General features: G+C 60.3%; 53 protein-coding genes and 1 riboswitch (1 of these 54 cut by a window edge). Of the genes, 25 read left to right on the top strand and 28 right to left on the bottom strand.

Annotation, left to right across the window (positions count from 1 at the left end; genetic code table 11):
* Both ACFO3S_RS08575 and pepT read left to right on the top strand, forming a co-directional pair.
* Positions 1-273 carry the end of a M17 family metallopeptidase gene (locus tag ACFO3S_RS08575; RefSeq protein ID WP_378094389.1) on the top strand. Its footprint begins 1,227 nt before the window's first position, so 273 of the gene's 1,500 nt are visible here — the last part of the coding sequence; the start codon falls outside the window, past its left edge; its stop codon occupies positions 271-273.
* Positions 270-1,505, top strand: a complete 1,236-nt coding sequence (gene pepT, locus ACFO3S_RS08570) for a peptidase T (protein ID WP_378094387.1) — start codon at positions 270-272, stop codon at positions 1,503-1,505. Before ACFO3S_RS08575 ends, pepT begins: the two co-directional genes overlap by 4 nt.
* On the opposite strand, the gene ACFO3S_RS08565 is transcribed toward pepT, so the two are convergent.
* The 11 genes from ACFO3S_RS08565 to ACFO3S_RS08515 all read right to left on the bottom strand — a co-directional run bounded on the left by ACFO3S_RS08565 (position 1,462) and on the right by ACFO3S_RS08515 (position 13,728).
* Positions 1,462-1,812, bottom strand: a complete 351-nt coding sequence (locus ACFO3S_RS08565; protein WP_378094385.1) for an MGMT family protein — start codon at positions 1,810-1,812, stop codon at positions 1,462-1,464. The genes pepT and ACFO3S_RS08565 overlap by 44 nt on opposite strands.
* Positions 1,813-1,934: 122 nt before the next feature.
* Positions 1,935-3,044 carry an MBL fold metallo-hydrolase gene (locus ACFO3S_RS08560; protein ID WP_378094383.1) on the bottom strand — a complete coding sequence of 370 codons (1,110 nt, stop codon included), beginning with the start codon at positions 3,042-3,044 and terminating at the stop codon, positions 1,935-1,937.
* 158 nt (positions 3,045-3,202) lie between these two features.
* Positions 3,203-4,120 (bottom strand): polysaccharide deacetylase family protein, encoded by a 918-nt coding sequence (locus ACFO3S_RS08555; protein ID WP_378094381.1) that lies wholly within the window; start codon positions 4,118-4,120, stop codon positions 3,203-3,205.
* Complete coding sequence (locus ACFO3S_RS08550) at positions 4,110-5,396, bottom strand: MFS transporter (protein WP_378094379.1); 1,287 nt, start codon at positions 5,394-5,396, stop codon at positions 4,110-4,112. Before ACFO3S_RS08550 ends, ACFO3S_RS08555 begins: the two co-directional genes overlap by 11 nt.
* A gap of 153 nt (positions 5,397-5,549) precedes the next feature.
* Positions 5,550-6,257, bottom strand: a complete 708-nt coding sequence (locus ACFO3S_RS08545; protein ID WP_378094534.1) for a DNA alkylation repair protein — start codon at positions 6,255-6,257, stop codon at positions 5,550-5,552.
* 80 nt (positions 6,258-6,337) lie between these two features.
* Entirely contained in the window at positions 6,338-7,501 is a 1,164-nt protein-coding gene (locus ACFO3S_RS08540; RefSeq protein ID WP_378094377.1) for an iron-containing alcohol dehydrogenase, read from the bottom strand.
* A 175-nt stretch (positions 7,502-7,676) separates the two neighbouring features.
* On the bottom strand, positions 7,677-9,488 hold the full coding sequence (locus ACFO3S_RS08535; RefSeq protein ID WP_378094376.1) for an ABC transporter ATP-binding protein: 1,812 nt from the start codon (positions 9,486-9,488) through the stop codon (positions 7,677-7,679).
* A 27-nt stretch (positions 9,489-9,515) separates the two neighbouring features.
* Complete coding sequence (locus ACFO3S_RS08530) at positions 9,516-11,222, bottom strand: ABC transporter ATP-binding protein (RefSeq protein WP_378094374.1); 1,707 nt, start codon at positions 11,220-11,222, stop codon at positions 9,516-9,518.
* Between the two features lie 487 nt (positions 11,223-11,709).
* Positions 11,710-12,006 (bottom strand): DUF6509 family protein, encoded by a 297-nt coding sequence (locus tag ACFO3S_RS08525; protein WP_378094373.1) that lies wholly within the window; start codon positions 12,004-12,006, stop codon positions 11,710-11,712.
* Positions 12,007-12,010: 4 nt separating this feature from the next.
* On the bottom strand, positions 12,011-12,214 hold the full coding sequence (locus tag ACFO3S_RS08520; protein WP_378094371.1) for a hypothetical protein: 204 nt from the start codon (positions 12,212-12,214) through the stop codon (positions 12,011-12,013).
* Between the two features lie 32 nt (positions 12,215-12,246).
* A complete protein-coding gene (locus ACFO3S_RS08515) occupies positions 12,247-13,728 on the bottom strand; it encodes a DUF4153 domain-containing protein (protein ID WP_378094369.1) in 1,482 nt (493 codons plus the stop codon).
* Positions 13,729-13,873: 145 nt separating this feature from the next.
* Between ACFO3S_RS08515 and ACFO3S_RS08510 the strand changes: the two genes are divergently transcribed.
* The gene (locus tag ACFO3S_RS08510) at positions 13,874-15,751 is read left to right on the top strand and encodes an ABC transporter substrate-binding protein (RefSeq protein ID WP_378094367.1); all 1,878 of its coding nucleotides are present in this window, start codon (positions 13,874-13,876) and stop codon (positions 15,749-15,751) included.
* 127 nt (positions 15,752-15,878) lie between these two features.
* On the opposite strand, the gene ACFO3S_RS08505 is transcribed toward ACFO3S_RS08510, so the two are convergent.
* Positions 15,879-16,841 carry a carbon-nitrogen hydrolase family protein gene (locus ACFO3S_RS08505; protein ID WP_378094365.1) on the bottom strand — a complete coding sequence of 321 codons (963 nt, stop codon included), beginning with the start codon at positions 16,839-16,841 and terminating at the stop codon, positions 15,879-15,881.
* Positions 16,842-17,034: 193 nt separating this feature from the next.
* Here ACFO3S_RS08505 and ACFO3S_RS08500 point away from each other — a divergent pair, with 193 nt between their 5' ends.
* Entirely contained in the window at positions 17,035-17,688 is a 654-nt protein-coding gene (locus tag ACFO3S_RS08500) for a MerR family transcriptional regulator (protein ID WP_378094363.1), read from the top strand.
* Between the two features lie 214 nt (positions 17,689-17,902).
* Positions 17,903-18,916: a polysaccharide deacetylase family protein gene (locus ACFO3S_RS08495; RefSeq protein WP_378094361.1), complete on the top strand. Its 1,014-nt coding sequence runs from the start codon at positions 17,903-17,905 to the stop codon at positions 18,914-18,916.
* Positions 18,917-18,980: 64 nt separating this feature from the next.
* On the opposite strand, the gene ACFO3S_RS08490 is transcribed toward ACFO3S_RS08495, so the two are convergent.
* Together ACFO3S_RS08490 and ACFO3S_RS08485 are read right to left on the bottom strand one after the other, a co-directional pair.
* Positions 18,981-19,502: a class I SAM-dependent methyltransferase gene (locus tag ACFO3S_RS08490; RefSeq protein ID WP_378094359.1), complete on the bottom strand. Its 522-nt coding sequence runs from the start codon at positions 19,500-19,502 to the stop codon at positions 18,981-18,983.
* 118 nt (positions 19,503-19,620) lie between these two features.
* Positions 19,621-20,346, bottom strand: a complete 726-nt coding sequence (locus tag ACFO3S_RS08485; RefSeq protein WP_378094357.1) for an SDR family oxidoreductase — start codon at positions 20,344-20,346, stop codon at positions 19,621-19,623.
* A 203-nt stretch (positions 20,347-20,549) separates the two neighbouring features.
* On the opposite strand from ACFO3S_RS08485, the gene ACFO3S_RS08480 reads away from it, so the two are divergent.
* Positions 20,550-21,527, top strand: coding sequence for a MerR family transcriptional regulator (locus tag ACFO3S_RS08480; RefSeq protein ID WP_378094355.1), 978 nt, complete (start codon positions 20,550-20,552; stop codon positions 21,525-21,527).
* A complete protein-coding gene (locus ACFO3S_RS08475; protein WP_378094353.1) occupies positions 21,514-22,200 on the top strand; it encodes a class I SAM-dependent methyltransferase in 687 nt (228 codons plus the stop codon). The genes ACFO3S_RS08480 and ACFO3S_RS08475 overlap by 14 nt, the downstream gene beginning before the upstream one ends.
* Before the next feature lie 7 nt (positions 22,201-22,207).
* On the opposite strand, the gene ACFO3S_RS08470 is transcribed toward ACFO3S_RS08475, so the two are convergent.
* The 3 genes from ACFO3S_RS08470 to ACFO3S_RS08460 all read right to left on the bottom strand — a co-directional run bounded on the left by ACFO3S_RS08470 (position 22,208) and on the right by ACFO3S_RS08460 (position 26,467).
* The gene (locus ACFO3S_RS08470) at positions 22,208-23,176 is read right to left on the bottom strand and encodes an HD-GYP domain-containing protein (RefSeq protein WP_378094351.1); all 969 of its coding nucleotides are present in this window, start codon (positions 23,174-23,176) and stop codon (positions 22,208-22,210) included.
* 80 nt (positions 23,177-23,256) lie between these two features.
* Positions 23,257-25,122 (bottom strand): DUF342 domain-containing protein, encoded by a 1,866-nt coding sequence (locus ACFO3S_RS08465; RefSeq protein ID WP_378094349.1) that lies wholly within the window; start codon positions 25,120-25,122, stop codon positions 23,257-23,259.
* A 63-nt stretch (positions 25,123-25,185) separates the two neighbouring features.
* Positions 25,186-25,274: riboswitch (cyclic di-GMP riboswitch) on the bottom strand.
* Between the two features lie 107 nt (positions 25,275-25,381).
* Positions 25,382-26,467, bottom strand: coding sequence for a branched-chain amino acid aminotransferase (locus ACFO3S_RS08460; RefSeq protein WP_378094347.1), 1,086 nt, complete (start codon positions 26,465-26,467; stop codon positions 25,382-25,384).
* Positions 26,468-26,590: 123 nt separating this feature from the next.
* Between ACFO3S_RS08460 and ACFO3S_RS08455 the strand changes: the two genes are divergently transcribed.
* Positions 26,591-27,478, top strand: coding sequence for a LysR family transcriptional regulator (locus ACFO3S_RS08455; protein WP_378094344.1), 888 nt, complete (start codon positions 26,591-26,593; stop codon positions 27,476-27,478).
* 65 nt (positions 27,479-27,543) lie between these two features.
* On the opposite strand, the gene ACFO3S_RS08450 is transcribed toward ACFO3S_RS08455, so the two are convergent.
* Complete coding sequence (locus ACFO3S_RS08450; protein ID WP_378094342.1) at positions 27,544-28,344, bottom strand: CAP domain-containing protein; 801 nt, start codon at positions 28,342-28,344, stop codon at positions 27,544-27,546.
* A gap of 156 nt (positions 28,345-28,500) precedes the next feature.
* Here ACFO3S_RS08450 and ACFO3S_RS08445 point away from each other — a divergent pair, with 156 nt between their 5' ends.
* The 5 genes from ACFO3S_RS08445 to ACFO3S_RS08425 are packed head-to-tail and all read left to right on the top strand — an operon-like array spanning position 28,501 to position 33,178.
* A complete protein-coding gene (locus ACFO3S_RS08445; RefSeq protein ID WP_378094340.1) occupies positions 28,501-29,631 on the top strand; it encodes an amidohydrolase/deacetylase family metallohydrolase in 1,131 nt (376 codons plus the stop codon).
* The gene (locus tag ACFO3S_RS08440; protein WP_378094338.1) at positions 29,585-30,688 is read left to right on the top strand and encodes a DgaE family pyridoxal phosphate-dependent ammonia lyase; all 1,104 of its coding nucleotides are present in this window, start codon (positions 29,585-29,587) and stop codon (positions 30,686-30,688) included. Before ACFO3S_RS08445 ends, ACFO3S_RS08440 begins: the two co-directional genes overlap by 47 nt.
* Position 30,689: 1 nt before the next feature.
* Positions 30,690-31,448 carry a 2-dehydro-3-deoxy-phosphogluconate aldolase gene (dagF, locus tag ACFO3S_RS08435; RefSeq protein ID WP_378094336.1) on the top strand — a complete coding sequence of 253 codons (759 nt, stop codon included), beginning with the start codon at positions 30,690-30,692 and terminating at the stop codon, positions 31,446-31,448.
* Positions 31,441-32,457 (top strand): sugar kinase, encoded by a 1,017-nt coding sequence (locus tag ACFO3S_RS08430; RefSeq protein ID WP_378094334.1) that lies wholly within the window; start codon positions 31,441-31,443, stop codon positions 32,455-32,457. The genes dagF and ACFO3S_RS08430 overlap by 8 nt, the downstream gene beginning before the upstream one ends.
* Positions 32,458-32,464: 7 nt before the next feature.
* Positions 32,465-33,178: a GntR family transcriptional regulator gene (locus tag ACFO3S_RS08425; protein ID WP_378094332.1), complete on the top strand. Its 714-nt coding sequence runs from the start codon at positions 32,465-32,467 to the stop codon at positions 33,176-33,178.
* A 252-nt stretch (positions 33,179-33,430) separates the two neighbouring features.
* Here the strand turns inward: ACFO3S_RS08425 and rpiA are convergent, their stop codons facing one another.
* From rpiA to ACFO3S_RS08410, 3 genes are all read right to left on the bottom strand, one after another.
* Positions 33,431-34,129 carry a ribose 5-phosphate isomerase A gene (gene rpiA, locus ACFO3S_RS08420; RefSeq protein WP_378094330.1) on the bottom strand — a complete coding sequence of 233 codons (699 nt, stop codon included), beginning with the start codon at positions 34,127-34,129 and terminating at the stop codon, positions 33,431-33,433.
* A 288-nt stretch (positions 34,130-34,417) separates the two neighbouring features.
* On the bottom strand, positions 34,418-34,897 hold the full coding sequence (gene greA, locus ACFO3S_RS08415; RefSeq protein ID WP_378094328.1) for a transcription elongation factor GreA: 480 nt from the start codon (positions 34,895-34,897) through the stop codon (positions 34,418-34,420).
* Between the two features lie 172 nt (positions 34,898-35,069).
* On the bottom strand, positions 35,070-35,552 hold the full coding sequence (locus ACFO3S_RS08410; protein ID WP_378094326.1) for a GyrI-like domain-containing protein: 483 nt from the start codon (positions 35,550-35,552) through the stop codon (positions 35,070-35,072).
* A gap of 90 nt (positions 35,553-35,642) precedes the next feature.
* Between ACFO3S_RS08410 and ACFO3S_RS08405 the strand changes: the two genes are divergently transcribed.
* Positions 35,643-36,341, top strand: a complete 699-nt coding sequence (locus ACFO3S_RS08405; protein ID WP_378094324.1) for an HTH domain-containing protein — start codon at positions 35,643-35,645, stop codon at positions 36,339-36,341.
* A gap of 17 nt (positions 36,342-36,358) precedes the next feature.
* Here ACFO3S_RS08405 and ACFO3S_RS08400 read toward each other — a convergent pair whose 3' ends face one another.
* Positions 36,359-37,210, bottom strand: a complete 852-nt coding sequence (locus tag ACFO3S_RS08400; RefSeq protein WP_378094322.1) for a TlpA family protein disulfide reductase — start codon at positions 37,208-37,210, stop codon at positions 36,359-36,361.
* 17 nt (positions 37,211-37,227) lie between these two features.
* The gene (csaA, locus tag ACFO3S_RS08395) at positions 37,228-37,557 is read right to left on the bottom strand and encodes a chaperone CsaA (RefSeq protein WP_378094320.1); all 330 of its coding nucleotides are present in this window, start codon (positions 37,555-37,557) and stop codon (positions 37,228-37,230) included.
* 94 nt (positions 37,558-37,651) lie between these two features.
* On the opposite strand from csaA, the gene ACFO3S_RS08390 reads away from it, so the two are divergent.
* Complete coding sequence (locus ACFO3S_RS08390; protein ID WP_378094318.1) at positions 37,652-38,314, top strand: lysoplasmalogenase; 663 nt, start codon at positions 37,652-37,654, stop codon at positions 38,312-38,314.
* Positions 38,315-38,317: 3 nt separating this feature from the next.
* Here ACFO3S_RS08390 and ACFO3S_RS08385 read toward each other — a convergent pair whose 3' ends face one another.
* Positions 38,318-39,292, bottom strand: coding sequence for an aldo/keto reductase (locus tag ACFO3S_RS08385; RefSeq protein WP_378094316.1), 975 nt, complete (start codon positions 39,290-39,292; stop codon positions 38,318-38,320).
* 30 nt (positions 39,293-39,322) lie between these two features.
* On the bottom strand, positions 39,323-40,393 hold the full coding sequence (gene rlmN / locus ACFO3S_RS08380; RefSeq protein ID WP_378094314.1) for a dual-specificity RNA methyltransferase RlmN: 1,071 nt from the start codon (positions 40,391-40,393) through the stop codon (positions 39,323-39,325).
* A 219-nt stretch (positions 40,394-40,612) separates the two neighbouring features.
* Between rlmN and ACFO3S_RS08375 the strand changes: the two genes are divergently transcribed.
* From ACFO3S_RS08375 to ACFO3S_RS08365, 3 genes are read left to right on the top strand one after another with little or no spacing between them, the layout of a single operon-like run.
* Positions 40,613-41,593, top strand: a complete 981-nt coding sequence (locus ACFO3S_RS08375) for an iron-hydroxamate ABC transporter substrate-binding protein (protein WP_378094312.1) — start codon at positions 40,613-40,615, stop codon at positions 41,591-41,593.
* A gap of 10 nt (positions 41,594-41,603) precedes the next feature.
* Entirely contained in the window at positions 41,604-42,608 is a 1,005-nt protein-coding gene (locus ACFO3S_RS08370) for a FecCD family ABC transporter permease (protein WP_378094310.1), read from the top strand.
* On the top strand, positions 42,605-43,615 hold the full coding sequence (locus ACFO3S_RS08365; RefSeq protein WP_378094308.1) for a FecCD family ABC transporter permease: 1,011 nt from the start codon (positions 42,605-42,607) through the stop codon (positions 43,613-43,615). Before ACFO3S_RS08370 ends, ACFO3S_RS08365 begins: the two co-directional genes overlap by 4 nt.
* Here ACFO3S_RS08365 and ACFO3S_RS08360 read toward each other — a convergent pair.
* Positions 43,605-44,336 carry an alpha/beta fold hydrolase gene (locus ACFO3S_RS08360; RefSeq protein ID WP_378094306.1) on the bottom strand — a complete coding sequence of 244 codons (732 nt, stop codon included), beginning with the start codon at positions 44,334-44,336 and terminating at the stop codon, positions 43,605-43,607. The two genes, ACFO3S_RS08365 and ACFO3S_RS08360, sit on opposite strands and share 11 nt — an antisense overlap.
* A 261-nt stretch (positions 44,337-44,597) precedes the next feature.
* Between ACFO3S_RS08360 and ACFO3S_RS08355 the strand changes: the two genes are divergently transcribed.
* The 3 genes from ACFO3S_RS08355 (at position 44,598) to ACFO3S_RS08345 (ending at position 47,577) form a co-directional block, all read left to right on the top strand.
* Positions 44,598-45,545, top strand: a complete 948-nt coding sequence (locus tag ACFO3S_RS08355; protein WP_378094304.1) for a helix-turn-helix transcriptional regulator — start codon at positions 44,598-44,600, stop codon at positions 45,543-45,545.
* Between the two features lie 158 nt (positions 45,546-45,703).
* Positions 45,704-46,639 carry a ribokinase gene (gene rbsK / locus ACFO3S_RS08350; RefSeq protein ID WP_378094302.1) on the top strand — a complete coding sequence of 312 codons (936 nt, stop codon included), beginning with the start codon at positions 45,704-45,706 and terminating at the stop codon, positions 46,637-46,639.
* On the top strand, positions 46,636-47,577 hold the full coding sequence (locus ACFO3S_RS08345) for a nucleoside hydrolase (RefSeq protein WP_378094300.1): 942 nt from the start codon (positions 46,636-46,638) through the stop codon (positions 47,575-47,577). The genes rbsK and ACFO3S_RS08345 overlap by 4 nt, the downstream gene beginning before the upstream one ends.
* 68 nt (positions 47,578-47,645) lie before the next feature.
* On the opposite strand, the gene ACFO3S_RS08340 is transcribed toward ACFO3S_RS08345, so the two are convergent.
* Together ACFO3S_RS08340 and ACFO3S_RS08335 are read right to left on the bottom strand one after the other, a co-directional pair.
* Positions 47,646-49,166, bottom strand: coding sequence for a response regulator (locus ACFO3S_RS08340; protein WP_378094298.1), 1,521 nt, complete (start codon positions 49,164-49,166; stop codon positions 47,646-47,648).
* 2 nt (positions 49,167-49,168) lie between these two features.
* Positions 49,169-51,013: a cache domain-containing sensor histidine kinase gene (locus ACFO3S_RS08335; protein WP_378094297.1), complete on the bottom strand. Its 1,845-nt coding sequence runs from the start codon at positions 51,011-51,013 to the stop codon at positions 49,169-49,171.
* Positions 51,014-51,085: 72 nt separating this feature from the next.
* Between ACFO3S_RS08335 and ACFO3S_RS08330 the strand changes: the two genes are divergently transcribed.
* From ACFO3S_RS08330 to ACFO3S_RS08315, 4 genes are all read left to right on the top strand, one after another.
* Positions 51,086-52,399, top strand: a complete 1,314-nt coding sequence (locus ACFO3S_RS08330) for an ABC transporter substrate-binding protein (RefSeq protein ID WP_378094295.1) — start codon at positions 51,086-51,088, stop codon at positions 52,397-52,399.
* Between the two features lie 151 nt (positions 52,400-52,550).
* Positions 52,551-54,236 (top strand): extracellular solute-binding protein, encoded by a 1,686-nt coding sequence (locus ACFO3S_RS08325; RefSeq protein WP_378094293.1) that lies wholly within the window; start codon positions 52,551-52,553, stop codon positions 54,234-54,236.
* A gap of 68 nt (positions 54,237-54,304) precedes the next feature.
* Positions 54,305-55,201 carry an ABC transporter permease gene (locus tag ACFO3S_RS08320; RefSeq protein WP_378094291.1) on the top strand — a complete coding sequence of 299 codons (897 nt, stop codon included), beginning with the start codon at positions 54,305-54,307 and terminating at the stop codon, positions 55,199-55,201.
* 18 nt (positions 55,202-55,219) lie between these two features.
* Entirely contained in the window at positions 55,220-56,095 is an 876-nt protein-coding gene (locus ACFO3S_RS08315) for a carbohydrate ABC transporter permease (RefSeq protein ID WP_378094289.1), read from the top strand.
* The last annotated feature ends 601 nt before the right edge of the window (positions 56,096-56,696 follow it).

Raw genomic sequence — 56,696 nt, 5'->3', positions numbered from 1 at the left:
GACGACGAGGAGCTGCTGCGCAGCAGCTACGCCGATCTGAGCAATATCGGCTCCAGCGCTTACGGCGGCGCCTGCACAGCGGCGCTGTTCCTTCGCCGATTCGTCGGCGACGGCGTCCGGTGGGCGCATATCGATATGGCCAACACCGTCCAGTCCCCGGCGGATCGGGGCTACGAAGCGGCCGGAGCGACCGGCTTCGGCGTGCGCCTGCTGGCCGACTATATAGAACGGGCCTTCGGACAGAGGCCCGGAAGAGGAGCTGACACCCTATGAAGAACGAGATCATCGCCCGCTTCAATACTTATGCGAGAGTCGATACGCAGTCCGACGAAAGCCAGACGACGTGCCCCACGACGGCAGGACAGCTGACGCTCGGCCGGATGCTGGCCGAAGAACTGAAGGAGATCGGGATGCAGGACGTAACGATCGACGAGAACGGCTACGTCATGGCCACCCTTCCCTCCAACACGGACAAGGAAGTGCCGACGATCGGCTTCCTGGCGCACCTCGATACGGCGACCGATTTTACGGGCAAGGACGTTCGCCCGCAGGTTATCGAAGATTACGGCGGCGGAGACATCGTGCTGAACGCGGAGCGGCAGATCGTGCTGTCTCCGCGCGACTTTCCCGAGCTGGCCGGATACAAGGGCCACACCTTGATAACGACCGACGGCACGACGCTGCTGGGGGCCGACGACAAGGCGGGCATCGCCGAAATCATGACCGCGATGGCTTACCTGATCCGGCATCCGGAGATCAAGCACGGCCGCATTCGGGTCGCTTTCACGCCGGACGAGGAGATCGGCCGGGGGCCACGCCGCTTCGACGTGGATGCCTTCGACGCGCAATTCGCCTACACGATGGACGGCGGGCCGCTCGGAGAGCTGCAGTACGAAAGCTTTAACGCCGCTGCCGCCCGCGTTACGTGCACGGGCAAGATCGTTCACCCCGGTACGGCCAAAGGCAAAATGGTCAACTCCGCCAAAATCGCGATGGAATTCAACAGCCGCCTGCCCGTTCAGGAGGCGCCTGAGTTTACCGAAGGCTATGAAGGCTTCTTCCATCTCGTCTCCGTTCACGGCGACGTGGAGGCAACGAAGCTGACTTACCTGATTCGGGATTTCGACCGCGCCCGGTTCGACGGACGGAAGGCTCTGCTTGCGGCCGTGGCGGAGGAACTGCAGGACAAATACGGGAAAGGCCGGATCGTCGTCGAGATCCAGGACCAATATTTCAATATGCGGGAGAAAATCGAGCCCGTCCGCGAGATCGTCGACATCGCCCGGGATGCGATGGTGCGCCTCGGAATCGAGCCGATCGTCCGGCCGATCCGCGGGGGAACCGACGGCTCCCAGCTCAGCTATATGGGGCTGCCGACTCCGAACCTGTTCACCGGCGGCGAAAACTACCACGGCCGCTACGAGTACGTCTCCGTCGACACGATGCTTCAGGCGGTGAACGTCATCGTGGAGATTGCCCGGCTTGTCGAGCAGCGCTCTGCGTAACGGAAGGGACGTACCGGTAAACGTCGAGGTCGATAAGGCCGTTCAGGCCGAACTCGACCCCTTCGTTCTCCAGATAAAGCTTCTGCATGTAGCGTCCCTCGCCTTCCTGGATCGCAATCTCTCCTCTTGCGTTGACGACCCGATGCCACGGCAGGCCATGCTTCTCGCTTAACGAATGCAAGATTCGCACCACCTGCCTCGCCCCTCTCGGGCTGCCGGCGCATTCCGCGATCTGGCCGTAAGTCATCACGAAGCCCTCGGGAATGCTCTTCACGATCTCGACGACACGCTCCGTAAAAGGCTGCATCGCCCGTTTCCCTCCTTTCCCCCGACCCGGCCTTCGCGCCGTTCGGTTCTCTCGTCCCGTTCCGATACATTTGATCGCTTGCGTTTCGTCGCCGTTTCCTCTCGCCCGCTGCCCCGCAGCCGTTAAACCAACTCCGGCCTCCACCAGGCGCTTGCAGTCGGCCGCAGTTCCCCGATGCGCACGATCTCGCCGATTTTCGGCGTCGCGACCGTCACTCCGCGCTCGCGGGCCGCCTTGGCCGCGCGCTCGACGGGATCGGTCCAGGCGTGCAGCGCCAGCGTAAACGCGCCCCAGTGAATCGGCAGCATCATTCTGCCGCGGACGTCCTGATGCGCCTGAACGGACTGCTCGGGGAGCATATGAATCGAGGCCCATCTTTCGTCGTATTGGCCGCACTCCATCAGCGTCAGATCGAACGGCCCGTACTTGTCGCCGATCTCCTTAAAATGCGGCCCGTAGCCGCTGTCTCCGCTGAAATAGACGTTGGCCTGCCTGCCGGAGATGATCCAGGAGCACCAGAGCGTGGAGTTGCGGTTGCTGCCGATGTTTCTGCCGGAAAAATGGCGGGCGGGGGCGCAGACAAGCTTCAGCCCTTCATACTCCAGCTCCTCCCACCAGTCGTGCTCCGTAATGATGCCGGGGTCGACTCCCCACCTCTCCAGATGGGCGGCTACGCCCAGCGGCACGATATACCTGCGAACCTTGCCGCGAAGCTTCTTGATCGTGCCGTAATCCAGATGATCGTAGTGGTCGTGAGAGATGACCACAGCGTCGATCGCCGGCAGCTGGTCGATCTCGATCGGCAGCCGCTTGCTGTAGCGGCCGCCGCCGATCAGCGGAACCGGCGACGGCGCACGCCCCAGCATCGGATCGAGGAAAATCGTCAAGCCGTCTAGTCTGAGCAGCACGGCCGAATGGCCGAACCACGTCGCCGCCGGGCCCTCGCTCGAGCGCAGCCGTTCCGGCGACAGCCTCTCCGTCTCCAGCGCTCCCTTCGGCCGGCGTTCGGGATGGCCCTTCAGCATATCGACGAGAACCTTCATCCCCGTGCGGAAATCCATATTCATCGTCGTCGGAATTTGGTTCTCGAACTTGCGGTCCCGGCTTTGCGGCGAAGCTTCGATCCGCCGCTTGCTCTCGCGCGACGTCTTGCCGCCAAGAGGCGGATAATACCGAACGATCAAAAATCCCGTGATCGCAACGACCGCCAGAATGAGGACAACAGTGGCCATGATCATCTACCTCGGCTTTCGTGAGCTGATTTTTGCGAATACTCGCCCCTGACGGGCTTATATGGAATATGGTATACCTATTGCCCGCGAAAATCCAATCGCCCGGCGACGCCCCCTCGCACAAGAAGAGCAAGGGACGGCGCACCGTCCCTTGCTCTCTATTTTCTCATCAGCTCGCGCGTCAGCGCGAACGCCGACCCGAATCTGGAAGCTCTGCCGTGCTCGCGGATGTACGCGTAATCGACCATCGTAACGCCGGCGTCCCGGATCGCGTAGGCGAAGTCCTCGTCCAGCATCAGCCGGTATTCCCACACCCTTTTCTCCCAATGCGGCACCCGTTCGAGCATGCCGGCATCCTCCACGGCCGGGTGAATGTAAGTCTCGCTGATTCCTTCGGGCAAGTCGTAGAGCTTGCCGATCAGCTCCTTTTTGAACGATTCGTAAGTCTCTCCCTCCTGCACGTGGAACGCATGAGACAGCAGATAATCGGGAATCGCCACGCCCAGCAGCCCGGCCAGCGCCGACGCCTTGGCCGCCGCCCGTTCGACTCCCGGAATCGCGGAGAGCAGACGATCGGACGGATGGACTTTGCGAAAAATCCGGAAGGGCAGCCTCCACCTGGCGCATAGCCTGAGCACGTGGGGGATATGGCTTCTGCCCGTCGCGGTGCCGTACAGACTGCCCATATGATTGTCGCCATGGCTCAGCCGCAGCCCGTGGCGAACCGCCTTCTCGTACTGGGCCTTCAACTCCTTCATGACAGCCCCGGTATCGGCATGCCGCTCGAAGGCTTCAACCGTCTTGTGCATATGGCCGCTTTCGTCGTGCAGCGTGGGATGTCCGGTCAGACTGGTCCAACGGATCGCGTCGAACTCGCTGGTCAACGTCAAATGCAGCCCGACGTTCGTCTGCCCTCTTCGTCTGCACCACTCCGCCGCTTCCTCGAAGCCGGGAGCCGGGGCCATGATCGTCGCCGAGGACACCCGCCGCTCCTCGAGCAGGTGCATGATGGCGGCATTCATCGGCGCGCTCTGGCCGAAATCGTCGCAATTGATCACCAGACGCTTAAGACTCATTCGCAGGCTTCCTCTCTATTTTCACGAAGTAAGAAATGGCAATCGAGAACGCAAGCAGCACCAGAGGCACGACGCTGATCAGATAGCGGAACGTCATCTCCGGATTCGGACCAGGATTGTCCCCGCTCTCGTAGCCGAAAATCACTCCGACGATCAGGAAGGCCAGCGCCGAGATCAGTCCGCTCGACCGCACGATAAAACCGCTGACCGCCGTATAGATGCCCTCCCGCCTGCTGCCCGTCTTTTCCGCATCCAGATCGATAATGTTGCTGTTCACCATCGGAGGCGAGACGAGGAAGCCGGCCAGCCCGAAGCCGACGATCACCCCTGCGATCAAGCCGCTGATCAAGTCGGTGCCGAACCACAGCGGAATGACGGACAGCGCATAGGCGATGAACGACAGTCTCCAGCCTTTCACCGGATCCATGCGGCGCAGCAGCCAGTACCAGACGCCGACGAGAGGAATGACGGAGACGAAGACGGAGGCGAGCAGAATCGTATTCTGGGCCTCGGGAATTTTCAACACGTATTTGGCGTAAAAAGGAATGGTGGCGCTGAGCAGGCCGTTGACGGTCTGGGCGAAGGAATTGGCGAGGTTCACCAGCCAGAACGGCTTGTTGCCGAGCGTCTCCTTGAACGCCTCCTTCAGCTTCGGCTGCGGAGCCCTGCTCGCCTCCGGATCCTCCTTCACGAACCGCAGACAGACGATCATCAGCAAAGCGAACGTCAGCGCGTAGACGATGGCCATATTGCCGAAGCCCATCGCGTCGAACAGGATCGGCGTCAGCGCCGTCCCGATCAGCAGCGCGACGATCTGGAACCCCTGCTGCACGGCGGAGGCTTTCGCGCGGACGCGGTCTCCCCGGAACAGCTCGGCGAACAGCGCGCCGTAGTTTACCCAGATTACGGTCGCCACCGCTTCATAGAAAATAAGGGCGATGAGAAACCAGGTGAACAGCCCCGTCTCCGACAGGTTCGCCGGAGGCGAGAATACTATCACGAACGCCAGCATGAAGAACGGAATCGCGCCGTAAATCCAGGGCCTTCTTCGCCCGTATTTCGTCTTCGTGCGATCGGACCAATACCCGAACAGCGGCTGATTAACTGCGTCCCAGATCATGAAGATCGTCCGCGCCAGCGTCGCCAGACCGATGCCCAGCCCCAGCTTATCCACGTAAAAATAACTGTAGAACGTGCTGAACGCCTGGCTGGGGATCATCATCGCCAGCATCCCGAAGGCATACATCATCGGGGTATTCGTAAGCCTCTGTCGCATGGAAAAAACACCCTCCGGCCTCTTTGTATTGTAAACGCATTCAACACAAATGCTGCTTTCTCCTTCTTATCTATTCGGCTTTTGGCGAATTATCCGATCTTTTTTCCGTCCCGTATGCCTCCGGCCGGAGAGCTCCCGGTTGGGCTTTAACGACTAACAGATGCAGGTCTTTCTCTTGCGCCCGGTTTTGCCCGCTTCCAGAACCTTGACGATATAGTCGGCGGCCAGCGGCACCTTGCATGCGGTCTGTCCGACATCGACGCTTACCTTGCCGATCTGCCGGGCCACGCGCTCCGCTTCCTCGCTAAGCGGCGACACGTAGCAGCCGACCGCGATGACGAAGCCGTTCATCGTGTAGCGGACGCGGTTGCGCTCGTCATGGATCGTCCGTTCGATCCGGTGCAAATAAGCCTGAATCTCGTCCGGATTCAGCCGGTCGTCGGGCGTAATCGAGACGTAATTGGCATACGTGCTCCACCCGCAGGCGGCGATCGTCTCCTCCGGCGACTCTATCCATTCTCTGGCAAGCTCGAGGGCGTACGGGCTCTCGGCGGCCACGCCGGCGACCGTATATTCCGCCGTCGCGTACCACCGGGCCTTCCGCGCCCACTCCTGAAGCATCTCCTTGGTCGCCGCGCGCGGATCGACGGTCAGTCCCGCCAAGTACATCGCATCGCTGTTCCCCGTCTCATAGAGAGCTCGGGCGAGCGCCTGGTCCTTCTTCACGTCCTTGACGAGCTTCTTCAGATCGCCTACCTTGACGCCGAACAACGGCTCGCTGGCCCCGTGCCTCAGAAACGTATTCTTCGTCTGCTCGGATCCCATCTCCTCGAGCTGGTCCATTACCTCTTCTAGTGTCAGCGGCATAACCGTTCCTCCATCGCAAGGAGGCGCCTCCGCCGAATTCCGGCAAGCAGGCGCCTCTTTTTTCAGTTTCGGACTTACAGACTTGACTTCAGGATATTCAGGACATCGTCCCGCGACAGCAGCTTGAACGAGCCGATCGGCCCGAAGCGCGTCGCTTCGTCCGCCATCCGTTCCAAATGCTCGTCGTTAATGCCGACTTCGCCAAGCGTCGCGGGCGCGCCGATCCTCGTAAAGTAAGCCCGGGTCGCCGCGATGCCTTCCAGCGCGATCTCGTCGTCGCTCTTGCCCGTCGGATCGACCTGCCAGACCCGAACCGCATACTGTACGAATTTGCCAACGCGCTCCTTGTACACGTATTTCATCCAGTTCGGGAACAGGATCGCCAGGCCCGCCCCGTGCGCAATATCGTAGATGGCGCTGACTTCGTGCTCGATGCCGTGCGTCGCCCAGTCCGTCGTGACTCCGTTAGGAAGCGTGCCGTTCAGCGCATATGTACCGGCCAGCAGCAGGTTCGCCCGGGCGTCGTAATCGGTCCCGTCCTCCAGCGCCTTCTCCCCGTTCTCGATCACAGTCAGCAGAACCGCCTCCGCAAGCCGCTCCTGCAGCGGAATGTCGGTCGTCAGCGTAAAATACTGCTCGAACACGTGCGACATGATATCGACGATTCCGTTCACCGTCTGATCTCGCGGAACGGTGTACGTCAGCTTCGGATCTAATATGGAAAAACGGGGATACACCAGCTTGCTGCCGAGCCCCCTCTTCTGCTTGGTCTCCCAATTGGTGATGACGGCGTTGCCGTTCATTTCCGAGCCCGTAGCCGCAAGCGTCAATACGGTCCCGAGCGGCAGCGCGTCTTGTATGACCGCCTTGCGGATCGTAAAGTCCCATACGTCGCCGTCGTATACGGCTCCGGCCGCGATCGCCTTCGACGCATCCAACACGCTGCCGCCTCCGACCGCGAGAATGAACTCGATGTCCTCCGCCCGGCAAATGTCGATGCCCCGGTTCACCGTGGAGAGGCGCGGGTTCGGCTCGACTCCGGAAAGCTCGTGGACCGTCGCGCCGATATTCCGGAGCTCGAACATCACTTCGTCGTACAGCCCGGTCCTCTTGATGCTTCCTCCCCCGTATACGAGCAAGATCCGCTTTCCGTAGGGTTCGATCAATTCGCCCAACTGTCCGACCTTGTCCGCTCCGAACACCAGCTTGGTCGGATTGTACCATTCAAATGCGTTCATGCTTCGTATTCCCTCCTAGGCGCTCGCGCCAAAAATGGGTGCTTCCTCCTCTAGTGTACCATTCTTCGGTCCCGCTAGCACAACTACTTGTCTTGGCTAACGCGGAACGCGCCTCTCCCGCCTCTGCTGCGGCCTGCCGGACCGTTAGACGGCTCACTCGCGCCTCGGTCTTCTTTTAACTTATGGAGCCCCCGGCCGAAGACTGCCGACAGGAGCCGAGTGAGGCTTTAGCCAGCAAGGACGTCTTCTCCCCCGTCTGGAGCTGATACATCTTGAAGTAGCGACCGCGGAGCGCCATCAGCTCGTCGTGGGTGCCGCGCTCGACGATCTCGCCGCGGTGCAGGACGAGAATCTGGCTGGCGTCGCGGATCGTGGACAGCCGGTGCGCGATGACGAGTGTCGTACGCCCCTCGCTGACGACCTTCAGCGCCCGCTGGATCATGCCCTCCGTCTCGCTGTCGATGCTAGCGGTCGCCTCGTCGAGAATGAGGATGGACGGATTAAACGCCAGCGCCCGGGCGAAGGAGATCAGCTGCCGCTGGCCGGAGGACAGCGTGCTTCCCCGCTCAACGACCTGTTCGTCGTATCCGCTGGGCAGCTGCTCGACGAACGAAGACGCCCCGACATCGGCCAGCGCCCGCTTCACTTGATCCAGCGAAATTTCCGGGTTGTACAAGCTGACGTTAAACTTGATATCCCCGGCGAACAAGTACGGATCCTGCAGCACGATGCCCATATGCTTGCGGAGCTCCTGCTTGGACAGCGCGGAAATGTCGACGCCGTCGATCGTAATCTTGCCCGAGCTCGGCTCGTAGAAGCCCAGAAGCAAATTGAGGATCGAGCTTTTGCCCGAGCCCGTATGCCCGACGAGCGCCACCGTCTCTCCTTGACGCGCCTCGAAGGAGATGTTCTTCAGCACGTGGTCCTCCCCGTTGTACGCGAAGGTGACGTTCTCGAACTTCACCTCGCCCTTCGGCCTAACCGCTTCGGAAGCATCCTCGACCTCCCTGCCCTCCATGTCGAGAATGGCGAACACTTTATCGGCGGAGACGAATGCCCGCTGAGCGTTCATTAGCTGGTCGAATATGCCGATGATCGGGTTGAAGATCCGCCCCAGATAGTCGATGAATGCGTACAGCACCCCGAACGACAAGGCGGCGCCGGATAGCGAGAGGCTGCCGAAATGCCAGATGACGAACGCCGTTACGAGGCTGCCGATCGTGCCGACGATATTCCGCGAGGACAGGGAGAACACGCGGAACTGCTTGACCTGCGCAACATAGCGATCCTCGTTCAGCCGATCGAACTCCTCCAGCGTCGCTTTCTCCCTGCGGAAGGCTTGGATAATCGGCATGACGGCGATCGATTCGTTGATCATCGCGTTCATATCGCTGAGCCGCGCGCGCATAATCGATACGTACTTCTTGGAGAACTTCAAATGAAAGTACATAATTACCGCAAACACGGGAGGAAGCGCCAAAGTGTACACGGCAAGTCGAGCGTCCAGAATGAACAAGGCCGCATAAATGCCGAGCAGATGCGCGAAGCTGACGACAAACGTGGCCATGAAGCTCATGAACAGCTCCCGGATCGCTTCCGTATCGTTGGCGACGCGCGACACGATCTGACCGGCCGGCGTATTATCGAAATAGCGGAGAGGAATGCGCTGAATATGGCGCATGACGTCCATTCTGATGTTCTTGATAATGCGAAGCGCCGTAGATTGCAGCAGATAGGACTGCGAGAAGTTCAGCAGGCCCGATACGAGTATCAAGCCCAAATACAGCCCGAGCAGCCCCAGCACCGAATCGATGTCGCCGGAGCGCGGCGGCGTCAAGTGCCCGTCGATAATCGTCTTGATAATGAACGGGCCGCCCAACTCCGCGCCTACCGCACAGAGCAGAATCGCCAAAGCCCCGACGATCCGGTATTTGTAGACGAATGCGTAAGAGAGCAGCCTGCTCCCCGTTGACCGTTGGGATTTCATACGAACCTCCGATCCTGTTTGTCCAGTTCAGTCCTCCAAGCCTGCCTCCATCTGCTGACGGTCCCATTGCTGCCGGTACCAGCCGCCCAGCAGCATCAATTGCTCGTGAGTGCCCTCTTCCTTAATCCGGCCTTCGTCCAGAACGACGATCCAGTCGGCATGACTGACGGCGGACAGGCGGTGCGTCGTTATCAGCGTCGTCTTGCCGACTCGCTCCCGCCGGATGTTGGCGACGATGCGGCTTTCGGTCCTGGCATCCACCGCGGACAAGGAATCGTCCAGCAGCAAAATCTCGGCGTCGGTCAGCAGCGCGCGAGCGATGGAGAGCCGCTGCTTCTGCCCTCCGGACAGCATGACGCCGTTCTCGCCGATCAGCGTCTCCAGACCTTGCGGCAGCTGGGCGACATCTTCGGCGAAGGAAGCCATCTCAACCGCTCGGTCGATCTCTTCCGGCGCGGCTTCCGGCTTGCCGAGCGCGATGTTGTCGCGGATCGTCTTGGAGAGCAGCAGGTGCTCCTGCGGAACGTAAGCGATCCATTGCTTCATGCGGTCGAGCGAGATGCTTTCCGCCGGAAGATCGGACACGTACAGCATCCCGGGAGACAGCGGATACTGTCTCAGAAGCTGCTTCAGCAAGGTGCTCTTGCCGCTTCCGGTTTTGCCGACGACGCCCAGTGTCTGCCCCCGCTCCAGACGCAGAGATACGCGGATCAGGCTGGGGGCAGCGGCCGTCGGATACGTGAATGACAGCGCCTTCAGCTCGATCGACTCGGGAACGTCCGGCTCGAGCGGATCGGCGGCGTCCTGCACGTCCGCTTGCTCGGTCAGCACGTCGTCGAGCCTCCCCGCCGAAGCGCTGCCCCGCTGCAGCACGTTGATAAACTCGCCGAAAGAGATCATCGGCCAGATCAGCATGCCCAAGTAAATGTTGAAGGTGACGAGCTGACCCAGCGAGATTTCGTCCCGAAAAACCAGATAAGAGCCGTAGCCGATTCCAATCGCGTAACTGGCTCCTACGATCAGAGAAATCAGGGGGTGGAACAGCGCGTTCAGCAGCGCCACCTTGCGGTTCTTGTCCATCACGTCCGTCGTCATCCGGTCGAAGGCTTGCAGGTCGGCCTTCTCCTGAACGTAAGAGCGAATGACCCGAATGCCGGAGATCGCTTCCAGCACATGGTCGTTCATGCGGCCGAACGATTCCTGCGCCGCCGTGAACCTCTCGCGGACGATGCCCCCAAGCTTGCTGATGACCACGACGAGAAGCGGCAGCGGAACCAGCGCGGCGATCATTAGCTTCGCGCTGATGAAGCTGAGCATCATCACGACGACGACCGAGATGCCGACCAGCGTATTGACCAGCGTCATGACGCCGTAACCGGCAGTCTGTCCGATCGCCAGCACGTCGTTGGTCGCCAGCGCCATCAATTGCCCCGTGCTGTGGCGCTGGAAGAACGAGGGCCGCATTGCGGTCAAATGCTTAAGCAGTCGAAAGCGAAGCAGCTTCTCGATCAATACCGAATTGCCGAACAAAGTCGTAATCCATATGTAAACGAGGACGTAAGTGATTAGGGCAAGCCCGACCAGCAGCAGCACAGTCCGGCTCAGTTCGGCGGACGTCAGCGCCCCTTGCTCCATCACGTCGATCTTGTTCCCGATGAGCCGAGGCGGAATCATCGACAGCAGACTCACCAGGGTCATTAAGCCGATAGCCAGCGCATAGCTCCTCCATCTCATCTGGAAAAACCACTTTAGACGAATGACGAACGACAGAGCCCCCGCCCTCCCCTTTTACCATTTTCTGTGCACATGCTTCGATCTTACCCGCTTAGGAACGTTCCCGTCTACACGAACATAACCTTAAATTTCCGGATGTCGCAGAAGAAAATCTCGTATTGTGGCCTTATGACCCTGGATTACGCAGCGGAAGCGCCGGGACCGCAGAGCAATCAAACTGCAGCGCAAGCAGGCGGTCGCGGAATGGCGACCACCTGTGGATACGATTCTCCGTGCGGGCTCGTGTTTGAAATTTTGGACGAGTGACGAGCGCCGATCGAACGGGTGGGACCTCGAGGCTTTACGGCGGCCCGGGGCGTATCCGGCGCCGTCCAAGCGTTCTCACCCGATCCGGCCCCGGCTGCAGCTCCAGTTGGACCGCACTGGGCAGGCTCTAACCGGACTCGGCCGGGCTAGGGCTTGCGCTTGCCGCGACGGGCGCAACCCGCTATTCCTCGGCCTCCGCGTAGCGAGCCTTGCAGAAGTCGGCCAGCGCCGCTTCCTCCTCGTCCTCCAGCTCGGCGTCGAGATATCGGCCTGTCGACTTCTCGTACAGTCCGTAGCTGACGACGGCCGCTTGCTCTTCGTCCACCTTGTAGACCGCCTTGATCTCGATCCCGCCCGGGGAGTACAGCTCGTCCTCCTCGTCGAGGTCCAGCTCGATGACGAATTCGTAACGCTTGCCGGACAAAATCCGAAAAGGGTCCTTCACCAGCTCTACGCTATATTCGGTAACCGCCAGCATCTTCTCATCCTTCCTCGTGCTCGATGTCCTCATTATACACATTTCCACGTACATCGACGATCATGCCTCCTTCCGCCCCGCCGGGCCGCAATCCATGCGTCTTTGCAGCAGCAAGCGCCTCCCTGTCTTCGAACGCCAGCACGCAAGCGCCGGCCAGACTCGACGGGCGCGTCCCAACAACCTTCCGCAGCTCCGATATGCAGCTCAATGGCTCGTCTCCTTTTCCCCGAAGGGGGTGATCTAGGGCTGGTTCATCTCCTGCAAGGCCTTCCTGGCCCAATAAACCGACAGGTTAAAAGAGCGCCAATCCCGGCTTTCGCGGTTCAGCTCGTCGCGGCGGGCAGCCAGCAGCTTCGTCATCTCCGCATCATCGCTCTCCTCCGCGAACCTGGCCAGAACAGGAATCGCGTCCGCCGACAACCGGTTCAAGTAAGACCGATCGATCTTGCCGGTCTGCTCGAAGCGGGCGATGTTGTTCTCGGCGATCAGCCGGTCCATGCCGACGTAATTGATCAACGTATACGCCGCAACGCTCAGAATGATAAAGCACTTCGACAAGGGCACGAGCGGAGTCCGGATGCGCAGCGCTGCGACCAGCAGCAGGAAAGCCAGATAGATCATGAACGCATAGACCAGAAAGCGGATGTACGTGTAGCCGTAGGCTTCCTCGTACATGGCCAGCCGGATGTAGGCCGAGTACAGCATGACGCCCGAGCAGCCGACCAGCACGTAGAGCAGAGCGTTCACCCTCCCGGGTCTCGTTCCCCCGCAGGTCAGAGCCGCGATCAGCAGCCCGAAGTTGATCGCCGATACCGCCGCCAGCTCGCCGAAGCCTCTGCGCGCATATTCCGCGTAAGTCGTTCCGTCCGGAAGCGCGCCTTCCCAGGCGCCGAACAGATAGGTGAACTGTATGGCGACGAACAGAACGTATACCGCGTTGACCGCCAGCAGAACGGTCGTCAGGACGACGGAATCGATTCGCGGCTTCGGAGACTCGGCGGCGGCCGCGCCGCGCGCAGCCCGATTCCTCCGGGGCGGCTTCGCGAAGCTCCAGAAGTAAATGGCGAAAAGGATGCCGAAGACCGCGATCCACAGCAGTCTTCCGAACAGCTCGCTCATGGAGAAGCGGTTGATCCACTCCGGGATGCCGTTCAGCAGCCGGTTAAACGCGCCGTCCGCCGAGGCCAACAGAGGGATGACGACGAGCAGCAGCGGAACGGCCAGCACGAGTCCTGCGGCGATTTTGCCCGCCGTCGCTTTGCGCTCCGAGCCGAGCCGTCTGAACAGGACGACTTTTAACACGCGGAACACCCTCGGAATCTGAAGCAGACTAAGAGGAATCAGGTGGCGGAGCGTCTCGCCGACGATGCGGACATCCCACCAGGCGATCCGGTTCGCTCCTCGCACAATCGCCAGATGGAGAAAGATCAGAGCGGGAATCGCCAGAAAATTAAGCGCCTGGAAGACCGGATTGCGGAACAGCCCGTAGGTCAGAGACAGAAGCAGAATCGCCGCAAGCAAAAACCAGCCGAATCCCGTCGTCTTCGCCAGCTGTTTTCTCCAGTCGTGGAACAAGTAGACATACAGAAGCGCAATAAACAGCGGATAGGAAAATCCGGGCGCGTGGTCGTAAAACAAATATTGACTGACGGCGGCCAGCGCGAAGGCGCCGACCAGCGCGAGCAAAGAGCTGCCGATATCCGATTTCCGGGTCGCGAGCAAGACGATTCCTCCGTTTCATGGGTTTCTAATGCCTATTGTAGGTGTTAAAATAGGAAGATAAATAGAAACTAATCGTTGGTAAATTTCCTATTTTAGCGGATGCGGACGGGTTCCGGGAAAACGAGCAAGAGAGGAGAGGCGACCGATGAAGCTGCATCAACAATTTCTGCTGCTGCATTCGCGGCTGGGAGGGGCCGGCGCGGAGCCGACGACGCTGGACGAGATCGCCAGGCTGCTCGACTGCACTCCGCGCAACGCCGCTAATGTCGTCCGCGCGATGAGCCGCAACGGGTGGGTCGCCTGGGCGTCGTCCCGGGGAAGAGGCCGCCGTTCGACGCTAAGCTTTCTGGCGCAGGCGGAGGATATCGCCGCGCAGGCGATGCTGCAGGCGATCAACCGCAAGGACGTCGCGCGCGCGATAAGCCAGATCAAGATCCATCGGCACTCCTCCGCTCTTCAGGAGCATCTGCAGGGCCGACTGCTCTCCTACTTCGGACACCACGTCGAGACGAGCAAGGACCGGCAAATCGATACGCTCCGCATCCCGATTCGCCAGCCGCTGCATACGGTCGATCCGCTGTATATGAACCTGCTCGCCGAGTCGTTCGTCGCCAGTCACGTATTCGACGGACTGGTGCGCCGTTCGGACGAGGACGACGCCATCAAGCCGGGCATCGCCCATGCCTGGGAGGCGGACGAGACGCGCACGCGCTGGACGTTCTATCTGCGCAAGGAAGTGCTGTTTCATCACGGCAAGGTGCTCGGCGCCGAAGATGTCGTCTACAGCTTCGAGCGGCTGGTGCGGTCGCCTCGCCGGACGCTGTACAGCTTTATTTACAAGCAGATCAAGTCGGTGCGCGCTCTGAATCCGACGGTCGTCCGCTTCGAGCTGGAGGAGCCGAACGAGCTGTTCCTGCCCTTCCTGTGCACGAGCCGGGCGGCGATCGTTCCGAAGGATTTGAACCAGCTCGGAAGCTACCGCTTCGGCACCGAGCCTGTCGGAACGGGGCCGTTCAAGGTGACGCAGATGAACGAGTCGATCTGCGCGATGGAGGCGTTCGGCCCGTATTATCAGGGGAGAGCCCATCTCGATCGGGTCGAGATCGTGCACGTTCCTTGGGCGGCGACGGCGGAGGAAGCGGAGCTTCCGGGCGATAACGGAGGGGAGAGCGCCGCGGCCGAGCAGGTTTCCCCGTTCCACGTCATTCCGAACGCGGCCGCCGGAGGCGCCGGATGGAGCCGAATCCACTCGGAGACGACCGTTCGCAAATTCATTACGTGCAATACGAAAAAGACCGGACCTCTTCGTGATCCGGCGCTTCGGGAGTTTCTGTTTCGCTGTCTGGACGGCCTCGGCGGAAATGCCGATCTTGCCGATCTTGCCGATGTGCCGGTGGAAAAAGCGGAACCCGCCCAAGGTACGCAGGCGGCGGAAGTTTCGAGGGGCACGGTAGACGCAGAGGGAACGGAGAACGGTGGCCCGGCGGGGCCGGGAGGCGCGGATACTGGAGGCGCGGAGCTCCCGCCGGCGTTGTCCGGGCGTGCTCCGGTGAGCCTGAGGATTGCGACGATACTGCCGTACAAGGCAGATGCCGAAGCGCTCGCCCGCACGCTAGGGGGATTCGGATTCAACTGCGAGGTTGCCGCCGTCTCGCCCGAGGAGTTCAAGGGCGAGATTCGGCTGGAGTCCGATCTGATTCTGTTCTCGCTGCTGCGGGACCGGGACGAGGAGCTGCGGCTCTGCGATCTGTACCGGACTATGGCCGAGCATGTCGACGCGCATTCGCGAATCGACATCGAACAATGGTTGTCCCGGGCGCTCAGGGAGCCTCAGCCCGAAGCCCGGCTTCGCAGCCTGAACCGGATCGAGGCGATGCTGATCCGGGAGCGGCAGCTTCACATCCTGTCGGAGAAACCTCTGCCGACCGCCTATCTTCCCACAGTCCGCGGCGTCACCTTCAACTCCCAAGGCTGGGTCAACCTGCGCACGCTCTGGTTTCCTCCGGAAATGCCGGAGGAGTAGGAAATCGCGGAACCGGCACTGTCGACTGCAGCATGCGTTTGGCACGAAAAAATCGCACAACAGCTCTCGCGCGGCATCGGTCGCGACGGTTCTGAACGAAAACATGGGCGCAAGGAGATGCGATCTGCTAGAGGCCTCCCTTGCTCAGCTCGCGCTCGTAAACGTCCGGTTTGCGGTCGTAGAAAGGCGCCACTCCGCCGCGGGTGCGGTTCTCGCGCAGCAGATCGTAATCCAGCTCGGCGATAACGGATGCGTCGACATTCGTCTCCCCGGCAGCGAGCACGCCGTCTGGCACGAACGGATAATCGCACGGCGCGAAAGCTCCCGCCTGGCTGTACCCGGCATCCACCTGCGGACGCTCCTCGGACAACGCGCCGACCAGCCCGCTCAGCACGACGAAGAGCTGATTCTCGACGGCCCGCGCCTGGGAGCAGTGTCGAACCCGATAATAGCCGAACGCGCTATCGGTATAGGACGGACACAGAATCGTCTCCGCGCCTTGCAGCGCCGCCGCTCTCGCCAGTTCCGGAAATTCGACGTCGTAGCAGATCAGGATGGCCGTTTTCCCCCAGGGCGTATCGAAGACGTTCAGTCCGGTTCCCGGGGCAAGCGGCCAGTGCCTCTGCTCCTCGGGCGTAAGATGAATCTTGCTCTGCCCCTCTACCCGGCCGTCGGGAAAGAAGAGGAACGCCCGATTAACGAAGCCCCGCGGACCATCGTCCATAACCTCTCCGGCGCCGGCGCCAGCACCCTCGCCATCCAGATCCGACAGGCCGGCGCCTTCCTTCTCGCCGTTTCCCTTGCACACATGCGTCCCCGCCAGAATCGCGATGCCGGTCTCTCGGCTCAGCGCGCCAAAAAAACGCATGTACTCGCCCGTCCTCCGATCCAAGTACGCGCAGGCTTCCTCGTGCGACATCGGCGGCTCCAAGCTGAGCAAGTGCGTCGTCGTATACTCGGGAAACACGATCAGCTCCGCTCCTCGCTCCGCCGCGTCTCTCGTCTTGTCCGCGAGCCTCGTCCAGAACTGCTCCTCGTTCCGTATATCGGTCAAACCGTATTGCGCCGCAGCGACGGTCAGCTTTGTCATATTCGTTAAGCTCCTCTCCAATCGAAATGCTCATTGCCGTCTCCCTATTGTACCACGATTCGCCAGCCCTATGATGGGCATCGATTTTGCACTTTGTTTGCCGAATCGCCACTACCTTTGTCGTCCTCGCAGGGGGACGGAAACGCGTCTCGAATAGGGTAGACAAAGAACTTTGCGAATGGAGTGAGCGCAAATGCGAAACCTGAAAACGAGAGAAGCTTCGGAACGGCTCGGAGTCAGCCAGACGACCGTCAAACGCTGGGCGTCCCACTACCCCTCTTCCTTCCGTAAGGACCCGCTGGGACACTACGTGTTCTCCCAGCGCGAATTCGGCCTGCTCCAATATATCCAGAGCGAGATCGAACGGGGACAGACGCTGGAGCAGATTTCCCTTCCCGCCGCCCCCGCTCCGGTTCACCATGCCGCCGCGGCCGAAGCGCCGAGGCTTGCAGAGCGTACATCGAGTAGCTTATGGCCGGTTCCCCATGCGGTCGCGGCCGAAGCGCCCCCCTCCTCTTCTTCAGGCGTAACGGCGGACGACAAGAAGGAACTGCTCGCGCGCATGGTCGAGATCGAGCGCATCCTGGACCAGAAGGCCGACGAGGTCGTCTCCGCTCAGGTGCGCCAGCACCGGACCGAGCTCGACGAGCTTCGCCGCATCGTGGCCCGGCTGTCTGCCGCCGTCGAGGCGCTGCAGAGCCGGGCGGCGGCGATGGTCGAGACGGCCAGAGGCGAGGAGATGCGTTTGACCGCCGCGCACCCTGCCTTGCCTTCCGCCTCGCAGTCCGCCCCGAAGTCTGCGGCGCTTCCGGAGAGAAAGAGGAAGCTGTTCCGCACGTTCTTCTGACCGCCGTCCGTGAAACAAGCCGTCCGACAAAAAGTTTTAAAAGCCGCACCGGAACCCCTAACTTTTTTCCCTCGACTACGTCTAATTAGATGACCAAAAAGAACGGACTGCGAAATCGGTCGGCGCGGCCGGGGATGGGGATCTCTGCCGCGCCGATCATCCCCGAGCGCCTCTCTTTTCTGGTTGGGAAGAGGAAGTTTTGGAGGATCAGGCCATGTGGGGAAAAAGATTAACCTTCGGGCGTGCTTGCCTTAGCGCGCTCTGTATCGTGATGCTGTCGGCGGCGCTGACCGGGTGCACTCTGCTCCGGGAATGGCAGATTGCCGGAATGACGGGAGTCGGCCCGGACGAAGCTTCGGCGAACGCGCCGGACGCGGAGCCCGCTGAGGAGACGGACGCGGAATCGGCTGAGGAGAAGGCAGCGCTGGCGGGGGCTCGCCCTTCGGGCGCTCTGCCGGAGGCCGAGACGGCGGTTCATCCTTCGGACGCTCTGCCGGAGACCGAGACGGCGGTTCACCCTTCGGACGCTCTGCCGGAGACCGAGACGGCGGTTCACCCTTCGAAGCCGGACCGAGGACCCGCGTCCCCCACTGCCAAGCCGGCGGACGAAGCCGAGCGTCGTCCTCGCGTCGCCTTGACGTTCGATGACGGTCCGGACAACAACTATACGGTAGAAATTCTCGATATTCTGAAGAAGTACGACGTGAAAGCGACTTTCTTTCTCGTCGGCACCCAAGTGAAGAAATTCCCGGAAACGGCCAAGCGTATCGTCGATGAAGGCCATGCCGTCGGCAATCATTCCTGGTCCCACGGCGATCTGACGAAGCTGTCGTCCAAGGCGAGAGCCGAGCAGCTCGACAGGGCCCAGCGGATCATCGAAGAAGCGACCGGCGCATCTCCGCGATTGGCCCGGGCACCTTACGGGGCGCTGTCGAAGGAGGCGCTGGCGACGATTCACGAAAGCCGTATGAAGCATGTCGCCTGGACCGTCGACACGAAGGACTGGGCCGGCACCTCCGTAGAGGACATGTACGAGAACGTGATGAGCCATACCCGGGACGGCGGAATTATTCTGATGCATTCGTTCGGAGGACGCAAGAACGCCCTCGAGCATACGGTGAAGCTGCTGCCGAAAATAATCGAAGACCTGCGGGCCGAAGGCTACGACCTCGTGACGGTGGAAGAGATGATCGACTCCGGCGAGTATAACGCCTCGGCCATCAAATAGCGAAAAATAGAGCAAGAAGCCCTCTTCTTCGCGACCGATTCGGTCCGAGGAACGGCTTCTTGCTCTATTTTCGATAGACGTAAATTCGGGTCCGGTACATGTCCCGGCACGTGACGATCCGCTCCGGCTGCCACCCGGGCAGCGCGAAGCAGACGCTGACGACGAGGGAGCCGGAACTTAGCTGCTCCGCCAGCAGCGGCCCGAGACGCTTCATTGCCCCCGGATACAGATAGCAGACGACGGCGCCGGCTTCCCGGTAGGGGAAGCCGTACAGATCTCCCCTGCGGAAGACGACGGGGGGCTCCCCTTCCCGCCCCCGGAACAGAACCCTTGCCGCGAGCCGGGACACCGCAAGCGGGACCGGCGAGTTCTCCACCCCTGCCACCTGCCAGCCCGGGCAGTGTTTGGCGAGATGGACGCCAAGCGTCCCCCAGCCCGATCCCGCTTCCACAAGCAAACCGCCGCCGATCCGATTCACCTCGGCCGCCACCGCTTGCCTTACTCGAAGAGACGACGGCATCGGCGAGATGCCGTTCCGCCAGCTTGTCCACACGATCGAGAGCGCGGCCGCAAGAGCTGCCGCCATCGCCAATACGGCGAGCGAAACGTTAACGTTGATCCTCCTCTGCCTCCCTGCGCTTGCAACCGTTCGTTAACGTTACGATACACGCCGCCGCGGATTCGCGCAAGACGAAGCCTCTCGTTTACCAGGCAACCCTGCCCCGGTCGTCGAAGAAGCCTCCGGAAGGCTCCCCGTCCGGCAGCGTCGCCAGTCTGACCGCCGTCCTGGCGCCTTCCTCCGGCGAACGGCTTCCGGCATACTGCGTCATGTTCGTCGCGCAGTAGCCCGGATCGGCCGAGCTGACGACGATCTTCGTGCCCCGCAGCTCGTTGGCTAAGAATACCGTAAGCGCATTTACCGCCGTCTTCGAGGAGTTGTAGCCCAGCGCAAGGAACGAACCCAGCTCGAATTCCGGGTCGCTGTTCAGGCTCAGAGAGCCCAGGGAACTCGACATGTTCACGATCCGTCCGGCCTCCGACTTGCGGAGCAGGGAAAGCATCGCTTTCGTCACCCGGAACGCGCCGAAGAAGTTCGTCTCGTACACCTCCTTCAGCCGATCGACGTCTGCTTCGCTCGGCAGCCCTTCCGGGAGAAAAATGCCTGCGTTGTTGACCAGAATGTCCAGCTTGCCGTAGGAGGCCGCCACGTGATCCCGGACGCGGTCCACAGAATTCTGTTCGGTCACGTCCAGCCTGACCGCATGCGCCTCGATTCCCTCCCCGGCCAGCTTGTCCGCCGCCCGCTCGCCTTTGCCCGGATCCCTGGCTCCGACGATGACCGTAATCCCCCGCCGCCCCAGCTGACGGCAGATCTCGAAGCCGATGCCTTGATTGCCGCCGGTTACGAGCGCAATCGTTGAATTGCCCATTCCCTTTGATCGCTCCCTTGCCTCCATAATGAACTTTCCTCCCTATTATATTTTTGGATGATTTTGGAGGTAAGGGATCGAAGTCCTCTCTTCCGTCACATAAAAAGTGACAATCGGGCGCAAAAGACGCGACGAGGCGAGACGACCTCTTTACTTTGACGCTGGGACAACGTTTAGAATAGATGCGAAGGGGGAAATCGGGTATGAACATTAAAGAAGCGGCGGACAAGCTGGGCGTCACTCCGAGGGCCATACGCTTTTACGAGAAAAAAGGGCTGCTCTCCCCTGCCAAGCAGGCGTCCAACCGGTACCGCACGTTCGCAGAGCCGGATCTGTGGCGGCTTCAGACGATCGTGTCCTTGAGAGAGGCGGGCATGTCCGTGTCCGATATCAAGCAGGCGTTGGAAAAATGGGCGGACGACGATATGGAGGAGCTCCAGTACTATCTGGAGCTGCAGCGATCGATTCTGATGTCGGAGTGGCTGCAGCTGAAGCAGATCGTGGAAACGACCGACCGCATGATCGAGCTGCTGAGGAGCGAGCGGACGCTGCCGATCGAGCATATTTTCGGACTGGCCAGCGCCTCGAAGCAGCTCAGGAAGCTGCGCGCCGATTGGAGAGATCGATGGGATTACAACCGGCTGGCTCCGACCCACGACGAGCGGGTGACCGCCAGCGAAGGAGACTATGCCGACTACGAGGAGGCGCTGGAGAGAATCGTCCGTCTGATCGAACCTGTCCGGGGGGAGAGAGGGCTCGACATCGGGACGGGAACGGGCAATCTGGCCGGCAAATTTCTGGCGCGCGGATGCGCGATGTCCGGCGTCGACCAGTCACGCGAGATGCTGCGTCTATGCCAGGCGAAGCATCCGGACATGGAGACGAGGCCCGGCAACTTCCTTGCGCTTCCCTATTTGCGGGAGCAGTTCGATTTCGTCGTCTCCAGCTTTGCTTTCCACCACCTGGCGGACGGACAGCAGCGGCTCGCGCTGGAGGAGATGAACCGGGTGCTGAAGCCTTCGGGACGAATCGCCATCGCCGGCCTCATAGATCCGCCAGCCTCCCGAAGCTTGACCGGCTGGTTCGAGGAGAACGGGTACTTCGCCGATGCCCGCCGTCTGAATGAACGCCTTTACATTTTGCACGCCTATAAGGAGGGGTCCAACGATGCCGAATCATGACGCCATCTATCGGGAAGAAGCCGAGCAGTATCACGAGATGATCGCCAGGCAGCCGAATCTGCTGCCCGTTATCGAAGAGATTGTCCCGGTCCGGGGTTTGGATATTGTCGACATGGGCGCCGGGACGGGCAGACTGTCCGCCGTTCTCGCCCCCCTGGCCAAGTCTTTGATCTCCCTGGACGCCTCGGAGGCGATGCTCCGAGTGACGGAGCATCGCCTCCGGGCCACCGGCCTCGCCAATTGGTCCGTGCGCGTCGCCGATCACCGGGAGCTCCCGGTCCCCGACGGCAGCGCGGATCTGGTCGTCTCGGGCTGGAGCGTCTGCTATCTGACCGCCGCGGACGTTCCCGGCTGGGAACGGAATCTGGAACGGATTATCGCAGAGATTAAGCGGGCGCTTCGGCCGGGAGGCGCGGTCGTCCTCTTCGAGACGATGGGCACCGGATGCGAAAGCCCGGCTCCGCCGGCGCTGCTGCAGCCGTATTATCGGAAGCTGACCTCGGATTACGGATTCTCCTATCGCTGGATCCGTACGGACTACGAGTTCGACGATGCGGCGCAAGCCGAACGGCTGGCCCGCTTCTTCTTCGGAGACGAGTTGGGCGACCGGGTAGCCGCCGACCGGCTCGCCCGATTGCCCGAATGCGCCGGCGTCTGGTGGCTGAAGCTCTGACGCCGGTCTATACGATTCTTTCCAGAGCGGTAGCCGGCTCCTTGCTCAGGTCGATATATTGCCCGTTCACCTCGACGACGGGCCGGACGGGGTCGCTTGCGCTCACCATGACGATCCGGCCTTCGCGGCCGTCCGTCAGCACGATCTGGTTGCCGATCAGCATGTCCATGATCCGCTTCAGGAAGCTGAGCGTAATCCCTGGCTCAAGAGTCCCGTAGACGTTGTCCGCCAGCTCCTTCAGCACCTGGCAGAGCGGCAGCGGGCTCTTGTACACCCTTTTGGACATCATCGCATGGAAGACATCGGCGACCGCGACGATCTTGCTGAAGACGTCGATCCCGTCTCCGCGCAGACCGAATGGATAGCCGCTCCCGTCCTCTCGCTCGTGATGCTGCAGCGCCACATAAGCGTGGCGCACGGGAACCCCTTCCGACTGCCTCAGGATTTCGAAGCCGAACACCGTATGCTCCTTCACGATTCTGAATTCCTCTTCCGTCAGACGCCCCGGCTTGTTCAATATCGCCGCCGGGACCCTGGACTTGCCGATATCGTGGAGAAACCCTGCGATCGTCAGCTCCGTCAGCTGCGGCTCGCCGATCCCCCGGGATTTGCCGATCAGTCTCGACAGCAGCGCTACGCCTATGCTGTGCCGATAGACGTACTCGTCATGAACCTCCAGGTAATGGAAGATCCGATTCAAATTCGGATGGTTGCTCAGCTCCAGAATGAGAGGGACAAGCTTATCGCGAACGCGGGCGAACGGAATTCGTTCGGTCCGCTTCGCGCATTCGAACATTTCCCGGACTTCCCAAATCGCCGAATCGATCAGATGAACGATCGACACCGCCTCCACATCCTGCTCGCTGAGAGCGACGCCCTGTCTGGCCAGCAGCCGGACATCGCGATCCGTCAGCACCCGCGAGACGGGAACGACCAGCGTGCCGCTGTCGTTGTAGATGTTGCGATTGACTCGCATCCCGATATATCCCTTTAGTTGACTCGAACCCATGTTCATCCCACCATGCTAATCTTTATGTTGCGCTTAGGGTCGACCGTTTAGATGTGCCTCTTCAAGGCCTGAACATCGAATACCGTGCGCCCGACCGGCTCGAAAATGTCCTTGCAGTACTTTCCGACGCAGACTCGCCCGGAATACATTTTATTCACCTGAACCTTTCGCCTTGCTTTCAGCACCGAGTTGGCCCCGGTCTGGCCGCCGACGGTCATCGCCTTGATGCTGTCGCCGGCGTCGAGCCGAGAACCCCGGCATATCGCCTGTTCTGACAGGAAGACGATGTTCCGGGCGGAATACAGCTCGCACAGCAGCACGCCGTCGCGGTGAATGACGATGTCTCCGTTCGACTTCAATTCGCTGCCCTGGCATTGGTTGATGCTGATCTCCACTTGCTCCTCCTGCATTCGGGCCACATCCCCGTGAGTGTCCTGAAGCAGCGCGAGAAATCCCTGGACGAACTCGCGGGTAGCCGTCTCGATCAGCTTCGTCGGCATCGTGAACACTTCGGAAATTTCCTTCAGCTTCTCGTACTCCGTCTGCCGGATGTTGCGAATGTTGGTGATGACGAACTGCAGCTCCTTGATCAGCGGAACGATCTCCCTCATCTTCGTCTCGAGGAGAAGCTGCACAATCTGGCCGAAGCGCACCGGCTGCCGCTTCGCCTCGAGCGCCCCCTCTAGCGTCCCGGACGCCGCGAGCAGCTTCTCTATCCAGTCGCAAAGCTGCTTGGACGTATGATAGAGACGATTGAACAAGACGCCGAAGTAACCGGAATACAGCCGACTGGAAATGACATTGCCGCGAACATTGATGCTGCCAGTGGCCGTGATCGTCGAATTGAACACATGACCGTAGACGTACACGTTGCCGAGCGATTCGACGATCATGTTGTCGGTGACGTCCCCGCAGACGATCACGTCTCCGGAAAACACGATATTGCCGGTCGAAATATCTACGTTGCCCGAGACGACGTACGAAGTGGAGACGTCGAACGTCTTGATCTTCCCCCCGGTTATTCTGGGCCTCCCCTGCTTCCTCGCGATGACCTGGCCGTCCGGGGTCAGCTCGACGCTGGGCTTCGTCAGAATAAACAGATCCTTGGGAGGCTGCGGCAGCGTAATGTTGCCCAACACGTCGTACCCGGCGGTTCCGTCCACCATCGGAATTTTCCGGGCCATCAGATCGCCCTTCTGGACGGTCGGAATCCGAAGGTGGTTGCGAAAGTCGATCACTCCGTCGGCTTCGAAAAACTCGCTCCTCACCTGCTGATCGAAATAAATTTCCAGCCGGGCGTCCTCGCCCTCTACCGACGGCTTGCCGCTGGCCACGACGACAGGCTCGAAGGTCGGGTTCAGCAGCTCCCTCTGAATGGCGCCGAATTCGATGCGGGACTTGATCGACATCTCCTCGAGCCTCGCCACCACGTCGGCTAACTGGACAGTTTTCAGAACGATGCTCTCGTCGTCCTCCGCCCGGACGATCACTCTCCGGTCGGGGCCGGCATCGACCAGTCTGGCCGCATAACGCTCTTTCGCGAACAGGCGCAGATGGGCCTGCAGCTTGTCCTCGGTAATCGTAATCTCGAATAGAGGCTGCTCCTCGATGCCCCACGTCATTTTGTCCTCGGCCCGCACTTGGGCTTCCCAGGCCACTTCCTCGCCGTTGACGAACAGCCGCACCGGGCTCATCGGGTAGATAACGGCATACTCGCCTCCGGGCCCGGGATTCTGCACATAGATTTGCTGATTGCGAACCCGAATCGTGCCGTCCTGTCCGGGAGAGCGCCCCCCCTCCTCCCGTTCGTCCGGTGCGGGCGCCGTCTCCGGCTCCCCCTCCCCGTCTTCGCCGCCGATATCCAGCCGGCGAATCAACTGTCTCAATTCGGATTCGGAAATATGCTTGTTCAAGCTTCACACCTCGCGACAACAAAAAAGACACTCTCCCGAATGGGAAAGTGCCTTAACGCTCCATTCGGCGGCCTGGCAGCCGTTGAACTGGGAAGTTCTTTAGGCCCATAGCTTTGCGTCCCTATCTTTCGAAAGGTTTGCCGTTTCCTGTATGCGTCTCCTCGATGTATATTTAACTAGTAAAATTGAACATCTCCGCCTATTTACGTCGTGCATCACTATTAATTATAAGTCTATAGTCGCAATGATTTCAAGAGATTTATCGATTAACCGCCGATTCCAGCCGGACGATCCATCCGAACGGATCCTCGACCGTTCCCCTCTGGATCCCCGTCATGAAGTCGTACACTCGGGCGGACAGCGGTCCGGTGCGCCCACCGTTCAACGTCAGCTTGTCGCCCCGCCAGTTCAACTCACCGATCGGAGAGATGACGGCCGCCGTGCCCGTGCCGAACGCTTCCTCCAGCGTTCCCTTCCGATAAGCCTCGACCAGCTCGTCGATCGAAACTGCGCGCTCCTCGACGTCGATCCCCCAATGCTTCAGCACTTGAAGGACGGAATCCCGCGTTACTCCGTCCAGAATGCTTCCGTTCAGCGCGGGGGTGACGACTTTGCCGGCGATCTTGAAGAAGACGTTCATGCTGCCGACCTCTTCGATATATTTGCGGTGCACGCCGTCCAGCCACAGCACCTGCGAATACCCTTTGCCGGATGCCTCCTCTTGCGCTTTAAGCCCTGCCGCGTAGTTGCCCCCGGTTTTGGCGTTGCCGACGCCGCCCGGCACCGCGCGGACGTATTCCGACTCCACATAGATCGTGACCGGGTTAATCCCTTCGGCGTAATAAGAGCCTACCGGGGACAAAATAATGATGAAATAATAGCTCTCCGAAGGGGATACGCCCAACGTCGCCTCGGTCGAGATGATGAACGGGCGAATGTACAGCGAAGTGCCCTCGTCTGTCGGAATCCAGTCCTCGTCGATCTCCAGCAGCTTCTTCAGCGCGGCCATCGCCAGATCCTCGTCGACCGGCGGAATGCTGAGACGGGCGTTGGAGCGGTTCAGCCTCTGCAAATTTTTGAAGGGCCGGAACAGCAGCGCCGATCCCCCCGGCGTCTTGTAGGCCTTCATGCCCTCGAAGACGGTCTGGCCGTAGTGAAACACTTTGGCGGCCGGATCGAGCGAGATCGGCTGGTAAGGTACGATTCTCATATCGTGCCAGCCTTGGCCTTCCGTATATTCCATGATAAACATATGATCCGTGAACTGCTTGCCGAAGACGAGCGACGAAGCTTCGGGTTTCTTCTTGGGGGCGGTCGTCCGCTCTACCGCGATGTTGTGGGCCATGTCCGCTTCTTCTCCTCCTTATTATGCGAGCGCTTTATAATTGAATGATACCAGAGCGGGATGTATATTGATAATATCTGTTTTGTCGGTAATGTATACCTTTCAGGTATGGAGGCGGTTTACATGGATATGCGGCAGCTTCGTTACTTTCTCGCGATCGCGCACGAAGGACAGATTACCCGGGCGGCCAAGCAGCTGAACATGGAGCAGCCTCCGCTCAGCCGCCAGCTCAAGCAGATGGAGCAGGAGCTTGGCGTCGTGCTGTTCGATCGCAACGGCAAGCGGCTTCAGCTAACCCAGGCCGGGGAGATGCTGAGAGATCGGGCCATCGCGCTGATGAAGCAGTTCGAAGATACGATCACCTACGTGCAGGAGCTCGGAGAGGGCGTACAGGGCGTTCTGTCGATCGGCGCGGTCGTATCGTGCGTCTCGCTGCTCCCTCCGGTTCTCCGCCGATTTACGGAGAAATATCCTCAGGTGACCTTCAAAATCCAGGAGGGCGATCACTTCCTGCTCGGGGAGCTGCTTGAGAACCGGGAGCTCGAATTTATCGTCACCCGACTTCCGTTCCAGTCCGACTTCCAATCCCAACACTATTCGATGCTTCCGCTGCCTTCCGATCCTTTCGTCGCGCTGCTCCCGGCGCAGTGGCTTCCGGCCGGGAAGACGTCGATGACGTTGGAGGAGCTCGCGCAGTTCCCGTTCCTGACTCTGAAGACGGACAGGACGACTGGCATGCACAATCAGGTGTTTCACGAGTTCAAGCAGTTGGGCCTGGAGCCGCGAATCGTCAGCGAGTGCTCCAGCGTCGCCATCGCGATCTCTCTCGTCGCCGCCGGGATCGGGGCGGCCATCCTTCCGAAGTCGGTCATGAACGCCTTCGCTCCGCCGAATGTCGTGCAGATCGCGATCGGCAACGTTCGCCTCGAGAGCGAGATCGGCGTCATCTGGCTTCGCCACCGCCACCTCTCGAAGAGCGCCCGTCATCTCATGGAGATGCTTGTGGAATAAGACGGAGCCGTCCGGAGGCCGTCCCTGCCTGCAGCCGGGCTTGGGACGGCCGGCCGAAGCCGGGCTTATTTCGCGACGAACTGCTGTGTCCAGCAAGGCTGGCCTTCATTGGCAACATAACCGACGCCCATGTGGGTGTAGGCTTCGTTCAAAATATTGGCGCGGTGACCCGGCGAGTTCATCCAGGCCTGAACGACCTGCTCCGGGCTCGGCTGGCCCTTGGCGATGTTCTCCCCCGCGGCTTGATACTGTACGCCGAAGCTGCGCATCATGGCGAACGGGTCGCCGTAAGTGGGAGAAGTGTGCGAGAAGTAATTGTTGACCGCCATGTCCTGAGCCTTCGCCCGGGCGGAGCGGTTCAAGTTCGTATCGTTTCCGGAGAACGGCTGCAGCCCGGCCTTCCTTCGTTCCGCATTGGTCAGGTTCAGCACGTCCAGCTCGTACCCGGTCAGCGCTTCGTTCGAAGGGATCGTCACTTCCTTGTCCTTCGGCAGCGGATCGTTCAGCCGCCCGTCCGGGACGCCGATCGGAGACTGCGGCGCTCCCGGCTGTCCCTGTTCGTCACGGCCGGGGATCCCGTCGCCTGCGCCGCCGCCCCCGCCGCTGTCTCCGCCTCCGACTAGCCGTTGAAGATCGGGGTTGGCCCGGAGCAGATCCTCGAGACTTACATGGTGGCGGTTGGCGATATCCTGGACGGATTCGCCGCTCTTCACGACGTACTTGTTCGCCGGAATCTTCGTATTAGTCGCGCTCAGCTGATGCTGAGATCGGTCGTCGGAGCGCTTCGCCTGCTCCTTCGCCTGAAAGCCCCTGTTGCCGCACGCCGCAAGCACGACGATAAGGGCGAGAATAGCCCATCTGTTCATGCGAATGCCAACCTCCCTATGTCTCTCGTCCCTTTTACTTTTCCCATCCGTGACCTAACCATCCGTGGACATCCATGACAGTCATTGACCTTTTGAACATTATAACGTTATAATGTTTAAATCAAATCAAATGCTGACAGAATCGGGTGAACGCTCTTGCGAAAGCTGACTTTGCGCAATCTGAAGCTGCCGGACGACACGCTCGTCGACATCGTCGTCGACGCCGGCGTTATCGCGGATCTCTCTCCGGCGGGAACCCGCACGGCCCCGACGGGGGACGTGCTGGATTACGGCGGCCGCACTTACGTGTCCGGCGGCTGGATCGACCTGCATGTGCACGCCTTCCCGGAGTTCGACCCGTACGGAGACGACATCGACGAGATCGGGGTCAAGCAAGGAGTCGCCACGATTGTGGACGCGGGCAGCTGCGGAGCCGACCGGATCGGAGAGCTGCTGGCCGACGGCGAACGCGCGGCGACTCGACTGCTCGCGTTCCTGAACGTCTCGCGCATCGGCCTGTCCCGAGTCGACGAGCTGTCCGAGCTGGGGTGGATCGACTTCGCTCTCGCGGCGAAGGCCGCTTCCGAACATCCGGAGGCGATCGTCGGGCTTAAGGCGAGAATCAGCCGCAGCGTCGTCGGGGCAAACGGGCTGGAGCCTCTGAGAAGGGCTCGAAAACTGGCCGACGAGACGGGACTTCCGCTGATGGTCCATATCGGCTCGGGGCCGCCGGACATCCGCGACATCGTCCCGTTATTGGCCGAAGGGGATGTCCTCACGCATTGTTTTCACGGGAAGAGAAACGGACTGTTCGGCGACAACGGCCAGCCGCTGCAGGAGTTGAAGGACGCGCTGAAACGGGGCGTGAAGCTGGACGTCGGACACGGCACGGCCAGCTTCTCGTTCAGAGTCGCCGAGGCGGCCGCGAGAGCCGGCGTTCGTCCGCACACGGTCAGCACGGACATCTACCGCGGCAACCGCCTGAAAGGACCGGTCTACAGTCTCGCCAACGTCCTCTCGAAGTTTCTGCTTCTGGGCTGGTCTCTGGAAGAGGCGATCGCTTCCGTGACGATTTTTCCCGCAAGCTGGCTCGGCAGACCCGAGCTCGGAAGAATCCGGGTCGGCGATCGCGCCAATCTGACGTTGTTCGCGGTGGAGAACCAGACAGCGGCGCTGGTCGACTCCGAAGGAGAAGAGCGAGTCACGCATACGATTATCGAACCTAGGGGAGTGATAGCGGGTGACAAGTTCATGGAATGCGAAGTACGGTCTGAAAAGAGTCATTAACGCCAGCGGACGGATGAGCATCCTCGGCGTATCCGCTCCGTCGGATACGGTCATGGAAGCGATGAAGCGCGGCGGCCAGCAATATGTCGAGATCGCCGATCTCGTCGACAAGGCCGGCGATTACATCTCGGGCATTCTCGGCTCCGAAGCGGCCGTCGTCGTTAACTCGGCTTCGAGCGGCATCGCGCTGTCGGTCGCGGCCCTCGTGACGAAGGGCAATCGGCGGCTGAGCGAGCGGCTGCACCAGGAGCCGATCGCGGCGAACGAAGTGATCATGCTGAAAGGCCATAACGTCCAGTACGGGGCGCCGGTCGAGACGATGGTCTATCTGGGCGGAGGTCGGCTGATCGAGGTCGGCTACGCCAACGAAGGCAAAGCCTTTCATATCGAGGACGCGATCGGTCCGAACACGGCGGCCATTCTGTACGTCAAGTCGCACCATTGCGTGCAGAAAAATATGATCTCGGTCGACGAAGCCTGGGAGGTCGCCCGGCGCAGCGGAATTCCGCTTATCGTGGACGCTGCGGCGGAGGAGGATCTGCAGAAATACGTGCAGTGCTCGGATCTGGCCATCTACAGCGGCTCCAAGGCTATCGAGGGGCCGACCTCCGGCATCGTCGGCGGCAAGCGGCGCTATGTCGGGTGGTTGAAAACGCAGTTGCACGGCATCGGCCGAAGCATGAAGGTCGGCAAGGAATCCGTATTCGGCTTGCTGCAGGCGCTGGACGAGTACGCCGCGAAAAAAGACAACAGCGAACGGGAGAAGGCGGCGCTGCAATCGCTTATGCCGCTGAACGACATTCCGGGCGTGCGGGTGTCGATCGTCCAGGACGAAGCCGGAAGGGCGATCTACCGCGCGCGCGTGAGCATCGACCCCGCCGCATCGGGCACGACCGCCGTACGGGTCGCCGAGGGCCTGCAGCGCGGGGAGATCGCCATATATACGCGCGACTACGGGGTGAAGCAGGGTTATTTCGATATCGACCCGCGCCCGCTTCAGGGCGACGATATCGAAGTGATCGCTTCCAGAATTCGCGAACTGACGGGAGGACATTAACATGTCGAGCATCTTCAAACGCTTCTACAATAACCGCATCGCCCTGAACGTGCTGGCCAGAGACATCGAGAACGCCAAGGAGGTGTTCGAGGCGGCCGAGGGACATGTTCTCGTCGGCGTGCTGTCTAAGGCTTACCCGAACGCGGGGGAAGCGGTCGCCGCGATGAAGCGGTACGGCGAAGCGATCGACGACGCCGTATCGATCGGTCTGGGCGCGGGCGACAGCCGGCAGGCGGCCGTCGTGGCGGAGATCGCCCGAAGCTACGCGGGCTGCCATATCAATCAGGTATTCCCTGCCGTAGGCGCAACGCGGGCCAATCTCGGACAGCAGGACGGCTGGATCAACGCGCTCGTCTCGCCGACAGGGCGTCCGGGCTACGTCAACCTCTCCACCGGTCCGGTCAGCGAGGGGCATGCCGAGCAGGCTATCGTCCCGGTCAAGGCGGCCATCGCTCTCGTTCGGGACATGGGCGGCAACGCGCTCAAATATTTCCCGATGAACGGGCTGAGCCGGCAGGACGAGCTGCAGGCGGTCGCCGCCGCTTGCGGAGAAGAAGGCTTCGCCCTGGAGCCGACCGGCGGCATCGACATGGACAATTACGAGCCGATCGTGAAAATCTGCCTCGACGCGGGCGTGCCGCTGGTTATCCCTCATGTCTATTCCTCGATTATCGACAAGGCGACGGGCAAGACGAACGCGGACGACGTGAAAAAGCTGATGTCGATCGCGAAGAGATTGGTGGACCGGGCGGATGGGTAAGAAAATCGCGGCATTCGGAGAAGTGATGATGCGGCTGCAGGTGCCGGGATACGATCTGCTGTCGCAAGCCGGCACGCTTGTCTATTCGTTCTCCGGCACGGGCGTGAACGTGATGTCGGCGCTGGCGCGGTATGGACATGACGGTTATCTGGTTACCCGGCTGCCGGACAATCCGCTGGGCGACGCGGCGGCCGCGAACCTGCGCAAGCTGGGAGTGGCCCAGAAATTCGTCGTTCGCGGCGGCAGCTCCATCGGCATGTACTTTCTGGAGAACGGCTTCGGAGCCCGGCCAAGCCGCGTCACCTACGCCCATCGTCTGGAGAGCAGCTTCAACACCGCTCCCGACAACGTCTACGACTTCGCCGCCATCGCCGGACAGCTCGACGCCGCTCACTTCTGCGGCATTACGCTGGCGATGAACGACTCGGTCCGAAGCCAGCTGCTTCGCTTCGCCGAAGCGGTGAAGGCTCGGGGCGGCATCGTGGCGTTCGACTGCAACTACCGCCCCTCCCTCTGGGGAGAGAACGGGTACGGCAAGGCGAAGCCGTATTACGAGAAAATGCTGGGGCTGGCCGACATCGTGATGATGAACGAGAAGGACGCGATGCACGTGCTCGGAATGCCCGCCAAAGCTGCGACGCGAGAAGGCCAGCTGGAGGAGCTGATCCCGGAGGCGGCGAGCCGGTACGGCATTGCTGCGGCTGCGGGAACCCATCGCTCCGTGAATGGAGACAATACGCATTCCCTGCGGGGATACCTGTACAAAAACGGCGCGTTCCATTACTCGGATCTGCTCACTTTTTCCGTTTATGATAGAATTGGGGCTGGAGACGCTTACGCAAGCGGCATTCTGCACGGGGAGCTGTCCGGCTTCGCCCCGGAAAGGACCGTTCGTTACGCGGCCGCGGCGGCCATGCTGGCCCATACGACGACCGGGGACACGCCGATGGCTTCGGAACGTGAAATCGAGCGGGCCATGACGCAAGCGGCAGGAGACGTAGAGAGGTAGGTACGCGATGACCTTATCCCGAAACGAGCAGCCGTTATACCGGCAAGTCAAAAATAAAATTAAAGACCGCATCCTGCACGGCGTCTATCCGCTCGGCAAGCGGATACCGTCGGAGCCGCAGCTGGAGCAGGAATTCAAGGTCAGCAAAATTACGGTGCGCAACGCGATCCAGGAGCTCGTTCAGGAAGGTTATCTGGAGAAGGGCAGCGGCAAGGGGACGAGGGTACTGCGCAACACGTCCACCTCCCGACTGTCGAAGCAGAAGAGCTTCACGGAAGTTCTCGTCGAGGACGGGCGCCGCATCCGCAAGCGGCTGCTTCGGGCGGAGTATATCCGCAACGAGGACGGCACGGAGCCTTACCGGCTGTTCGGAGAGCAATGCGTATGCATCGAAAGGCTGTACTTGCTGGATGAAGCGCCGTATATTCATTACACCCACTATTTGACGCCGCGTACGGGAGACGTCGCGACAGCCGATCTCGGCGAACAGTCGCTGTACGGTCTGCTCGAGGAGCAGGAGATCTCGCTGACGGGCTTCCGCGACCATTTCGAGGTTGGAGTCGCTCCGCCTCGCGTCGCCGAGCTGCTGCAGCTGGAGCCGGGGGCGCACCTGCTGCGCCGGACCCGCTATTCCCGCGAGCCGTCCGGCGACATCGCGGAGTACAGCGTCGGCTATTACAACACGGCGCTTCAAGCTTATCTGGTCCATTACGAGGCTTAGTCCGCGACGGGACCGAGGCTCGCCGTTAGAGCGGGCTGCGTCGCCGCGACTCGCACTCCGCAAGGCACTGCAGAGCAAAGAAGTGCAATGGCGGCGCAGGGATCGCCTCCCCCACACCGCCATTGCTCCACGCCGCACCTCAGGCGAGCGGTCTTTAAGATGCTTACTCCACTGATCAACCAGCCCCTACTTTCGCTGCTCCCCACGCTCTCGATCCCGCCGGCCATCGCTTTCTGCCGGGCCGACGCAGCCTCAGGTCGTCAGAATCTCCGGGCGATAGCCCATGAACAAGCCGGATTCGATAACGCCCGGTATCGACTTGATCTCTTTCTCGTAGCCGTCCTCGATTCGGTTGAAGCGCACGTCCAGAATCAGGTTGCCCGCCTCGGTAATTACCGGGCCGTCCTTGGCGACCGCCATTCGCATCTGCGCTTCCTTGACGCCCAGCTTGGCCAGCTCCGTCTCGACAAGATGGACCGCCCTCGGATCGACTTCGACCGGCGCCGCGAACTTCTCCCCCAGATAGGAGACGAACTTCGAGGAGTCGACGAGGATATAGCTTTCCGGAGCGCTCTTCATGACCAGCTTCTCCGCGAACATCGCGCCTCCGCGCCCTTTGATCAGGTTTTTGTTCGGATCGACCTCGTCCGCTCCGTCGAAATACCAGTCCGGTCTCGCGTTCAGCAGCGTCGAGGTCGGCAGCCCCATGATCGAGCAGGTGAGCGACACCTCGTGCGACGTCGGAATCGCCAGCACGCTGAGCTTCTGCTCCTTCACCTTCCTGCTAATAGCCAGCAGCGCCAAATACGACGTCGAGCCGGAGCCGACGCCGATGACGTCCCCGTCCCGCACGCGCTCGGCAATCTTCGCCGCAACCGCTTCCTTCTGCTCCCTGTTGGAAATTTCCTTCGTCCACTGCAGCGTAGTCGCGATTTTATTTTCCCAGCCCATGAACAAACCTCGCTTCGATTAAATGTGAATGGAGCGCCTCAATTGCCTGTCCTTTATTATAGCACGATTTGCCTTCAGAGCGTCTTCTCCGTATGGCTCCGATTGCACCGCCTCTCGCCGAAGCTGGTATAATCAAGCATAAACGGCTTACGCCGTCCTTGGGACCGGCGGGATCACGTTTATGTCGGAGGTGATTCAGAGAAGTATAGGGAATTTTATGCTTTCTGAGTCACTAAAAAAGGGGTATCCCTAGTCGTCTTAAGGACTAATGGGACACCCCCTCTTGTTTTATCCCGCCTTGATCTCCAGCAGCTCGTACTTGACGATCCCGACAGGAGCTTCCACGCTGACGATGTCGCCTACTCGCTTGCCGATCAGTTCCTTGCCGAGCGGGCTTTCGTACGAAATCTTGCTCTCGGTGACGTCCGCTTCGGCGGGACCCACGATCCGATACTCGATTCTCTCGTTGAACTCCATATCGTTCAGGACAACGGTTGAGCCGACGTGGACGTGAGTGTTATCCATGTCTCCCTCGTCGACGACACGCGCGTTGCGCAGCGTTTTTTCCAGCACGAGAATTCTCGTCTCCATGAACGCTTGGTCGTCCTTGGCCGAATGGTACTCGCTGTTCTCCTTCAAATCGCCGTAGCTGATCGCCAGCTTAATGCGGGCGGCCAGCTCTTTACGCTTCACGTATTTGAGATCGTCAAGCTCGGCTTGCAGCTTCTCCAGCCCTTCTTTGGTCAGAATCACTTCATCGTCCGCCATGCCTAACAGCTCCTATCTGCTTTCTTGCCTCCATTGTATCGTATATCCATCCCCCGCGCACTTTAGACCCCCGTTTCTGGCCCTTGCCGGAAGACAGCCGCCCATCCCGCGGGACGACCGGCCTTCTAAAAGTCGAAAGCTCCCCTTGTCAGAGACGAGAGGAGCCCGCGAGTTAGTCGATCGGAATCATAATCGTGAATTCGGGATCGGGATCGTACGGATCGCGGCTCAGAGAGTAGATCTCGCAGTGAGTCAAGTCTCCCCGGAACAGCGCGTGCCCCTGCCTTTCGATCCATTCGTAGACGTTGCGGTAGGACTTGTCGATGTTCCGCCCTTTGACGTGCTCGCACTTCGCATAGCTTAAAGTCGGCACTTCTATGGCCACCATGCCCTCCGGCACGAATCCGGTGTCGTCCTTCGTCTCGACGACCGCGTAATGGACGAAGCCCGCGCTGTCGGGGTTCGCATGATAGGAAAGTCCGTAAAAATAAGAGAGCGACGCCGGCCGGGGAATCTCGTCCAGCCGCTTCCGAAGCTTCTCGTGCACCCGTCGGATTTCTCCCGCTCCGGCTTCCGCGAACGTCCCTTCCCACTTTAATCCGATCGCCCGGTACCCTTCCTTCGTGACGACGACCGTATCGCTAATCTGCTCCAAATCGTTTTCCTCCTTGTCCGTTATCGCTCGTTACGCTACTATCATAGTATATAACCATGACAAAAACTGTCAGATAATCGAGGAATCGCCGTGACGAAAACGAAACGTCTGATCGATCTGATGATGGTCGTATACGAAAAGCGGAGATTTACGGCCGAACAGCTGGCGGAGGAGTTCGGGGTGTCCTACAGGACGATGCTGCGATATTTGCAGGAATTAAGCGGGATGGGCGTGCCTCTCTACTCCGAGCCGGGCAGACACGGCGGCTACTCCCTGCTCAACCGGAGCAAAGCGTCCCCCATCGGGGCAGACCGCCCGCTTCCGCCGACGAGAACTCTGTTCAAGCCTTCTCTGCGGCTGATCGGAGTCGAATTCAAGGCTCCCTTCACCGCCGTCTACATGGCCAACACGGTCATTCCGGGCCTGTGGGCCGAGCTTCGGGAGCGTCTGGGGGAGATCGAGGGCGCTGTCAGGCCGACGAGGCTCGTCGGAGCGGTGCGCAGCCGTTCGGTCGCCTACCATTACGTGGCCGGAGCGGAAGTCTCCTCGTTCGGCCGCATCCCCGACGGCATGACCGGCCTGACGATTCCGGCCAGAGCCTATGCCGTCTATGCGCACCAAGGCTTATATCGCCGCGAAGAACGGGACCAGACTTACTTCCACGCGCTGGAGCGGCTTCGCAGACAAGGGCTGGATCACGAAACCGAAGCTTACGGACTGGAAGTGCTCGCTCCCCGGACTCCCGGCAAGGACGATCAGGAGTACGAAATTTATATCCCTTTGAAGTAGTCGAGCGGCAGCTCTGCCTATTCGGCGTTCTTCACCGCTTTCTTCATGCTCTCGTAGCTGAATGCGCCCAGATACCGGCCCTTGACCCGGCCGGACGAATCGATAATATAGGTGGTTGGGTACGCGGTCACGCCGTATTGGTTCAGGGCTTCCCCTTTATCGTCGAGGACGATCGGGAAGCTCAGCCGGTGCCGCTCCGCATACGGACCGACAAGGTCGGCGCTCCTCTCCTGCGTTGTCGCATTGACGGACAGCACGACGATCCCCCGATCCTTATGCTCCTGATAAAATTTCTCCACGTGGGGCATCTCGGCTTGGCAAACCTTGCACCAGGTGGCCCAGAAGTTCATGACGACCGTGCTTCCGCGATAGTCCGACAAGCGCACCTCCCGTCCGTCCAGGGTCGTCAGCCCGACATCGGGCGCGGCTTGATCGATGCGAACGCCTCCCTTGCTCTCCAGAGGACCGAGCGCCGTATATCCGATCATCGTCGCCACAAGCATGACTCCGCCCCAGCTTGCCGCGAGCTTCGCCGCTTCCCGGACCCCCTCCCGGCGGTAGTGCCGCAGGAAGAGATAGGCCAGCGCAACGAGGGAAGCGAGCCAGATTCCCCTTGTCCCTCCGCTGAAGAACAGAAGCGAGAGCGGCCTCGCGATAACGCCCGCCGGATCGAACAGGAACAGGCTTCCTTTCCAAACCAGCAGCCAGATGAATACGGCGTTCCAGGCGTCGCCGATCTGCCGCTCCTTCTCCGGGTTCCGCCTCTGGCGGTACTGAACGGCCAACGCCCCGGCGATGCCCGCCGCCAAATAAACGAGCAGTTCGATATTCAGCACGGTTGTCCCCAGCTGCAAATTCGGCCATGTCATGGTCCATCCCCCCGTTCTCAAGCCACCGGCGTTCCGTTGTCCACCTCGCCGTCGGGCCGAAGCAGCACGACGTCGCCTTCCTCCGGCACCGCTCCCAGCACGAGCACCTCCGACTTGAAGCCTGCGATTCTCCTCGGGGGAAAGTTCACGACGGCAGCCACCTGCCTGCCGACCAGCGTTCCTGGAGAATAGCGGCGAGTAATCTGGGCGGAAGACTGCTTAACGCCCAACGGGCCGAAATCGATGGAAAGCTTGACGGCCGGCTTCCGCGCTTCGGGAAAAGGCTCTGCGGCTACAATCGTGCCGATTCGAACGTCCAATGCGGTAAAATCTTCTATCACTGCCATGGATTCTTGCCTCCTGCCCTATCCGGAATGCGCTGCGCGCATGTATAATATAAAGAGAATTCTCGAAAAGCTGCTCGCGAATGGAGAGATCCGCTTGGTCCAATCCTTCGTCTTGCCCGCACTGATCGCGCTGACCGGACTGCTGTACATTTTCGCCATCCCGTCGGAGCCCGAAGCCGTCAAGCTTCTGTTCAAGCTGATCCCGATGGCTTTGATTATGGTATACGCCTACCGGTTGTCGGCCGAATTTCGTAAGCGCTATCACTGGCTCGTCATGGCCGGATTGTTCTGTTGCGCCGTTGGCGACGGCACGCTTCGCTGGTTCGTCGTCGGCTTGTCGGCCTTCCTTGTCGGGCATCTGTTCTATTTGACGGCTTTTTTCGGCAGATGGCGCTTCTCCAAGCTTAGAATCGCGTCCGCGCTGCCGATCGCCGCGTTCGCCTTCGTCATGGGCAACGAGCTGACTCAAGCGCTGACGGACTCCGGCAATACCGGCTTGATCGTCCCCGTGCTCGCTTACGTCGTGGTCATCTCGACGATGGGCTGGTCCGCGATTATGACGGGAAGCCGAACGGCGATTGCCGGCAGCCTGCTGTTCATGGCCTCGGATTCGATTCTGTCCTGGAACATGTTCGTCTCCGATGTCGCCTATTCCGGCCCGCTCATTATGCTGACCTATTATTCAGCGCAGTTCTTGATCGCAAGCAGCCTGCGGGAAAAGCCCGCGGCAACCGCCGGGGCTTCCGTGTCCGCCTAGCGTTCAAGGCAGGCGATAGAGCGCGAACGGCTCTCCGTGACGGAACGAAGCGCTGATCTCGTCCAGCTTCTCGACAGTCTCGTCGTCCATCTGCAGCTCCACGCTTCGCAGGTTGTCTTCGAGCTGGTCCGCGCGAGTGGCGCCGACGATAACGGTGGCGACCGCAGGCTGAGCCATCAGCCAGGCCAGAGACAGCGCGCTTGGCGAGCAGCCCTGGTCCGCCGCCAAGCGGCCGACCCGGTCCGCCAGCTCCAGGTTGCGGTCCGCCAGGAAGCGGGCGAAGCTCGGATCGGTCTGCGCCCGCGATCCGGCTGGCGCTCTGTCGGACAAGCTGTACTTGCCGCTCAGAATGCCGCCTGCGAGAGGAAAATAAGGAATGATTCCGATGCCCTGATCCAGACATAACGGAATCAGCTCGTTCTCAGGCGTCCGATCGGCGAGAGAGTAGCAGTGCTGCGTCGAGACGAAGCGCTCGTATCCTCTGCGCTCGCTGATTCCCAACGCCTTCATCAGCTCCCATGCCGCATAGTTGGAAGCCCCGATATACCGCACCTTGCCGGAGCTGACGAAGTCGTCCAGCGTGCGAAGCGTCTCCTCCAGCGGCGTATGGGGGTCGAACGTGTGAATCTGGTACAGGTCGACGTAATCCGTGTTCAGCCGCTGCAGACTGGCTTCCAGCTCCCGCTGCAGATGGAAGCGCGAGGAGCCGCGGCCGTTCGGTCCCTGATCCTTGATCAGGCCGGCTTTCGTCGCCAGCACGGCTTCCTGCCTTCTTCCCGTCAACGCCTGCCCGATGATGCGTTCCGACTCGGTGCCCGCGTAGATATTGGCCGTATCGATAAAGTTGATTCCGCGATCCAGCGCCTCATGGATGATCTTAATAGACGTATCGCTGTCGGCCCGCTTGCCGAACGCATTCGTGCCAAGCCCGAGCGCCGACACCTCAAGCCCGCTGTTGCCCAAACGCCGATACTTCACTCTCGTCTCCCCCTTTTTTGCGCCATCCTGTTAATTCGCGACCGCTTCCTTTTTAATCTGCTTGCTGCGCAGCTGACCGCACGCCGCGTCGATGTCCGCCCCGTGCTCAAGCCGCACGCTGCAGCTGACGCCCTGCTTCTTTAGCGTGTCGAAAAACTCGCTCACGACGTGCCGCTCCGTCCGCTGATACTGGCTGTGCTCGTCGACCGGGTTATACGGAATCAAGTTAACGTTCACGAGCGGCCGGCGGTCTCCGATCAGCTCGGCCAGCTCCAGCGCATGCTCTCTCTGGTCGTTCACATCCTTCAGCAGGATGTATTCGAGCGTCACTCTCCGCCTCGTCTTCTCCAAGTAATAGTCGAGCGCCTTCAACAGCTTCTCGATCGGGATCGCCTTGTTAATCTTCATAATTCTCGTTCTCAGCTCGTCGTTCGGCGCATGGAGCGAGATGGCCAGGTTCACCTTCAGGTCGTCGTCCGTAAACCGATAGATCTTGTCGGCCAGCCCGCTCGTCGAGACGGTAATATGGCGGCCGGCGACGGCCAGTCCTTTCTGATGCTTGATCACATCGAGGAACTTCACCAGATTGTCGTAGTTGTCGAACGGTTCGCCGATTCCCATGACGACGAGATGGCTCACCGCCTCTCCCTGTCCGCGTCCGTCCAGAAACCGCTGCACCTTCACCACCTGCTCGACGATCTCGCCGCTGGACAAATCCCGGCTCTTGCGGAGCAGACCGCTCGCGCAGAAGCTGCAGCCGATATTGCACCCGACCTGCGTCGTGACGCAGACGGACAAGCCGAACTTGTGCCGCATCAGCACCGTCTCGATCAGGTTGCCGTCCTTCAGCCGGAACAGAAACTTCACCGTTCCGTCCTTCGACTCCTGCCGGGAATGCTCGCTTAACGATTCAATGTAGAATTGCTCCTCCAGCGCCTTCACGCATTCCGGGTGCACGCCGTTCATCGCGCCGTACTCGGTCGTCCGCTCCCGGTAAAGCCACTCCCATACGAGCGTCGCCCGCGACTTCTTGTGCCCGCGCTCCGCGAGCCACTCCGTCAGCCCTTCAAAAGTCATATCGTAAACGGATGTTCTCGTCATTCGTAACCCTCTTTTCCTTGTAATGCCGGCCCCTTCGACTCCCTCCTATTTTCCCAGAAAAGACGCGGATTCACAAGCCGGGGAAGCCGAGAAGGTTTTCCGGTTCGCCGCGGCTCTGCCCCCTCCCATCAAGCTTCTATTGACACGCGGTCTTTAGCGCATTACAATACCGATTGTGATTATGATAATCATTCTCAATGAATGGAGGAGAGTCCATACATGAAAAAGATGCTCGTGCCGTTCGCCTTGGCCTTTCTATTAATCCTTGCCGCATGCGGCGGCAAAGCCGCCGAATCCGGCAGCTCCTCAAGCCCCTCCGCGCAGCCTTCGTCGGCGGCCCCTTCGGAATCCGCATCGCCGTCCGAATCCGCGTCCGCTCCGGCCGAATCCGGCACGATCACGTACGAATCCGAGAACGGCCCGATCGAGGTGCCGGCCAACCCGCAGCGCGTCATCGTGCTATCCTCGTTCGCAGGCAACGTCATGTCGCTTGGCGTGCCGCTTGTCGGCGTAGACGAATGGTCCAAGATGAACCCCCGCTTCGACGCCGCGCTCAAGGACGTCGCCGCAGTGACCGACGAGGATCTCGAGAAGATTATCGAGCTGGAGCCCGATCTGATCGTCGGCCTGTCGAACATCAAAAACGTCGACAAGCTGAAGGAAATCGCCCCGACCGTCACTTACACGTACGACAAGGTCGATTACTTGACGCAGCAACTGGAAATCGGCAAGCTGCTGAACAAAGAAGCGGAAGCGCAAGCCTGGATCGACGATTTCAAAGCTCGCGCGGCCCAAGCCGGCGCGGACATCAAGGCCAAGATCGGCGAGAATGCGACGGTGTCGGTCATCGAGGCATACGACAAGCAAATCTACGTCTACGGGGACAACTGGGGACGAGGCACCGAGATTCTCTATCAGGAGATGAAGCTCGGCATGCCCGAGAAGGTTAAGGAGACGGCGCTGAAGGACGGCTACTACGCGCTCTCGTCCGAAGTGGTGAAGGATTTCGCCGGAGATTACGTCATCTTCAGCAAATTTCCGGGGTCCGATCTGTCGTTTACGGAGACGGAAACGTACAAGAGCATCCCGGCCGTTCAGAATAATCGCGTATTCGAGGTCAACGCCCAGGAGTTTTATTTCAACGACCCGCTGACGCTGGACTTCCAGCTCGAATTTTTCATTCAACACTTCCTCGGTTAAGAGGCCCATGATGACCAAATCTCGTTCCTCAAATTTCGCCTACAAGCTTGCAGGCAGCATCGTCGTTTTCGTCCTCTGCTTCGCGATATCGCTGCTTCTCGGAGCGGCCGATACAACCTATCAGGATTTATGGCATGCGATCACCGGCAGCGGCATGGGAGACAAAGCGCTCATGCTGCGCGAAATCCGCATCCCCCGCGAAGTCGGAGCGATCCTCGTCGGGGCCGCCTTCGCCGTATCCGGGGCGGTCATGCAGGGCGTCACCCGCAATCCGCTGGCCGACCCCGGCCTGCTCGGTCTAACCTCCGGAGCCAACCTCGCGCTGGCGATCGGCGTCGTTTTTGTCCCCGGCTTGAACTACTTCGGGATTATGGTCGCCTGCTTTATCGGAGCCGCCGTCGGGTCTGCGCTCGTCATCGCATTAGGATCGATGCGTCAAGGGAGCCTGTCTCCGATTCGCATCGTGCTGGCGGGCGCAGCGGTATCGGCCTTTCTGTATGCCGTTGCCGACGGGCTCGGCCTGATTTTCAAAATCTCCAAGGACGTGTCCATGTGGACGGCGGGAGGCTTGATCGGCACGACGTGGGGACAGCTTCAGGCGATCGCCCCGGTCATTTTGATCGGACTGGTCGTCACCCTGTTTATGTCCAACCAGGTGACGCTGCTCAGTCTCAGCGACGAAGTGGCTACCGGTCTCGGGCAGAAGCTTGCGCAGATCAAGGCTCTCATGTTCGTCCTGATCGTTCTGCTCACGGGCGCCTCGGTCGCGCTCGTCGGGAATATGGCCTTCGTCGGGCTCATGATTCCGCACATCGTCCGCAGGTTCGTCGGCACCGATTACCGGTACATCCTTCCCTTCTCGGTATTTGCGGGCGCCTCGTTCATGCTGATCGCCGATACGATCGGCCGCACGCTCAACTCGCCGTACGAGACGCCGGTGGCCGCCGTCGTCGCGATGCTGGGCTTGCCCTTCTTCCTGTTCGTCGTACGCAAAGGAGGCAAGGCTCTCTCATGACCGCCGCTACTCGTCCCGTTCGTTATCTAATTCGCATTCTGCTTGTCAGCGCGGCGCTTATTGCCGTTACGGCCGTCGTCGGCATGGGCATCGGCCGCTCCTCCGTATCCTTCGACCGACTGCTTCCCACGCTATTCGGATACGGAACGTTTAAAGAGCATTTCGTCGTGTTCTCCCTGCGGATGCCGCGCATCGCGATCACGCTGCTGGCCGGAATGGCGCTGGCGCTGTCCGGTTCGATTCTGCAGAGCGTCACCCGCAACGACTTGGCCGATCCGGGCATCATCGGCATCAATTCCGGCGCCGGCGTCGGCGTCGCGATCTTCTTTCTGTACTTCCCGATCGACGTCGGCACGTTCGTCTACATGCTGCCGCTGGTCGCTTTCGTCTCGGCCGTCGTGACGGCCGTCTTGATCTACGCGTTCTCGTACAGCCGGTCGCGCGGTCTGGATCCGATCCGGCTCGTACTCGTCGGCGTCGGCTTCTCCTTGGCGCTATCCGGGATGATGATCGTGCTGATCTCCTCCACGGACCGCCAGAAGGTCGACTTCATCGCCAAATGGATCGCCGGCAACGTCTGGGGGACGGATTGGCCGTTCGTATGGGCGCTGCTTCCGTGGCTCGTGCTGCTCGTTCCGTTCGCTCTGTTCAAGGCGGTCCGGCTGAACCTGCTCGGACTGAGCGACTCGTCCGCGATCGGCGTCGGACTGCAGCTCGAACGGGAGCGCGTCGTGCTGCTGCTGGCAGCCGTCGCTTCCGCCGCCGCGGCGGTTTCCGTGACCGGGGGCATCGCGTTCATCGGCTTGATGGCGCCGCATATCGCCAAAGCGTTGGTCGGCCCGCGCAACCAGTTTTTCATCCCCGTCGCCGTCCTGCTGGGCGGGTGGCTGCTGCTGCTGGCCGACACGATCGGGCGCAACCTCGTCGAGCCGTCCGGGCTGCCCGCGGGCATTATCGTATCGCTGATCGGCGTTCCGTATTTCGCTTGCCTGCTGCTCAGGAAGTAACGGAGGACATGAATTCGAGCAGCAGCTTACGCAAGCCTGCCGGATCGCCTAGCATAGGCAGGTGTCCGGTTTCGAGCGTCCGGACCTGCTGAGGAGCGAAATTCCGGATCATTCGGGCTTGAAGAGACGAGCCGAACTCCTTGTCCTTCTCCAGCCGGATATAGAGCCGGGGAACGTCCGGTAAGGGCCCGTCGAACCGATCCGTATAGACCCGAAAGGCTTCGGGCACAAACCCCTTGACGACAGAATCGGCATCCTCGGGAGAGAGGTCGCTGCACAAGCCCGCCCGGATGGCCGATTCCGGCGGTTTCGTGCCCATCTTCCTCATTAGAAGAGAGAGAATCGTCCTTTTGGGCCAAGGCAGCGCGGACAGGAACGAACCTCCCGGCTTCGGGATGGCAGCCCCTACTGCAACGAATCCGGCCATGCGATTCTGAAGCTCTTCCGCCGCCTGAAGAGCCGCCAGTCCCCCCAGCGAATGCGCCACAAGAACGATCCGCCCGACTCCCCATTCCTCCACCTGCCGCACAACCGTGTCCGTATATTGTTTTAACGTCAGTTTCAGCCGCCTCTCCTCCTCGCCGTCTCTCCCCGGAAACTCCGCGAACAAACACGGATAATTCAACCCGTCGGCCACCCTCTCCCATATGCGTCCATTCAGTCCCGCTCCGTGGACGAACACCAATCCGATCTCTCTTTGCGTGCGATTTGTTACTGCCATGCCGATCAACTCCCATCCATTCGTTATCTTTCACTTAAGAATAATGTATCACTTAAATAGGACATATTTTGTCTTATTAAATGCTAAAATGGAATAAGCAAAAACGCCTTCGGCGTCCTCAAGACGCGGAAACGCGTTTTTGCCGGAGGGGATTCAGAAAAGGATCGCGAATTGTATACTTGCTGAATCGCTAAGAAAAGCAGCAGCCGTGTCCCGACTCGGTCAGCCTGCTGTCCCCAAACGTTAGGAGCCGATCCTCATATGCCCAAATCTCAGCGTCTCATTCAAATGATGATGTTCATCAACGCCAAAAAAACGTTCACCGTACAGGAGCTCGCCGATGAATTCGGTCTGTCCCCCCGCACGGTGACGCGCGATTTGCTGGAGCTGAGCGAGCTTGGAGTTCCCGTCTACTCCGTTCAAGGACGCGGAGGCGGATACCGGCTGCTGCAGGAGCGGCTGCTTCCGCCGATCGCATTCACGGAGAGCGAGGCCGTCTCCCTGTTCATCGCCGGACAGTCGCTGAAACCCCTCGGCGCTCTTCCTTTCGAAGAGGGAACCGACGCCGCTCTCCGCAAATTCTATCATTACTTGCCTCAGGATACTCGGGAACGCATTGACCGACTGAAAGATAGAGTCGCTATCTGGAGCCCCCGCCGCGACATGTCTGCGGAAATTTTGAAGATTCTCTTGCAGGCGATTATGGCGTGCGGCGCCGTCACGATCGAATATGCCTCCGCACGCGCCGTGCGGCCCCGGGACATTCAGCCGATCGGACTATACGAGAGCGACGGCTACTGGTACTGCCCGGCCTACTGCTTCCGCGAGGAGGACTACCGTCTATTCCGCGCCGACAGAATCCGATCCGCCGTCTTGAAGCCTTCGCTTGCGATCAGAGACGACGTCGCTCTTCGCACTTTGCAGGATCCTCCCGACGGAGGAGGGCCCGACCCGATCCCCTTTACGCTCGAACTGACGCGACAGGGCGTGCACGAACTCCGCTCCGACCGCTGGTTTGGATCGGCCATCGTGCCTAAAACGGATGGCAGCGAAGGCGGAGTCGCGACCATTCAAATCTCTCCGGATAAGATCGGATTCTATGTCGATCTGGCGTGGCGGCTGGGAAAACATGCAACCATCGTCGAACCGGAGGAAGCGGTCGCGTTGTTCCGCACGAAGCTGGAATCGGTACGATCTCTTTATGCGTAAAAATAATGGAGCCTCTTCATGCGTGAGGAGTCCCCGCGTTCCCTTCTTCAAAGTGCACCGAAAACCCTTAAAATAGTAGACCCCTGCTCTTCTATAATGAGACTATGAACGCCAAAAGCAAGAGGCCCATTCTACAGAGAAAGAGCGTGACAGTACACATGAAATCCATATGCGTAATCGGAAGCTTGAACTTGGACATGGTCGCGGCCGTCGAACGGTTTCCGCAGCCGGGCGAAACGCTGACCTCAGACGGTTACTCCGTTTTCTTCGGCGGCAAGGGAGGCAATCAGGCGATCGCTCTGGGCAAGCTGGGCGCCCGGGTGAGCATGGCGGGCAAGGTCGGGGACGACATTCACGGCCACGATTATATCCGTCACCTGCGCATGAACGGGGTCGATGTCGGCGGGATCGGCGTGGAAAAAGGAGCCTCGACGGGAACGGCGATGATCTGGGTCGACCGGCAGGGGGAAAATCAGATCGTCGTCTCTCCAGGCGCTAACGGCCTAATGCAGCCTTCCGATATCGACGCCATGTGGGACTGGCTCGTCCAATCGGATTTTTATCTGTTCCAGCTGGAGATCCCGATCGGCACGGTCGCCTATGCGGTCAAACGTCTGAAGCAGGCCGGCAAGACGATCATTCTCGATCCGGCTCCCGCCTCGCAGCTGCCGGACGCCCTCTTCCGCTATATCGATTATATGACGCCCAACGAGACGGAGGTGCGGTACTATGCGGGCAGACAGGAGCGCTACGTCTATCAGCTGAAGGAAGCGGCCGGCTCCCTGCTGCGCAGAGGAGTCGGAACGGTCGTCGCCAAAGCCGGAGAGGACGGCGCCTACTGGATTCGCGAAGCCGAGATGACGCGCATTGAGGCCTTTCCCGTGCAGGCGGTCGATACGACGGGGGCCGGAGATTCCTTTAACGCCGGGTTCGCCTATGCGCTCGCTTCAGGGCTCGAGGTCGAAGACGCAGTGCGAATCGGCAACGCCGTCGGCGCGCTGTCCGTCCGACAGGTGGGCGCCCAGTCGGCGATGCCGACCCGGGAAGAATTGCAGCGATTTCTGGAAACGCATCAAAGGAGGATCACGTTATGAGCGAAACGATGGCTTACTGTCCTTCCGATAGACCCGTCCCGATCGTGCTGGACACCGATATCGGTCCCGACTGCGACGATGCGGGAGCGGTGGCCGTGCTGCATGCGCTGGAAAAAGCGGGGCGGACGCGCATCGTCGGCATGACGCACTGCACGTCCAGCCGTTGGGGGGCCGGCTGCCTGGACGCGCTTAACGCGTACTACGGGCGCGGAGACATTCCGGTCGGGACGCTGCGGCGCCTGCCCGGCTTTCTCGACGACGACGCCGTATACGGCAAGTACAACAAGCTCGTCGCGCAGCAGTATCCGAACCGCTACGGGCAGGGGCAGCCAGCCCCGGATGCGACCGAGCTGACCCGCGAGCTTCTCGCCGCGGCGGAGGACGGCTCGATCGTCTTCGTCGCGATCGGACCGCTGGTCAACTTCATGCATTTGCTGCAATCTCGACCGGACCGGCATTCCGGCTTGTCCGGAATGGAGCTTGTCTCGCGCAAGGCCCGGCATCTCGTCGTGATGGGCGGACGGTTCCCGGAGGGCAAGGAATGGAATTTCGAGATGCATCCCGAGGCGGCAGCTTACGTGACGAAGCATTGGCCGACCGGCATCACGTTCACGGGCTACGAGATCGGCGCGGAAATCCGGACCGGCCGACGGCTGCATACCGACGCGCCGGCCGACCATCCCGTGCGGAGAAGCTACGACGCCTGGAGCGGCGGAGAGGGCGGCATTCGCGAGAGCTGGGACCTGACGGCCGTGCTGTATGCCGTGGAGGGCTCGGGCGACTACTGGGATCTCGTTCGCGGCACGATCGAGGTAGACGCCGTGAGCGGCGGCAATCGCTGGCTGCCGCAAGCGGACGGACGCCACGCGTATCTGTCGCGCAAGATGGAGCCGGAGAAGCTGACCGAGCTTCTTGACGAGCTTCTCGTGCGCCTCTGAGAGTCAAGCAAGCCCGGACGGTCGATTGGGCCGTCCGGGCTTCGTTTTCTCTTGCAGCCCGGCGGACTTCAGCCTCCGAGCTGACGCTGTCTGAAATCGGCCGGGGTGAAGCCGGTCTCCTTCTTGAATACCTTGTAAAAATACTTCGTATTCTCGTATCCGATCATCACGGAAATTCTGTCGATACGGTATTTGGTCGTAACGAGCAGATGCTTGGCCCGCTCCATGCGGATGCGGCGCAAGTAGTCCTGGAACGTCTCCCCGGTTTTCTCCTTGAACATGACGCTCAAATAGACGGGATGCAGGAAGAAGCGGTCCGCCACCTCCTCCAGCGTCAGCTGCTGGGCGTAGTGACGGTCGATATAATGCTTGATCTGCTGCGACAGCTCCGCACTCCTGGCCGTTCGGCTGGGCACCTGGGCGACCGTGTCGCGCACGAATTGAAGGAAATGCCGCTCCAGAGCCCGCGGGTCCGGCTCGTAGCTGAGCAGCGGCAAAGTCTCCAGCCCCGAATCCGGGGAAAACCCGTGAATCGCGCCGAGGTGCTCGACGACGCGATGGTACAGCGTCCGGCAAATCTTCCTTGCCTTCTGCATCGTAAAGCTTTCGGAGCCGCGGAATTCGGCGAACAGCTCCTCCGCAAGCCGCACCGCTCGCGCTTCGTTGCCCTCCTCCAGCTCGTACAAGAAATCCTCGATGCGAGGCCAGCGCCATTCCGCTCCCGGGTCCTGCTCCTTTCCGGCTTCAGCCCGGTCGTCCGTCACGAGGTGGAGACCCGCCGTTCGTCCGAACGGCAAGCTCTCCAGCAGAGACAGCGCGCCGCGATAAGCGCGGGGCAGGCTCTGAACGGACGCGCATTCGCCGCTGACGGCGGCGAGGGCGTCCGGTTCGCCCGCCAGACACGAATGAAGCTTCGAAGAGGCCGCCCGTCTTCCGGAGGCGGCGTCCGAGCTGACGAGCACAGACGTTCCCGGCATGTCCGGATGAGCGAACTTGAAGCAGCCGTCCGGCAGCTTCACGCTGTCCGCGGCGGCGCCGACCCGCACGGCGACGGCGAAGGCGCCCGCCGACAAATAACGGCGCATCGGCTCGGACGAATACGCTTCCGCCCGAATAGAAGCCTCGTCGTCGGAGCTCCGGCACAGCCAGGCGGCGAAGCGAACGAGGTCGAGCTCCAATTCGATGCCCGTCGCGTTCCTCCGGTTCAGGCGGATCCGCTCGATCCGCTCGATCGCCATCGTCAGCGCCTGGCGCAGCTCGGCATCGTCGAACGGCTTCAGAATATAACCCGCAGCGCTGGAGACGATCGCCTCCCGCGTATACTCGAAATCCGAATAGCCGCTGATGACGATAAGCTGCGCCTCCGAGCGCTTCACGGTAACGGCCTGAAGAAACTGGACGCCGTCCATGACCGGCATTCGCATATCGGTCAGCACGATGTCGGGTTTTTCCCGTTCCACCAGCGCCAGGCCCTCTTCGCCGTCCTCGGCCTCCCCTACCCAAGCCAAAGGCAGGTCGAGGGCCGATATTTTTTTGATGATCGCTTTGCGGATGAGCGCCTCGTCGTCGATGACCACATATCTGTACATGGCTATGACGCCCCTTTCGATAGATGAACGGCCGGGTTCGCGCGTTCGGCAAGAGAAATCCCGCTATCCGGAGCCTCGTTGGGCAGCCGGAGAAGAACGGCCGTCCCCCGATGCTCCTCGCTGTCGACCTCAATCCCGTAGTCCGGTCCGTAATACAGCGCGATTCGCGCATGGACGTTGTACATGCCGATGGATCGGGCATCGTTCGTCGCCGGATTCAGCTCCTCAAGCTCGGCTGTCCGGCCAAGCATGGACCGCACCTCCTCCAGCCTGTCCGCCGGAATGCCGACCCCGTCGTCCCGCACCTCCACGCGAATGCCGTCTTCCTGCCTCCAGGCCCGGACGCTTACGGTGCCGTACCCTTTCTTTTTCTCGATTCCGTGATACACCGCGTTCTCCACGATCGGCTGAAGAATCAGCTTCAGCACCTTGAAATCCTCCAGTTCCTCGGGGATGTCCGTCTCCAGACGGATTTTGTCCCCGTAACGGAAAGATTGAATCGTCATATAATTATGGACGTGGCCGAGCTCCTCGCTCAGCCTCACCAGATCGCGGTTGATTTTAATGCTGTAGCGGAACATATCGCCGAGCGCCTTGGACATGACGGACAGGCTCTGAACCTCCTCCAGCACTGCGATGCTGTTCATCGTAGCCAGCGTATTAAACAGGAAATGCGAGTTGATCTGGGCCTCAAGCGCTTTCATTTTGGAGGACATGGCGATCAATTGATTGTGATATTTGTCCCGGATGAGCGAATCGATCTCCTGCAGCATCGTAAAATAACGATTGTACAGAATGCCGATCTCGTCCGTTCTCCGCTCGTACCTCTCCTGGCGCGGCGGCAGATGGCCGGCCGGATAGCGCTTCATCATCCGGGCCATCCGGTTCACCGGCTTGGAGAAAGCGTTCGCGATCCACAGTGACAGGCCGACGGCCAGCACCGCCCAGACAGCGCCCAGCCACAGGGCAAAACGCGAGGTGGCCCGAATTTCCCCGGTGACCGCATCGAGCGAGACGACGATGACCATATGCCAGTCATATTCCGAGAACGTATTATGAAGGACAAGCGTATTGCTCTTGGAATCGATCCGGCTTCCGATGCCGACGGCCGAAGACGCCCACTCTTCGTCGAGCTCTCCTTCCCCGTACAGCCGGTTGCCGATGCCGTTGAGCAGGTAGATCCGCTGCTCCGCCAGCATGCCTTCGCTCAACTCGTCGAACAGGCTCAAGCTGCAGTTGATGAGCAGCACCCCGATCCGCCGGTTCGTCGCCGGCTCGTACAGCGCCCGCGAGAAGGCGATGGACGGATTGCCGGACAGCAGAAAATCCTGCTGCTGCACCTCTCCGACAATCATCTTGCCTTGGGCGCGAATCGTGTCCCGGTACCAGGCCGAAGAAAGCGGCACATAGTCGGACTTGAGCTCGGAGCCCTTCGTGTTGGCGAACACCGTGCCGTCCTCCGCGAACACGTACAGCCCTTCGATGTAATCGTGATTAAGCAGCAGACTCTCGGTCGCCTTCTTGAACTCGCGGGTATGACTCAGCCGGTCGTAAGGAGCAACGCCGCCGTTGTTGTCCGCATGCTGCCCGAGAAAGGATAATATCGTGTCCGAATCGGACATTTGCTGATAGGCCAAATAGGCGGATACGCGTCCGATCTCCTCCAGCCGGTTCGCCATCCTTAGAGAGGAGCGGTCCAGCAGGTTCAGAGACACCTCCCTCACCTGATTTTCCACGAGGGCGCCGTAATTCCGGTTCGTCACGGCAACGACGATCGCGATCGGAATCAGGGACAGCAGCAGGAGCGCGACCAACAGCCGGTTTTTGAGTCCCCACGCAAACTTCATTCGCATCTTCTCCGGGATCGCGTTATTATTTATAATATTAGCATAAATCTACTGGGCCGAGGTGACTCGATCATGCGAATACGGCCGGCTCGTCTCTCTCTGCTTCTGGCGCTTGTCGTCGCTTCGAGCTGCGCGCAGCCACCCGGCGCCGTACAGCCGAAGCCCGACCCCGTCATGCTGAAATATATGCATATGGGCGTCGCATCCGACGGCCGGGACCATAACCGCTATGTTATGCAAGCGTTTCCAAGATTGGTTGGAGAGCGGTACCCGGAGATTCTCGTCAAGACGGAAATGCTGCCGGAGGATGCCTATACCAAATCGCTGCTCATGCAGCTGTCCGCGGGCGAAGGCCCGGACTTCTTCGAATGGTGGCCGATGCGGCAGCTGGAGGAGCTGGCCAGAGCAGGCTACCTGCAGGATCTGACCGGAATGGATATTCTCCAAGCCTTCTCTCCCGAGGCTCTCGAAGGGTTCACCCTAGACGGCCGGGTATACGGTCTTCCCAAGGGCTTCGGCATGATGGGCGCTTGGTATAACAAAGATCTGCTTCGGCAGCACGGCTACCGGGACTGGCCGCGGGACTGGAGTTCGTTCCTGGAGCTGTGCGAGACGCTGAAGCGCGAAGGAATCGCTCCGATCGTGATGCCGGGCAAGGATTGGTGGCTGCTCCAGTTCGGGCTGTACCCGCTGGCAGCGTCGGTCGTCTATCCCGAGGACCCCGACTTTGACAGGCGCCTCCTGGCGGGAACCGCGACGTTCGCCGAGTCGAAATGGCGGGACGTCCTGCATATGTACAAGCTGCTGTTCGATCGCGGATATGTGGCCGCCGGCTCGCTGGAGACGGGCGCGGCTCAGGCCGCCGCTTGGTTCAACGAAGGGCGGGCCGCCATGATCTTCGGAGGCAATTGGGACTACGACAGCTTGACCGTCCCGGAGGGCCCCGGCCTTGACTCCGCCCCCGACAACTCTGCCGATTCCTTCGAACGAGGCTTTATGCCCCTGCCCGGCAACGCTCCGGGAGAGCCCTTGTTCCTGTCGGTCGGCCCCGCCGGAGGAACCGTTATCAACAAGAACACCCGCAATCTGCCGGAGGTGCTGGACGCGCTGGCTTACCAGTTCGACCCCGCGTCTCCGCTGCACAGCGAATTCAAGCGGCAGTATCGGGCGTTTCCGATGTCTCCGGGAGAAGACCTCGGTATCGCCGAGTTCTCCGGATACACGGATCTCCTGCGAAGCAACCGGTCCGTTGCGTTCAGCAATCAGGCTTGGCCGGTCGGAGTGGCGGAAGCGCTGTGCGCCGGCTTTCAAGACTGGCTCGCGGGCGAGGGCGACGCCGACGCCATACTGGCCGCGATGGATCGCGAGCTGCTGAGAGCGCGCTGAAGCAACCTTGGGAAAGTATACTTCAACTCCTTAAAAGAATAGACTCCCCGCCTTCTATAATGATGACCATAAACACTTCGACGTGTTTACGGTCATCTTTCGTTAGACGGGGTCGCAGCCAGACCAAAAAAAACATGATGGAGGTAACGGTATGAAAGGACAAAAGATTCGCGGAACGGCGACGGCGCTGCTGGCATTTCTTCTCGTATTCTCGGCCGCTTGCTCGCAGAAGGAGAACGGCCCGGCCGGCGAGCCGTCTGCGGCGGCTCAAACGGGAAGCGCTTCCCCAAGCGCGGATCCATCGCAGCCGGCCGGCGGGGACCCGCTCGGCAAATACGACCCGCCGATCGAAGTCTCGGTCGTCAGCTCGACAGGCACGAACGTTCTGTTCGCGGAAGGAGAGAGCATCAACGACAACATTATGACCCGGACCTACAAAGACATCCTCGGCATTCAGTTCGTGAACAAGTGGGTGTCCGACGCGTCCCAGACGGCGGAAAAGATGAATCTGTCCATCAACACGAACAATCTTCCCGACATTTCCAGGGTCGATCTCAATCAGCTGCATCGCATGATCAAGCAGGATCAGCTGGTCGAACTGAACGAGGTTTACGAGAAATACGCTTCCCCCCTGCTGCGTCAGGCGATGGAATACGGCGGCGGCGAAGGCTTCGAGGCCGCCAGCCTGAACGGCAAAATCTACGGCATGCCCGTTCCGGTCGACTACTTCGAGAACGTGGCGATCATGTATATCCGGCAAGACTGGCTGGATAAGCTGCAGCTTCAGCCGCCGAAGACGATCGACGAGCTGGTGAACGTCGCCACCGCCTTTGCGCAGCAGGATCCCGACGGCAACGGCAAGCCCGACACTTACGGCATTGCGCTGGACAACGCGCTGGGCATGGGCTTCGACGGGATAGCGGCGGCCTTCCGGGCGTACAAGGGAATCTGGATCAAGGATAGCGAGGGCAAGCTGGTCTACGGCAGCGTTCAGCCGGAAATGAAGGAGGCGCTGGCCAAGCTCCAGGAGCTGTACAAGGCGAAGGCGATCGATCCGGAGTTCGGCGCCAAGGACTGGGGCAAGACGGCGGACGATATCGGCGCCGGCAAGGGCGGCATCTACTTCGGAGCCTTCTGGCAGCCGCTGTATCCGCTCTCCGCGACGCTGACGCATACGCCGGAATCCGACTGGAAGGCTTACCCGATCCCGGTCGGAGCGGACGGCACCGTCGCGCCGAAGCGGCCGACGAACGTCTTCTCCTGGATGGTCGTCCGCAAAGGGATGGAGCACCCCGAGGCGCTGATCAAGTCCATGAATCTGTGGGCCGAGATGTGGATCGAGGGCGGCAAGTACAACGATCTGTTCTACAAGGAAATCCAAGGCAGCGAGAAATACAAGGGCAAGGAGATTCACCAGTCCGCCAAGCCGTATTTCTTCGACGATCCCGGCAAAAACATGGTCATCGGCAAACAGTTCAGGGAGGCCTTGGAGAAGGACGACGGCTCGCTCGTCACCCATCCGGACGGACAATGGAAGTGGGAAGCTTACAAAAACAACGAGCCCAACGGCTGGGCGTTCATGAAGTATCTGACCGAATCGGAAGCGGTGCTGGAGCAATACGGGGACCATTTCGTTCATCAATCGTTCCTGGGCGCGCCTACGGACACGATGGTCAAGCGGCTCGCCAACCTGAACAAGATCGAGTCGGAGACGTTCACGAAGATTATTATGGGCAACGCGGGCGTCGACGAATTCGACAAGTTCGTCAAGCAATGGAACCAACTCGGCGGAGAGGACATTACGGAGGAAGTCAACGCCTGGGCGTCGGCCAAGTAAACGGATCAAAGCGCGGAGCTTCGCCCGGCAGGGCGGGTTCCGCGCCTCTCTAGCGGAGGTATGAAGTCATGAAAATTACGAGAAAAGACCGGACGTTCTTCCATCTGCTGCTGGCGCCGGGCATGCTGATTCTGCTCCTGTTCGCTTACCTGCCGATGATCGGCATCGTGATCGCCTTTCAGGAATTCAATCCCATGCAGGGCTTCTTCAAATCGGAGTGGGTCGGACTGGAGCATGTGCGCTTCCTGTTCGAGCTTCCGGACACGATGCAGACCGTGCGCAACACGATCGAGATCTCGCTGATGAAGATCGTGGCGGGATTGGTCGTTCCGATCGCATTCGCCCTGCTGCTTAACGAGGCCAGAATCGTATGGTTCAAGCGCACGGTGCAAAGCCTCGTCTATTTGCCCCACTTTCTGTCCTGGGTCATTCTGGGCGGCATCCTGATCGATGTGTTCTCCATTAACGGAGGGGTGTTTAATCAAGTTCTGGCTTCGCTCGGCTTCGGCCCGATTTTCTTCTTCGGGGATGAAGCATGGTTCCGGGTCATGCTGATCGTCACCGACGTCTGGAAGGAATTCGGCTTCTCGACGATCGTCTATTTGGCCGCGCTGACGGGAATTAATCCCGCGCTGTACGAAGCAGCCTCGATCGACGGAGCGAGCCGCTGGCAGCGGGTCGTCTACATTACGCTGCCCGGCATTCTGCCTGTCGTTGTGCTGATGTCTACCCTAAGCCTCGGCAACGTGCTTAACGCCGGATTCGACCAGATCTTTAACCTCTATAATCCGATGGTCATCGGCACCGCAGACATTATCGACACTTACATTTATCGCATGGGTCTGATTCAAGCGCAGTACGGGCTGGCCACCGCCATCGGACTGATGAAATCGCTGATCGGCTTCGCGCTAATCGTGACTTCGTATCGGCTGGCTTATCGTTACGCGAATTACCGCATTTTCTAAAGGACGGAGCGACGCTATATGAGAATACGCCTGCACCGCTTCCAGGCTTTCGACCTCTTGAACTATGTTCTGCTGGCCGCCATCTCTCTGCTATGCTTGGTCCCGATCTGGCACATCGCGATGGTTTCCTTAAGCGGCGAAGGGCCGGCCAACCAATATATCGTCGGGCTGCTCCCGATCGAGTTCAATTTCACCGCCTACGCCAATATTTTGCGTCTGGATAAATTCTGGGACGCCTTCGGCGTGTCGGCGACGCGGGTGCTTCTGGGCGGCCTGATCAATTTTCTGCTGACCGTCATGATGGCTTACCCGTTATCCAAAGAAAGCAGCTACTTCCGAAGCCGGAACATTTATATTTGGGCGCTGGTGTTCACGATGCTGTTCAGCGGAGGACTCATCCCGGCCTACATGATCATCAACGAGCTGCATCTCATCGATACGATCTGGGCGCTCGTCCTGCCGGGAGCCGTTCCCGTGTTCAACGTCATTCTGATGATCAACTTCATGCGCCAGCTTCCCAAAGAGCTGGAAGAGGCCTGTCTTGTCGACGGAGCGTCGCAATGGGCGATCATGACGCGAATCTACGTGCCGCTGTCGCTCCCGGTCATCGCAACCGTTACGCTGTTCAGCGTCGTCGGCCACTGGAACTCCTGGTTCGACGGACTGATCTACATGAACCAGACGTCGAACTATCCGCTGCAGACGTACCTGCACGTCGTGCTCGCCTCCCGCAACCTGGTGAACGCCGACCAGAATTCCGTCATGGCCTCGCTGACGAACCGGTCCGCGATCTCGGCGCAGATCATTTTGGCTTCTCTGCCGATTCTGATGGTCTACCCGTTCCTTCAGCGCTTTTTCATCCATGGCATTGTGATGGGTTCAGTGAAGGAATAAGCTCGCCCGCCTTCGGCCCGGACGCTCATTTCGCGACCGGGCCTCGTCTGCGGACGCGCGTTCGGAGAGTCTGCAGATCGGCCTCCCGCACTCGCCCAGCCACGGCTATCCACGCTTGTTGAGCCATGGCTATCCGCACGCTACGAGCAGCAAGGCGATAACGCCGTAGATGACGGCCCTGTTTAGCTCCCAATGTTGTCCGCGTACATGCGCGGCCCCGGCCGCCTTGAGCTCAAGGCACTTTTTGGGCCTTAGTCCCGCGCCCTGAGCAGCGCCAAGGCACTTTTCTGGCCTTAGTCCCGCGCCCTGAGCAGCGCCAAGGCACTTTTCTGGCCTTGGTCCCGCAGCCTGGTAGTGCCAGGGCACTTTTTGGGCCTTAGCCTCGCGCCCTGAGCAGCGCCAAGGCACTTTTCTGGCCTTAGTCCAGCGGCCTGAGTAGCGCCAAGGCACTTTTCTGGCCTTAGTCCAGCGGCCTGAGTAGCGCCAAGGCACTTTTCTGGCCTTAGTCCCGCGCCCTGAGCTGAGCAGCGCCAAGGCACTTTTCTGGCCTTAGTCCCGCGCCCTGAGCAGCGCCAAGGCACTTTTCTGGCCTTGGTCCCGC

This window comes from Cohnella hongkongensis, from assembly GCF_042654645.1.
GTDB classification, from domain to species: Bacteria; Bacillota; Bacilli; order Paenibacillales; family Paenibacillaceae; genus Cohnella; species Cohnella hongkongensis.
Note: the sequence above shows the minus strand (reverse complement) of the source record. Positions and strands in the feature narration are given on the sequence as shown.

Bases quoted from the DNA above. Each gene is read 5' to 3' on its own strand.
- ACFO3S_RS08505 (WP_378094365.1), bottom strand. From the start codon at position 16,841: ATGACAAAGCTGACCGTCGCTGCGGCGCAATACGGTTTGACCGATATA.
- ACFO3S_RS08540 (WP_378094377.1), bottom strand. From the start codon at position 7,501: ATGAACGCATTTGAATGGTACAATCCGACCAAGCTGGTGTTCGGAGCG.
- ACFO3S_RS08345 (WP_378094300.1), top strand. From the start codon at position 46,636: ATGAGCGAAACGATGGCTTACTGTCCTTCCGATAGACCCGTCCCGATC.
- ACFO3S_RS08485 (WP_378094357.1), bottom strand. From the start codon at position 20,346: ATGGGCAATTCAACGATTGCGCTCGTAACCGGCGGCAATCAAGGCATC.
- ACFO3S_RS08470 (WP_378094351.1), bottom strand. From the start codon at position 23,176: ATGCGAGTCAATCGCAACATCTACAACGACAGCGGCACGCTGGTCGTT.
- rpiA (WP_378094330.1), bottom strand. From the start codon at position 34,129: ATGGGCTGGGAAAATAAAATCGCGACTACGCTGCAGTGGACGAAGGAA.
- ACFO3S_RS08375 (WP_378094312.1), top strand. From the start codon at position 40,613: ATGAAAAAGATGCTCGTGCCGTTCGCCTTGGCCTTTCTATTAATCCTT.
- rbsK (WP_378094302.1), top strand. From the start codon at position 45,704: ATGAAATCCATATGCGTAATCGGAAGCTTGAACTTGGACATGGTCGCG.
- rlmN (WP_378094314.1), bottom strand. From the start codon at position 40,393: ATGACGAGAACATCCGTTTACGATATGACTTTTGAAGGGCTGACGGAG.
- ACFO3S_RS08475 (WP_378094353.1), top strand. From the start codon at position 21,514: ATGCCGAATCATGACGCCATCTATCGGGAAGAAGCCGAGCAGTATCAC.
- ACFO3S_RS08530 (WP_378094374.1), bottom strand. From the start codon at position 11,222: ATGAGATGGAGGAGCTATGCGCTGGCTATCGGCTTAATGACCCTGGTG.
- ACFO3S_RS08565 (WP_378094385.1), bottom strand. From the start codon at position 1,812: ATGCAGCCTTTTACGGAGCGTGTCGTCGAGATCGTGAAGAGCATTCCC.
- greA (WP_378094328.1), bottom strand. From the start codon at position 34,897: ATGGCGGACGATGAAGTGATTCTGACCAAAGAAGGGCTGGAGAAGCTG.
- ACFO3S_RS08480 (WP_378094355.1), top strand. From the start codon at position 20,550: ATGAACATTAAAGAAGCGGCGGACAAGCTGGGCGTCACTCCGAGGGCC.
- ACFO3S_RS08335 (WP_378094297.1), bottom strand. From the start codon at position 51,013: ATGAAGTTTGCGTGGGGACTCAAAAACCGGCTGTTGGTCGCGCTCCTG.
- ACFO3S_RS08355 (WP_378094304.1), top strand. From the start codon at position 44,598: ATGCCCAAATCTCAGCGTCTCATTCAAATGATGATGTTCATCAACGCC.
- ACFO3S_RS08555 (WP_378094381.1), bottom strand. From the start codon at position 4,120: ATGAGTCTTAAGCGTCTGGTGATCAATTGCGACGATTTCGGCCAGAGC.
- csaA (WP_378094320.1), bottom strand. From the start codon at position 37,557: ATGGCAGTGATAGAAGATTTTACCGCATTGGACGTTCGAATCGGCACG.
- ACFO3S_RS08510 (WP_378094367.1), top strand. From the start codon at position 13,874: ATGAAGCTGCATCAACAATTTCTGCTGCTGCATTCGCGGCTGGGAGGG.
- ACFO3S_RS08325 (WP_378094293.1), top strand. From the start codon at position 52,551: ATGAAAGGACAAAAGATTCGCGGAACGGCGACGGCGCTGCTGGCATTT.
- ACFO3S_RS08430 (WP_378094334.1), top strand. From the start codon at position 31,441: ATGGGTAAGAAAATCGCGGCATTCGGAGAAGTGATGATGCGGCTGCAG.
- ACFO3S_RS08450 (WP_378094342.1), bottom strand. From the start codon at position 28,344: ATGAACAGATGGGCTATTCTCGCCCTTATCGTCGTGCTTGCGGCGTGC.
- ACFO3S_RS08500 (WP_378094363.1), top strand. From the start codon at position 17,035: ATGCGAAACCTGAAAACGAGAGAAGCTTCGGAACGGCTCGGAGTCAGC.
- ACFO3S_RS08455 (WP_378094344.1), top strand. From the start codon at position 26,591: ATGGATATGCGGCAGCTTCGTTACTTTCTCGCGATCGCGCACGAAGGA.
- ACFO3S_RS08370 (WP_378094310.1), top strand. From the start codon at position 41,604: ATGACCAAATCTCGTTCCTCAAATTTCGCCTACAAGCTTGCAGGCAGC.
- dagF (WP_378094336.1), top strand. From the start codon at position 30,690: ATGTCGAGCATCTTCAAACGCTTCTACAATAACCGCATCGCCCTGAAC.
- ACFO3S_RS08320 (WP_378094291.1), top strand. From the start codon at position 54,305: ATGAAAATTACGAGAAAAGACCGGACGTTCTTCCATCTGCTGCTGGCG.
- ACFO3S_RS08560 (WP_378094383.1), bottom strand. From the start codon at position 3,044: ATGGCCACTGTTGTCCTCATTCTGGCGGTCGTTGCGATCACGGGATTT.
- ACFO3S_RS08495 (WP_378094361.1), top strand. From the start codon at position 17,903: ATGTGGGGAAAAAGATTAACCTTCGGGCGTGCTTGCCTTAGCGCGCTC.
- ACFO3S_RS08460 (WP_378094347.1), bottom strand. From the start codon at position 26,467: ATGGCCCACAACATCGCGGTAGAGCGGACGACCGCCCCCAAGAAGAAA.
- ACFO3S_RS08550 (WP_378094379.1), bottom strand. From the start codon at position 5,396: ATGCGACAGAGGCTTACGAATACCCCGATGATGTATGCCTTCGGGATG.
- ACFO3S_RS08525 (WP_378094373.1), bottom strand. From the start codon at position 12,006: ATGCTGGCGGTTACCGAATATAGCGTAGAGCTGGTGAAGGACCCTTTT.
- ACFO3S_RS08425 (WP_378094332.1), top strand. From the start codon at position 32,465: ATGACCTTATCCCGAAACGAGCAGCCGTTATACCGGCAAGTCAAAAAT.
- ACFO3S_RS08360 (WP_378094306.1), bottom strand. From the start codon at position 44,336: ATGGCAGTAACAAATCGCACGCAAAGAGAGATCGGATTGGTGTTCGTC.
- ACFO3S_RS08365 (WP_378094308.1), top strand. From the start codon at position 42,605: ATGACCGCCGCTACTCGTCCCGTTCGTTATCTAATTCGCATTCTGCTT.
- ACFO3S_RS08330 (WP_378094295.1), top strand. From the start codon at position 51,086: ATGCGAATACGGCCGGCTCGTCTCTCTCTGCTTCTGGCGCTTGTCGTC.
- pepT (WP_378094387.1), top strand. From the start codon at position 270: ATGAAGAACGAGATCATCGCCCGCTTCAATACTTATGCGAGAGTCGAT.
- ACFO3S_RS08315 (WP_378094289.1), top strand. From the start codon at position 55,220: ATGAGAATACGCCTGCACCGCTTCCAGGCTTTCGACCTCTTGAACTAT.
- ACFO3S_RS08490 (WP_378094359.1), bottom strand. From the start codon at position 19,502: ATGGCGGCAGCTCTTGCGGCCGCGCTCTCGATCGTGTGGACAAGCTGG.
- ACFO3S_RS08535 (WP_378094376.1), bottom strand. From the start codon at position 9,488: ATGAAATCCCAACGGTCAACGGGGAGCAGGCTGCTCTCTTACGCATTC.
- ACFO3S_RS08340 (WP_378094298.1), bottom strand. From the start codon at position 49,166: ATGTACAGATATGTGGTCATCGACGACGAGGCGCTCATCCGCAAAGCG.
- ACFO3S_RS08400 (WP_378094322.1), bottom strand. From the start codon at position 37,210: ATGACATGGCCGAATTTGCAGCTGGGGACAACCGTGCTGAATATCGAA.